The organism is Castellaniella ginsengisoli (assembly GCF_040955415.1).
GTDB lineage: Bacteria > Pseudomonadota > Gammaproteobacteria > Burkholderiales > Burkholderiaceae_B > Castellaniella > Castellaniella ginsengisoli.
This window is the reverse complement of the sequence record NZ_CP158257.1, coordinates 1,905,069-1,959,862: the sequence shown is the minus strand read 5'-3', so window position 1 is coordinate 1,959,862 and position 54,794 is coordinate 1,905,069. Positions and strand designations below refer to the sequence as shown.

Genomic DNA, 54,794 nt, shown 5'->3' with positions numbered 1-54,794 from the left:
CTGCCCGGCGCCGTGTTGCGCCAGGGCCGCGCGGATGAACGCATGCACGGCCTGGGCTTGTTCCGGCGTCGCGGTGCGGCCGGTGCCGATCGCCCAGACGGGTTCATAGGCGATGACCAGACGCGCCAGGGTCTCGGCGCCCAGCGCCAGGACAGGCTCGAGCTGATCGCCGATCACGCACTCGACCTGGCCGGCATCGCGATCGGCCAGGGTTTCGCCCACGCACACGACCGGCGTCAGCCCCGCCGCCAGCGCGGCGGCGGCTTTGGCGGCCACCACGGCGCTGGATTCGCCGTGAAGCGCGCGGCGTTCGGAATGCCCGCACAGCGCCCAAGCGCAGCCAAAATCGGCCAGCATGGCTGCGGCGACTTCGCCGGTGTAGGCGCCTTGCGCGTGGACGCTGACGTCCTGGGCGCCCCAGGAAATCGGCGTACCCGCCAAGGCGGCCCGCGCCTGCGCCAGGTAGGGAAACGGCACGCACACGGCCAGTTGGGTTTCGCCCGCCCGCGCCGCGCCGGCCGTCAGGCCGCCGAGCAACGCGGCATTGGCCTCAAGGCTGCCGTGCATCTTCCAATTGCCCATGACAAGGCGCGTGCGAGTGTGGCTCATTGGTGTCATAGATCCAGTCAAACCGGGGTGTGGTTACGGCGGCCGCCCGCTTTTCCCATGGCGCTTTTTCCATGAGAAAACAGGCCCAACTCCGCAAAGAGTAACCCTGAATTGTAGCGTGTTTGAACCGAGCGCGTCGCCCCCTTCAGTCTGGCCGCCCCTCTCCCGCCGCCGGGCCCGGACGGGATGGGGCGGCATCCCCGCCTGGCGCGGCCATCACACTCTGTATCCCGGACAGGCCAAAACCGCCTGCTCATCGGGTATAGTCGAAATCACCCATCCATCGATCCTTCGCATGGATGCCAGAGACCGCCAGGAGGACCGCATGCCCGCCAACGCCACCGTCTGGAATCCGTCGCTCAAAGCCCTGCATTGGCTTTTGTTCCTCGTCATCGCCGCAGCAGTGATCTGTGTGCTCATTGCCGGCGGCTACGAGCGCGGCGACCCCGCCAAGGGGCAGTTCATGTTCCTGCACAAGAGCTTCGGGGTGACCGCCCTGCTCCTGATGATTGCCTGGGTGGCCACACGGCTGGGCAAAGGCCGGCCTCAGCCCATCGGACAAAGCTGGCAATTGCGTCTGGCGGCGGTCGTTCACTGGGCGCTGGTCGCGCTGGTGCTCGCCCTGCCGGTGGCCGGTCTGCTGATGTCGCAATTCGCCCAGCAGTCCGTCAGCGTCTTCGGCTTGTTTTCCATCCCGGTCTGGCTGGACGAGGACAAGTCGGTGGCCAAGGCGATCCACACGGTGCATGCGGGATTCGCGGGGCCGATCCTGATTGCCCTGGTCGTGCTGCATACCCTCGGCGCCCTATGGCACCATTTCATTGATCGCGACGGCACCCTGGCGCGGATGCTTCCGGGCAAAGACCGCTGACGCCGAAAGCGCGTTTCAAAATTCAGTCCACTCTTCGTCGCCGGCCGAGGCCGGGGCGGGCCGGCCCGGAGCGCGCAAGGCGGGCTTCGCGGCGGCGCGGGCCGGAGCGTCTGCCCGGGCGCTGCGCCGGGGCGCTTGAGGCGCGGGGCTGACGACCTTCTCCGGAGCCGAGGGCAGGCGCCCGGGCCCGGGTGGCTGGGCGGCGTTGTTCGCGCCGGGGGTGCCCGAGGCCGCGCCCGCCTGCGCATCCGCCGCTTCGTCCCGGCTCAGGGTGAAGGTGGCCACCAGGCGCGCCAGGGTGTCGGCCTGCTCTTGCAGGCTGCCGGCCGCGGCGGCCGATTCCTCGACCAGGCTGGCGTTCTGGCGGGTAACGTCGTCCATCTGCGTGATGGCGGCATTGATCTCTTCGATGCCGGTGGTCTGCTCGCGGCTGGCCGCGCTGATCTCGCCCATGATGTCGGTGACGCGGTGGATGCTGTCGACGATGTCCTGCATCGTGGCTCCGGCGCGCGCGGCTTGCTCGTTGCCCTTGGCGGTCGATTCCACCGAGGTGTCGATGAGGCCCTTGATCTCTTTGGCGGCGCCCGCCGAGCGCTGGGCCAGCGCCCGGACTTCGGAAGCCACCACGGCGAAGCCGCGGCCCTGTTCGCCTGCGCGGGCGGCCTCGACGGCGGCGTTCAGCGCCAGGATGTTGGTCTGGAAGGCGATGCTGTCGATCACGCCGATGATGTCGGCGACCTGCTGGGACTTGGTGTTGATCTCGCTCATGGTGGAGACCAGTTCGGCGACGATGGCGCCGCCGTCGGTGGCGGTCTTGGCGGCCGAGGCGGCCAGGGTGTTGGCCTGCTGAGCGTTGTCGGCGTTCTGGCGCACGGTGGCGGTGATCTGCTCGGTGGTGGCGGCGGTCTCGGCCAGGGAGCTGGCCTGCTGCTCGGTGCGCGAGGACAGGTCCAGGTTGCCGGCGCTGATCTGCGCCGAGGCCGAGGCGATGGCATCCGAGCCGCTGCGCACCTCGCCCAGGGCGCCGCGCAGGTTCCGCGTCATGGTGGCCAGAGCGTTCAGCAACTGGCCGATTTCATCACGCCCGCGAGCGACAGCGTCGGCACTGAGGTCCCGGCGCGCCACGGCCTGCGCCAGGGTCACGGCATGCCGCAGCGGATGGGTGATCGAGCGCGTCACGCGCCAGGCGAACAACGGCCCCAGGATCAGGGCCAGCAGCGTGGCCGCCGCCAGCACGATCAAGCCCAACCGACTTGACTGCGCGCTGTCACTGAACAGGCGCTGCACGGCATCGGCCTGCATCTGCGCCAATTGATCAAGCTGGTCCATGAGGCTGGCCGTCTGCTTGGGCATGTCCCGGTTGAAGAAAGCCTCGGCCTCGCCGTAATTGCCGCTGTCCAGGTCCTTGAACGCCTGGCTGCGCCCCTCGACGAAGGCGTCGTGCGCTTGGCCGATAGCCCGCAGCAGGTCGGCCGCCTGGGGCCGGGACAGCGATTCCATCAACTGGCCGGCGAGTTCGTCCGCCTGCCCATCGGTGGTTTCGATGTCTTGCTTCAGGCGCCGCAAGGTGTCGGGGTCGGCCGCGAGGGTGGCCTGGGTCAGGTTGGCGCTCTTGTTGATCTGCCGCGCCACCTGCTGGATGAGCGCCGTGGTGCGCAAGTGCTCGTCCAGTGTCTGGTTGTCCTGCTGGGTGTCCAGCATGCGCCAGGCGCCGATGCCCGACATGGTGAGCAGCAGCAGGATCACAAAGCCGAATCCCAGGGCCAGCCGAGTGCCGATTTTCAGGTTGCGCATGGTGTGGTCTCGCTCTCGATGAGGGTGTTCCGGACCTGATCGCAAACCCTTCCGCCGACCCGGCTTGGAGGCCTCAATGTTACGGTGAAGCCTGCGCCGGACCACTCTGTATCCAGTTCTTTCTGTTATGCCGTTTCGCGATAACAATCAGCCTCCCCAGAATTTCCATGCGCCCCCATCGCGGGGCCGGACACATCCTACAATGGGGAAACGACGGCCTTCGACTCCTCGCACACGCCGCCGTCCGGAAAGCCGCGGAATCCCGGAATCAACCCTGGGCGGAAGAAGCCGGGCTCCAGCGCGACCATTCACAGGCCTGCTCATCACATGACGACCAGCTTCATCACTTTGCTACTGTTCCAGGTTCTGGGCGAGGCGGCGGCCTTCGCGCTGTCGGTCCCCATCCCCGGACCCGTGATCGGCATGATCCTGCTGTTGATATGGCTGATCGCGAAGCAAGATCAGGACAGCGCGCTGATCCGCTCCTCAACACGCTTTCTGCGCCATCTTTCCCTGCTGTTCATTCCGGCTGCCGTGGGCATCATGACGCAATTCGACCGCCTGGCTGCCGAGTGGCCCGCCATCCTGGCGGCGGTGTTCGGCAGCACCCTGGCATCGATCGTCCTCACGGCCTACCTGGTGCGCGGGCTGGACGACGGACGCTGACATGCAGGCCACCCTCGATCATGTCATCCGCCAGCCGGCGACCTGGCTGCTGGCAACCCTCGCCGTCTACCGCCTCGCCCTGGCGATCCAGCGCCGCGCGCGCTTCACGCCTTTGCTGCATCCCGTCGCCGTCTCGACCTCGATCCTGGTGGCGGCCCTCAGCATCCTCGGCGTCGATTACGACACCTATTTCAGCGGCGCCCGCATGATTCATTTCCTGCTGGGACCGGCCACCGTCGCGCTGGCGATCCCGCTGTTTCACCAGATGAAGATCATCCGGCGCCACTGGGTCCGGTTCTGCACGGGCGCATTGCTGGGTTCAGGCGTCTCGATCGCGCTCGCCATGGGATTGGCCGCCGCATTCGGCGCTTCCGAAACCACCATCCTGTCGATCTCGGCAAAATCCGTCACCATGCCGATCGCGCTCGGCCTGTCGGAGGAACTAGGCGGGCTGGCTTCGCTGACCTCGGCCCTGGTCATGCTGACGGGGGTGGCGGGCGCTCTGATGACCCAGGCCGTGCTGGGCCGGTTGCGCCTCTCGGACCCCTGTACGCACGGATTCACCCTGGGCGTGGTCGCGCACGGCATCGGCGCCGCCCGGGCCATGCAGATCAGCCCCCGGGACGGCGCGTTCGCGGGGCTTGGCATGGGGCTGGCCGGCCTGCTGACGGCGGTCTGCCTGCCGCTGGCTTTCCGGTTGGCGGGGTATTGAACTGGTGCCCGAGGCCGGACTCGAACCGGCACACCTTGCGGCGAGGGATTTTAAGTCCCTTGTGTCTACCGATTTCACCACTCGGGCATGATGTGATGCGCATTGTACAGAAGGACCGCAGGCCCTCTGCGTTCAAGGGGCCTGCGGACCCGGAGCTCAGAGCAGCGAACCCTCGCCCGTGTCGAGAAAACGCTCGATGCGCGCACGCCAACCGCCGATGTCCAGCTTCTGTTCGCGCAGCCAGGCTTCGTTGTAATAGCTTGTCGCGTAGCGGTCGCCGCTGTCGCAGATGAGGGTGACCAGGGATCCGCTGCGCCCCTGTTGGCGCATCAGCGAGGCCATGCACAGCACGCCCATGAAGTTCGTCCCCGTGGAGCCTCCCACGCGGCGGAAGAGACGATCGGACAGCACATGCGCCGCCGCGATCGAGGCCTCATCGGGAATGCGGATCATCTCGTCGATGACGGTCGGAATGAAGGAGGGCTCGACGCGCGGGCGGCCGATCCCCTCGATGCGCGAGCCCGTCGCCGTGATGTTCATGTCGCCGCTCTGCCAGGCTTCGTAGAACGCGGAGCCCTCGACGTCGACCACGCAAAGCCGCGTATCCAGGTTGCGATAGCGGATGAAGCGCCCGAGGGTGGCTGAAGTCCCGCCCGTGCCGGCGCTCATGACCACCCATTCGGGGACGGCATGGAATTCGCCCGACATCTGGCGGAAGATGCTTTCGGCGATGTTGTTGTTGCCGCGCCAGTCCGTGGCGCGCTCGGCATGCGTGAACTGGTCCAGGTAATAGCCGTCCGCCTCGTCGGCGATGGCCTGGGCCGCGCCGTAGACTTCGCGGGCATGGTCGACGAAATGGCAACGGCCGCCGAACCGCTCGATGGCCTCGATCTTCTGCTGGCTGGTCGAGCGGGTCATCACGGCCACGAAAGACAGGCCCAGCAGACGGGCGAAATAGGCTTCCGAGACGGCGGTGGAGCCCGACGAAGCCTCGACCAGGAGCGTGTTTTCGCGGATGCGGCCGTTGCAGATGCCGTACAGGAACAAGGATCGCGCCAGGCGGTGCTTGAGGCTGCCGGTGGGGTGCGTGCTCTCGTCCTTGAAATAGATGTCGATGCCGCGCAGCCCCGGGAAATCGGGCTTGACCAGATGCGTATCGGCCGAACGCCTGCCATCGGCTTCCAGGATCCGGATGGCCCGGTGCGTCCAGTCCCGGTCCTCGGGCGTGAGCGCGCTGCGCCCCTTGATGCATTGATCCATGTCGCGGCCTGTGGGGTCGGTGGCGGAAGCGGTGAGATTCGAACTCACGGATGGGTTGCCCCATCGCCGGTTTTCAAGACCGGTCCATTCAACCGCTCTGGCACGCTTCCGCAAAGATCGAAAGTGTAGCGCATAATGCTCCGAGCCTATCCGTAGGAGCACCCATGCAAGCCATTGAAATCACCACGCCGGGCGGCCCCGACGTCCTGCGCCTGACGGACCGCCCCACCCCCGTGCCTGGCCCCGGTGAAGTCCTGATCGAGGTCGAGGCCGCCGGAGTCAACCGGCCCGATGTCTTCCAGCGCCAGGGCAGCTACCCGCCCCCGGCGGGCGCCTCCGATCTGCCCGGCCTGGAAGTGGCCGGACGCATCGTCGGCGGCGAACCCGAAGCCGCCGGGTTCAAAGCGGGCGATGCGGTCTGCGCCCTGGTGGCGGGCGGCGGCTACGCGCAGTTCTGCACAGCGCCCGCCGCCCAGTGCCTGCCCGTGCCGGCCGGCCTGTCGATGGTCGAGGCCGCCGCGCTGCCGGAGACCTATTTCACGGTCTGGAGCAACGTCTTCGATCGGGGCGCCCTGGCCCCGGGCGAGACGCTGCTGGTCCATGGCGGCGCCAGCGGCATCGGCACGACCGCCATCTCGCTGGCGCGCGCCTTCGGCCACACGGTGTACGCCACGGCCGGCAGCCCGGATCGTGTCCGGGCGATCGAGGCGCTGGGCTGCACGCGCGGCATCGATTACCGGACACAGGATTTCGTGGCGGAAATCAAGGCGCTGACGAATGGCCGCGGCGTCGATGTGATCCTGGACATGGTGGCGGGCGGCTACCTGGAACGCAACCTGGACAGCCTGGCCGACGACGGCCGGCTGGTGATGATCGCCTTGCTGGGCGGCGCGCGCGGGACGCTGAACTGCGGCCAGGTCATGCGCCGCCGCCTAACGGTGACGGGCTCGACGCTGCGTGCGCGGCCCGTGCCGTTCAAGGCCCGCATCGCGGCGGCGCTGCGCGAACGCGTCTGGCCGCTGCTGGAATCCGGCGCAGTCCGGCCTTCGATCCACGCGACCTTCCCTCTGGCCGAGGCCGCGCGCGCCCACGCCATGATGGACGCGGGCGAGCAAATCGGCAAGATCGTGCTCTCCGTGCGCTGACATCCGGCAGGCACCCATCCCTTTCATCAATAAAGAAGATGAATTTCATCTTTATGGATCGTAAGAGCAGAAGGGATAATCCGTTTCACCCCATGCGCCATCCGGGGAAAGGAAGACAGACCATGCATACCGATCTCATCAAATTGCGCCCGCTGGAGCGGGTGGACCTGCAATTCGTGCACCAACTGGACAACAACGCCAGCGTCATGCGCTACTGGTTCGAAGAGCCCTACGCCACCTTCTCCGAATTGCAGTCCCTGTACGACCAGCACGTCCACGACCAGAGCGAACGGCGCTTCATCATCGAATGCGACGCCGAGCGGGCGGGCCTGGTGGAACTGGTGGAAATCGACCACGTCCACCGGCGCGCGGAGTTCCAGATCATCATCGCGCCAGAACACCAGGGCCAGGGCCTCGCCTTCCACGCGACCCAACTGGCCATGGAATACGGCTTCAAGGTGCTGAACCTCTACAAGCTCTACCTGATCGTGGACACCGAGAACAAGAAGGCGATCCACATCTATACCCGGCTGGGCTTCCAGACCGAGGGCGAACTGAAGGACGAGTTCTTCGTCAACGGCGAATACCGCAGCGTGCTGCGGATGCGCCTGTTCCAGCACGACTACCTGGGCAAGCACCCGCCGGCGCAGGTCCGGATGACGGAAACGACCGTCTACTGATCCGGCGGCCGGCTGCCGCAGGCCGGTGGCCCAATGACAACGGGCGCCCCGAGGGGCGCCCGTTGTCATGCCGCGCAGCCCGGAAGCGGCGCGGACAGGCGGCGGGATCAGGCGGCCGGAGCGGCGGGACCGCCTTGGGCTTCGATGCCGCCGATCGCCTTGACCGACAGGCGCAGGCGGCCGCGCTCATCGGCTTCGATGATCTTGACGCGCACCGACTGGCCGACCTTCAGCACATCGTTGATGTCGGCGATGCGGTAGTTGGCGATCTCCGAGATGTGCAGCAGGCCGTCGCGGCCGGGCAGGACCTGGACGATGGCGCCGAAATCCAGCAGGCGCTGAACGGTGCCCTGGTATTCCTGGCCCACTTCGACGTCGGCGGTCAGTTCCTTGATGCGGCGCTCGGCTTCATGGGCGCGGTCCAGGTCGGCGCTGGCGATGGTGATGCTGCCGTCGTCGCTGATGTCGATCTGGCAGCCGGTTTCCTCGGTCAGCGCCCGGATGGTGGCGCCGCCCTTGCCGATCACGTCGCGGATCTTTTCCGGGTTGATCTTGATGCTGAGCATGCGCGGCGCAAAGTCGGACAGCTCCTGGCGGGAGCCATCGATGGCATCGCGCATCTTGCCCAGGATGTGCAGGCGGCCTTCACGGGCCTGGGCCAGCGCCACCTGCATGATTTCCTTGGTGATGCCCTGGATCTTGATATCCATCTGCAAGGCGGTGATGCCGCTGACGGTGCCGGCCACCTTGAAGTCCATGTCGCCCAGGTGATCCTCGTCGCCCAGGATGTCGGTCAGGACGGCGAACTTGCCGCCTTCCTTGATCAGGCCCATGGCGACGCCCGCCACGTGATCCTTGACCGGCACGCCGGCGTCCATCATGGACAGGCTGCCGCCGCAGACCGAGGCCATGGACGAGGAGCCGTTGGATTCGGTGATCTCGGACACCAGGCGCAGGGTGTACTGGAAATCTTCCGCGGAGGGCAGCAGCGGCGCCAGGGCGCGCTTGGCCAGGCGGCCATGGCCGATCTCGCGGCGCTTGGGCACGCCGAAGCGGCCGGTTTCGCCAGTGGCGAACGGCGGCATGTTGTAGTGCATCATGAAGCGGTCGCGGTATTCGCCCATGATCGAATCGATGATCTGCTCGTCTTGCTTGGTGCCCAGGGTGGTGGCCACCAGCGCCTGGGTTTCGCCGCGCGTGAACAGCGCGGAGCCGTGGGCGCGCGGCAGCACGCCCAGGCGGATGCTGATCGGGCGCACGGTGCGCGTGTCGCGGCCGTCGATGCGCGGTTCGCCGTTCAGGATCTGGCCGCGGACGATTTCCGATTCCAGCGCAAACAGCATGTTCTCGACCTCGACGTGGTCGGGCGCGGCATCGCCGCGGGCGGCGGCATGCTCGGCCAGCTTGGCCTTGACGTCGGCGTAGACCTGGCGCAGGCGCGTGGTGCGTTCCTGCTTGTCGCGCAGTTGGTAGACGGCTTGCAGCGGCTCGAAGGCGGCCGCGCGCACGGCGGTGGCCAGGACTTCGTTGCGCGCGGCGGGCTGCCAATCCCATTCGGGCTTGCCGGCCTCGGCGACCAGTTCGTGGATGGCGTTGATGGCGGCCTGCATCTGCTCGTGGCCGTAGACCACGGCGCCCAGCATGATGTCTTCGGACAACTGGCGGGCTTCGGATTCGACCATCAGCACAGCGGTCTCGGTTCCGGCCACCACCAGGTCGAGCTGGGATTCACCGCGCACTTGCGAGGTGCTGGGGTTCAGCACGTACTGGCCGTCGATGTAGCCCACGCGCGCGGCGCCCACCGGGCCATTGAAGGGAATGCCGGAGATCGCCAGGGCGGCCGAGGCGCCGATCAGGGCGGGGATGTCGGGATCGACTTCCGGATTGACCGAGACCGTGTGGATGATGACCTGCACGTCGTTGTAGAAGCCTTCCGGGAACAACGGGCGCAGCGGACGGTCGATCAGGCGGGAGGTGAGGACTTCCTTTTCGGAGGGTTTGCCTTCGCGCTTGAAGAAACCGCCCGGAATCTTGCCGGCCGCATAGGTCTTCTCGACGTAATCGACGGTCAGCGGGAAGAAGTCCTGGCCCGGCTTGGCGGTCTTGGAAGCCACCACCGTGGCCAGCACCACCGTATCATCGACGGACACCAGCACCGCGCCCGAAGCCTGGCGGGCGATTTCGCCGGTTTCCAGGACGACGGTGTGCTGGCCGTACTGGAACGACTTGCTCACTTTATTGAACATTTTCTAATCCTATAAAAGGGACGCCTGCGGGGCTCTTGCCCGCATCCCGCCCACCGGAGGCGGGGCATCGTGCGGCGACCCATGACAAAAAGCCGCGCACGCTGCCTGAAAACAATGCAGCGTACACGGCTCGTGCGAAGGGAGCGAAGCCCCCGGGCATTACTTGCGCAGGCCGAGTTTTTCGATCAGTGCGCGGTACGAATCCGGATTGCGGCCCTTGAGGTAGTCCAGCAGCTTGCGGCGGCGGCTGACCATGCGCAGCAGGCCGCGGCGCGAGTGGTGATCTTTCTTGTGGGTCTTGAAGTGGCCGGTCAATTCGTTGATGCGGGCCGTGAGCAGGGCCACCTGGACTTCAGGAGAGCCGGTGTCGCTGGCGGCGCGCTGGAATTGCGCGACGATGTCGGATTTGACGATATCTGCAACAGACATTTTTTATTCCTCTGGAACATGCGGCAGCACCGAGGCGCGCTGCCGTGAGATGAAATGAAAGCGCCACGCAGATCGTGGCGCGGAAAGATTATAGCGGATTTGGACCGGACGCGTGCCGGTTCCGGCCGCATCGATCACTCATCGCCGGCGGGGTCGGCGCCGCGCATGCGCTGCCCCAGGCGGCGGGCGCGGCGCACGCGCCAGGCCCACAGCACCCAGCCCGACAGGCTGTAGAGCACGAACAGGGCGAACAGCACCACCGGCGGATCGCTGGAGACGAAGACGAAGACCGCCACCACGACCAGCATGACCCAGAACGGCACGCTGCGGCCCAGCGCGAAGGACTTGCCGCTGAAGAACGGCGCGTTCGAGACCATGGCGACGCCGGCGTAGACGGTCATCCCGAAAGCGGCCCAGGCGATGAGGCCGTCGGACAGGGACAGCTTGTTGTCCACCGACAGCCAGACGAAGCCGGCGATCAGCGCCGCCGCCGCCGGGCTGGGCAGACCCTGGAAGTACTGCTTGTCCACCTTGCCGATATTGGCGTTGAAACGCGCCAGCCGCAGAGCGGCCCCCACCACGTAGACGAAGGCGGCCAGCCAGCCCCAGCGGCCCAGGCCCTGCAGCGACCATTCGTACATCACCAGCGCGGGCGCCATGCCGAAGGACATCATGTCGGCCAGGGAGTCGTACTGCTCGCCGAAGGCGGACTGGGTGTTGGTCAGCCGGGCCACGCGCCCGTCCATGCTGTCGAACACCATCGCCAGGAACACGGCGATGGCGGCCACCTCATAGTGCTGGTTCATGGCCTGGACGACGGCATAGAAACCGGCGAACAGATTGGCGGTAGTGAAGGCGTTGGGCAGCAGATAGATGCTGCGTCGGCGCTGGGGTTCGTCAGGCATGGGTTCAGGCTGCGGAAACGTCATCGCGGGGCGGAACGGGAAGCTCGGCCAGGACCGTGCGCGTGGCCTTGACCTTGTCGCCCAGGGCGACCCTGGGACGCGTTCCTGGAGGCAAGTATACGTCCACTCGCGAACCGAAGCGGATGAAGCCGTAGCGCTGCCCCGCGTACAGGGATTGCCCCGGCCGGGCGTGGCACAGGATGCGCTTGGCCACCAGGCCGGCGACCTGGACGGCCGTGACCGTCTGCCCGTCGGCCGTGCGCAGCACCATGGCGTTGCGTTCGTTTTCCAGGGACGCCTTGTCGAGGGCCGCGTTGAAGAACTTTCCCGGGAAGTAGTCGATGGACTGGACCTCGCCATCGACCGGGACGCGGTTCGAATGGACGTTGAAGACGTTCATGAAGACGCTGATCTTCAGCGCCGGGCGCCCGCCCGCATAGGGATCGGCCGCGTCCTCGACGCAGACGATGCGGCCGTCGGCGGGACACAGCACCAGGCCCTCGCCCTCCGGCGCTTCACGCGCGGGATCGCGGAAGAACTGCAAGGCGAACAGCGTGAACACCCAGAGCGGGACGGAGGCCCAGGGAGACCACCAGGTCGCCAGCAGGGAAACGACCACGGCGGCGGCCAGGATGAGCCAGCCTTCGCGGGCGATCAGGGGGTGGGGGTAAGGAGGGATTTTCATGGTAGGCGCAAGAATACCCTAAATCGATGCGGGGAAAAATGCAATGGCCGGGCGCCCCGGCAGGGGCGCCCGGCCATTGGCCATCGGGCAGCGATCAGTTCTTGGACTGGTCCACCAGCTTGTTGGCGGCGATCCACGGCATCATGGCGCGCAGCTTGGCGCCGACCTGCTCGATCTGCGATTCCGCGTTCAGGCGGCGGCGCGAGGTCAGTTCCGGAGCGCCGGCGGCGTTTTCCAGGATGAAGTTCTTGGCGTAGACACCGGACTGGATGTCGGCCAGGCACTGGCGCATCGCGGCGCGCGTCGCATCGGTCACCACGCGCGGGCCGGTGACGTATTCGCCGTATTCCGCGTTGTTGGAGATCGAGTAGTTCATGTTGGCGATGCCGCCTTCGTAGATCAGGTCCACGATCAGCTTCAGTTCGTGCAGGCATTCGAAATAGGCCATTTCGGGGGCGTAGCCCGCGTCCACCAGGGTTTCGAAACCGGCCTTGATCAGCTCGACGGTGCCGCCGCACAGCACGGCCTGTTCGCCGAACAGGTCGGTTTCCGTTTCCTCGCGGAAGTTGGTCTCGATGATGCCGGCGCGGCCGCCGCCATTGGCCATGGCGTAGGACAAGGCCAGGTCGCGGGCCTTGCCCGAGACGTCCTGGTGCACGGCCACCAGGTGCGGCACGCCGCCGCCCTGGGTGTAGGTGTTGCGCACGGTGTGGCCCGGAGCCTTGGGCGCGATCATGATGACGTCCACGTCGGCGCGCGGCACGACCTGGCCGTAGTGCACGTTGAAGCCGTGGGCGAAGGCCAGCGCGGCGCCCGCCTTGAGGTTGGCGGCGACTTCATTGCGGTAGACCTGGGCGATGTTCTCGTCGGGCAGCAGCATCATGACCAGATCGGCGCCCTTGACGGCTTCTGCGACTTCCTTGACGGCCAAGCCGGCGTTCTCGGCCTTCTTCCAGGACGCGCCGTTCTTGCGCAGGCCGACGACGACCTTCACGCCGGAATCATTCAGGTTCTGCGCATGCGCATGGCCCTGGGAACCGTAGCCGATGATGGCGACGGTCTTGCCCTTGACGAGGGACAGGTCGCAGTCTTTGTCGTAGAAAACTTTCATGTCGGATACTCCGTTGAATTATTTGACTTTGAGAAGAGAGGGGTTTTCAGCCGAGGCAGAAAAAACGTGCTGCCTCCGTGCCGCTGAAGGCGCGGAGGCGTTTTTCACAGCTTCAGGACACGTTCGCCGCGGCCCACGCCGGAGACGCCGGTGCGGACCGTCTCCAGGATGGCGCTGTGGTCCAGTGCCCCGATGAAGGCGGCGATCTTGTCCTGCACCCCGGTCAGTTCGATGGTGTAGGTCTTGTCGGTGACATCGATGATGCGCCCGCGGAAGATTTCCGCCATGCGCTTCATTTCCTCGCGTTCCTTGCCGACCGCGCGCACCTTGATCAGCATGAGCTCGCGCTCGACGTGGGGGCCTTCGGACAGGTCGACGACCTTGACCACGTCCACCAGGCGGTTCAGGTGCTTGGTGATCTGCTCGATGATCTCGTCGGAACCGACCGTGACGATGGTCATGCGCGACAGGGTGGCGTCCTCGGTGGGGGCGACGGTCAGCGTCTCGATGTTGTAGCCTCGGGCCGAGAACAGCCCCACCACGCGCGACAGGGCGCCGGGTTCGTTTTCCAGCAAAATGGAAATCACGTGTTTCATGGTCTTATCCCCTCACAGATCCTCGGAACCCAGCAGCATCTCGGTCAGGCCGCGGCCCGCCTTCACCATGGGCCAGACGTTTTCGGTCTGATCGGTGATGAAATCCATGAACACCAGACGGTCCTTGTATTTCGTGAATGCCTCGCGCAGGGCGGGCTCGACGTCGGCCGGCTTGTCGATGCGCATGCCGACGTGGCCGTAGCTCTCAGCCAGCTTGACGAAGTCCGGCAGGGCGTCGACATACGATTCAGAATAGCGCGAGCCGTATTCGATCTGCTGCCACTGGCGCACCATGCCCAGGTAGCGATTGTTCAGGCACAGCACCTTGGGGGTCAGGCGGTACTGGCTGCAGGTGGACAGCTCCTGGATATTCATCTGGATCGAGCCTTCGCCGGTGATGACGGCGACGTCGCGGTCCGGATTGGCCATCTGCACCCCCATGGCGTAGGGCAAGCCCACGCCCATGGTGCCCAGGCCACCGGAATTGATCCAGCGGCGCGGCTCCGGGAAGGGGTAGTACTGGGCCGCCCACATCTGGTGCTGGCCCACGTCGGACGTGACGAAGGCCTGGCCGCGCGTGACCTCCCAGAGTTTCTGGACCACGAACTGCGGCTTGATGACGGTATCGGACGCTTCGTAGTCCAGGCACTTGCGGCCGCGCCAGGCGTCGATCTGCTTCCACCAGGCATCCAGGCGCTGTTCGCTCAGGCCCTGCTCGGCCAGCGACTGGGCGTACAGGCCGATCAGGTCCTGCAGGACTTCCTTGACGTCGCCCACGATGGGCACATCCACCCGCACCCGCTTGGAGATCGAGGACGGGTCGATGTCCACGTGCACGATCTTGCGCGGCACCTGGGCGAAATGCTTGGGATTGCCGATGACGCGGTCATCGAAGCGCGCGCCGATGCCGATCAGCACGTCGCAGTTCTGCATCGCCATATTGGCTTCGTAGGTGCCGTGCATGCCGGGCATGCCGACGAAGCGCTCGTCCGTGCCGGGATAGGCGCCCAACCCCATCAAGGTCGTGGTGCAGGGGGCGCCGGTCAGGCGGACCAGCTTGCGCAGCTCGTCGGCGGCATCGGCCAGCACGACCCCTCCGCCGGCGTAGATCATCGGGCGCTCGGCGGCCAGCAGCATCTGCACGGCTTTCTTGATCTGGCCCTGATGCCCCTTGGTGACCGGCGCGTAGGAGCGCAACTGCACCGGACCGCGCGGCGCCGTGTACTTGCACATCGCCACGGAGACATCCTTGGGGATGTCCACCAGCACCGGGCCGGGGCGGCCGGAACGCGCGATGTAGAAAGCGCGGCGCAGGGTGTCGGCCAGATCCTTGACATCGCGCACCAGGAAATTGTGCTTGACGCAGGGCCGGGTGATGCCGACGGTATCGCATTCCTGGAAGGCATCCTGGCCGATTGCGTGCGTGGGCACCTGACCGCTGAGGATGACCATCGGGATCGAATCCATGTAGGCGGTGGCGATGCCGGTGACGGCATTGGTCACGCCCGGCCCGCTGGTCACCAGGCAGACGCCGGTTTTCTGTGAGGATCGGGAATACGCATCGGCGGCGTGGACGGCCGCCTGTTCGTGCCGCACGAGCACGTGCTGGAATTTGTCCTGCTTGTAGATTGCGTCGTAGATGTAGAGGACTGCGCCGCCGGGGTAGCCAAACACATGGTCTACGCCTTCCTCGATCAGACAACGCACGACGATGTCGGCGCCATTGAGTTCCATGATGATTCCTTTCTTGACCCGTGTCGGGCACCAAGCGGCCTATTGGCAGCCCGGGCCAGTTCCGGCGATCCGCCACATGATCCGACGCTGGGCGATTCACGGAATCGCTTTGCCCGGACACATCGCGGGGCCAGTCTGCACCCCTTGGCACTGGACACTCGCGCCCTGAGGCGCAACGTGGTGGAAATGGACGCCCCGGACCGCGCTTGTGACACATCCTGGAGCATAAAGACGCAAGACGAAAAAAACCGGGTGTGTGACCCGGGAGTGCTCGCCACGTCGGGCAGCCGCCATGGGGCCGACCGAACGGCTAATTTACCGCGTTGCAACATCAGCCGCAAGCGGGCCGGGTGGGGCGCCTGGCGAAACGCCCGTTGGAAAACGGGGATTTGCCTATACTGGCGCCATCGCCCCCTACCGGACGCCGGCCGCATGATCCTGCCCGCCTCGCAGTTGCAACGCTTTTTCTACAGCCACCACTTCTTCGGCGGCCTGCGCCAGGCCACAGGGGTGCTGCTGCCGGCGCTGGTGCTATCGGGCCTGTACGGCCTGCATGCCTCCGGTTTCGTGGCGGCGGTCGGCGCCGCCTGCGTGGCCATCCTGGACCAGCCGGGCGGCCCCCGGCGGTACGGGATCAACGGCATGTTCGCCGCCCTGTGCCTGGGCTCGGTCACCACCGCCCTGACCGGCCTGGCATCGAGCCACGTCCTGGCCGTCTGGCTTGCCGTGCCGCTCCTGTGCTTCGGCTTCTCGATGCTGACGGTCTACGGCAAACATGGCGGCCTGCTGGGCTTCGCCTGCCTGCTGATCATGACCCTGACCCTGCGCTCGCCCCTGACGCCGGCCGACGTGCTGCAGCACACGCTGACCTCGTTTCTGGGCGGCGCTTTCTACCTGCTCTACAGCGCGGCCGCCCACCGGCTGCTGTGGCACCGCGAAGAGCAGCAGGCCCTGTCCGTGGCCCTGTTCGCCACGGCCGACTACATTGCCGCGCGGGGTCGCTTCTACGACATCCACCTGGATCTGGACGACAGCTACCGCCGGTTGATCCGCTGCCAGGCGTTGATGACCGAGGCCCACCAGGCCGCGCGCGACATGGTGCTGCGCGAACAGCCGCGCGGCACGGCCTCGCGCGGCGACCGGCTGCGCCTGGGGCTGCTGAACCTGTTCGTGGACATGATCAACCTGCTCGACAGCATGGTGGCGACCCACACGGACTACGCGACCTTGCGGCGCGCGCTGCCCGACAGCGACATCCTGCTATTCGTGCGCGATGCGATGATGAAGCTGGCCGCCAACGTCGCCGGCCTGGCCCTGAATGTGGCGCGCAACCGCCGCCACCGCATCCGCAACAGCGTCAAGGCGGAACTGCGCGCGCTGGAATTCGAACTGCAGCAGTTGCGCGAAGGCGGCATGCCGCGCTCCGACCCGGAGCTCTATGCCCTGCTGGTCCAGGTGTTGCGCCGGCTGCGCAACATGGCCCGCCAGGTCGAGCGCATGGCGGATCACTCCGTCAACCCGACGCCGCAGGAAACCGACCCGGTGCGCGCGGGCCAGACGCTGAACCGCTTCCTGACACGGCAGAAATGGCGTACGGATCTGCTGACGCGCAATCTGAACCTGCAGTCGGCGCATTGCCGCTACGCGCTGCGCGTGGCGGTGGCGGCCCTGCTGGCGATGGTGGTGGGCGCCCTGCTCGCCCGCACCCCGCTGGTGAACGCACTGGATCCTGGCATGGCGGGACACGGCTACTGGATCATCCTGACCGTGCTGGTCATCATGAAGCCCGGTTTCGCGCTGACCCGCCAGCGCAATGGCTGGCGCCTGATCGGCACGCTGGTCGGCTGCGGCCTGTCACTGCCGCTGTTCTCCCTGGTGCACGACACCGACGTCTACCTGCTCATCCTGGTGGTCTGCAGCATCCTGGGCTACAGCCTGATCCAGGTGAACTACACCTTGTCGGCCGTCTTCAACACCCTCTTCGTGCTGCTGGTGTTCCATTTCCTGGCGCCGGACTCCAATGCGGTCGTGGGCGAGCGCCTGGCCGATACCCTGATCGGCAGCCTCCTGGCGCTGACCTGCAGCTACATCCTGCCGTCCTGGGAGCGCAACAGTCTGGGCGCCCTGGCCCAGGCGTTGCGCGCAGCCAACCAGGCCTTCCTGGACTGCGGGCTGGACTACGCCCGGGCCTGCCGCGCGGCACGGGCGGCAGGCCCGGGCGCGTCGCTGGAACAAAGCGAGGCCGAAGTGCGCTGGAAGCTGGCCCGCAAGCACGTGCACATTGCCTTCAGCAACTTCGCCTCGGGGTTCTACCGCATGATGGACGAGCCCGTCAGCCGGCAGCGCCACGTCCCGGAACTGAACCGTCTGCTGATCCAGAGCCATACGCTGGCCTCGCAGATCGCCGCCGTGATCCCGCAACTGGCCCTGCTCGATCACGAACCCGAGGGCATCCGCCAGGCGCTGGCGGCCACGCGGGACGCCCTGGCCGACCGGGAGGCCGCGCCGCCCAACATCATCGAGACCGAAGGCGACTACGCCGCCCTCGCCTATCCCCTGCGGCAGATGATCAAGGCTGCGCAGCGCATCGGCGAAGAAATGCGGGCGCTGGACGCGCCGCCCGGCCGACCGGGCTCGCCGGGCCCGGCGGAGGCGGCCGCCGGTTGAAACGCCCTAAGCGATCGCCGCGCCCATGACCAGGTCCGGCAGCCAGGTGACGATGCCCGGGAACACGCACAGCAGCACGATGGCCAGCATCATCACCAGGACGTAGGGCAGCGCGCCCTTGAGGATTTCCTGGGTGGGCACGTCCGGCGCGATCGCGTTCAGGACGAACAGGTTCAGCCCGACGGGCGGCGTGATCAGGCCGATTTCCATGTTGATCGTCAGGACCACGGCGAACCAGTAGGGATCGAAACCCGCCTGCGTGATGATCGGCAGCAGCAGCGGCGCCGCCATGACGATGATCGCCACCGGCGGCAGAAACATCCCCGCCACCAGCAGGAACAGATTGATCAGCCCCATCAGCAGCCAGCGGTTGATTTCCAGCGCCGCGATCGCCGCCGCCAGACTCTGGGTGATGAACAGGGACGACAGGGCGAAGGCGAACAGTTCGGCCGAGGCCATGATCATCATGATCATGACGCTTTCGCGCATGGCCGACCCGAACACCCCGACGTAAGTCTGCATGCGGAACAGGCGGTAGACCAGGACGACCACCACCAGCGTCAGCAGCGCCCCCGCTCCAGCGGCCTCGGACGGCGTGGCCACGCCGCCGTACAGCACGAAAAGCATCCCCAGGATGATCAGCAGCAGCGGCAGGACCTTGGGCAGGGATTCCAGCTTTTCGCGCCAGGAATAGTGCAAGACGCCGCCGCCGAAGCGAAAGCCCTTGCGCCGGGCATCGTACAAGGCCCAGGCCATGAACATGCTGGTCAGCAGAATGCCGGGCAGCACGCCGGCCAGGAACAGCCGGCCGATCGAGGTCTGGGTCGAGATGCCGTAGACGATCATGGTGACCGAAGGCGGGATCAGGATGCCCAGCGTACCGCCCGCCGCGATCGAACCGGTCGCCACCGAGGCCGGATAGCCCCGCCCGAGCATTTCCGGAATGCCCATCTTGCCGATGGCCGCGCAGGAGGCCGGGCTGGACCCCGTCATGCCGGAAAAGATCGCGCAGGCGCCGATGTTCGACAGCACCAGGCCGCCGGGCACCTTGTGCAGCCAGCGGTCCAGCGATTTGTACAGGTCGCCGCCGGCCGGCGTGCCGGCCACGATGGCCCCCATCAGCACGAACATGGGGATGGCGACATAGCCCAGATTGGCGATCCCCGCGAACATGGTTTCGGCCAGCACATAGATCACGCCCGGCCCCATGTCCAGGAACAGGCCGGCCACGGCCGCCAGCCCCAGCGCGAAGGCGATGGGCATGCCGGTCGCCAGCATCAGGCACAGGCCCAGGATGATGCAGATTCCCGCAAGAGTGGGCGTCATGACGGATCCCCCGACAATTTCATGATTTCAACCACGTACTGCAGGCTCAGCAGGACGAAACCGAACACCACGGGCGCCAGCGGCATCCACAGCGGCACGGCCGCCACGCTGGGCGTCGTCCAGCCGCCCTCCAGCGCCTCGAACAGGTGCAGGCCGGTGGCGGCGGTCATCAGCAGGCAGAACGTCAGCCCCAGCCAGGCGCCCACGCGATCCATCCAGCGGCGGGCGCGCGCGCCCACCAGCATCTGGATGAAGTCCACGCCGACATGCCCCTTGGTCATGAGCACGTAGGGCGCGCCCAGGAAAATCGCCGCCGTAGCGCCGAACACCACGGCTTCCGTCTGCCAGATGGTGGGCGCGCGGAACACATAGCGCATCAGAATCATCTGGCAGACCACCAGCATCGCGAACGTCAGCAGCAGGGCCGCCAGCACGCCGCAGGCGCGCGACAGGCGCTCCACCCAGCGCATAAAGGTTTGACTCATGCGACCTCCTTGTGTGTCGCCAGGGAAAGGGAACGCCGGCGGCATTACCCGGCCGGGCCCGCGGGGGCCGCCGCCGGATCGTGGCGGCCCCGCCCGGCCGCTACTGGACGGCCAGCGCCTTTCTCAGCAGTTCGTCGCCGCCGGGCACCTTCTCGGCAAACAGGCGATAGGAAGAATGCTTGGCCACCGCCATCCAGGCCTGATACTGCTCCGGCGTCATGGTGACGACCTCCACCCCCGCCTTGGCGTAGATATCGCGCATTTTCTGCTCGCCCTTGCGCGACTCGGCGGTGAAATAGTCTTCGGCCTTCTTCGCCGCCGCCAGGATCGCCTCGCGTTGCGCGGGCTCCAGGCCATCGAAGACTTTCTTGGACATCAGCACCGGCTCATACATGAACCACAACGCGTTGTCGCCCGGCGCCGTCAGGCACTTGGCCTGCTCGTACAGGCGGTAGGATACGAAGCTGTCGTTGGAGGTGTTGGCAGCGTCCAGCACGCCGGTCTGCATGGCCGAATAGACCTCGGACGAAGGCATGGACGAGATCGACGCGCCGGCCGCCGCCAGCATCTGCTCGAACGCCGGGCCGGCCGCCCGGATCACCTGGCCTTTGATGGTTTCGGGCCCGGTGATGCAGTGCTTCTTCGAGGCGAACCCCCCCGCCAGCCAGGCATCGGCGATGACCACGACCCCCTGCTTTTCGATCAAAGCCTTGATGTCCTTCATGAAGTTGGACTGATTCAGGCGCTGGGCATGGTCGTAGTTGCGCACCAGGCCCGGCATCAGGGTGGCGGAAAACTGCGGCACACGGCCCGAAGCGTAATCCAGGGGAAAGGCCGCCATGTCCAGTTGCCCGCGCGTGAGCGCGCCCCACTGCTCCGTGGGCTTGTACAGGGAGGCTCCCGGGAAGACCTGGATCTTCAGCCCGACGTTGGCCGCCTCGACCTCGCGGGCGATGATCTGCACCATTTCATCGCGCGGATCGCCCTGCCCGCCCGGGAACTGGTGCGACGCCCTCAAAGTGGTTTCAGCCAGGGAAGCCCCCGATCCGGCCGCCAGGGCCAGGCCCAGCATGGCGCACAGCATATGTCGCTTCATGGTTGTCTCCTGATGTTTTTATGGAGATTGCCGGCCCGGGTCCGGGCGCGGCCATGGCCCCGGCGGGGCCTATCGAACGCCCCTTTTCAACTCAGGCCCGCGTACTGCTGCCGCAGCACGTTTTTCTGGACCTTGCCCATGGCATTGCGCGGCAGCGCATCGATCACGTGAATCTTCTTGGGAATCTTGAAATTGGCCAGGCCGGACTTCAAGCCCGCCTGGATCGCGGCCGGGTCCACCGAGGCCCCGGCCCGCGGCACCACCACGGCCACCACGGCCTCGCCGAAATCCGCATGCGGCACGCCGATGACGGCCGACTCCTGGACGCCGGGCATGGCATCGATCACCATTTCGATTTCCTTGGGGTAGACGTTGTAGCCCCCCGAAATGATCAGATCCTTGCTGCGGCCCACGATGCTCAAGTAGTCGTCGGGAATGCCCGGCCCGCCCAGCGCGCCGATGTCGCCGGTGCGAAACCACCCGTCGGCGGTGAATTCCTCGCGGGTCTTTTCCGGCATGCGCCAGTAGCCGGCGAACACGTTGGGGCCGCGCACCTGAACGTGGCCCGGCTCGCCGGCCGCCACCGGCCGGTCGTCGTCGTCCACCACCCGCACCGACTCGCCGGGCAGCGCCGGCCCCACGGTGCCGGGGATGCGCGGGCCGCGCGCCGGATCCCAGGGATTGGATGTGATCATGCCGGTCTCGCTCATGCCGTAGCGTTCCAGGATGGTCATGCCGGAGCGTTCCTGGAACGCCCGGAACGTATCCACCAGCAACGGCGCCGAACCCGAGATGAAGAGCCGCATGTTGCGGCAGGTCTCGCGCGTGAAGCGGGGATCGGCCAGCAGCCGGACGTAGTAGGTGGGCACCCCCATCATCAAGGTGCAGCGCGGCAGATAGTGCAAGGCCTGATCGACGTCCAGTTTCGGCAGCCAGATCATCCGCGCGCCCGCCAGCATCGCCCCGTGGGACGCCACGAACAGGCCGTGGACGTGGAAGATCGGCAGCATGTGCAGCAGCACGTCGTCGGCGCGCCAGCCCCAGAAATCCCGCAGCGTGAGCGCGTTGGCGGCCAGATTGGCGTGCGTCAGCATGGCGCCTTTGCTGCGCCCCGTGGTGCCGGAGGTATACAGGATCGCGGCCAGGTCCCCGGGGGCGCTGCGCGCGGTCTCGAAAGCCGGATCCATCGCGGCGGCGGCCTCGACCAGAGAGCCTGCGCCATCGGCGTCCAGGGTCAGCACCTGGACCGCGCCCCGTGCGCGCGCCAGGGGCTCGCACCAGTTCTTCGCGCCGCTTGCGCAGACCACCACGGCGGGTTCGGCGTCGCCCAGGAAATAGGCCACCTCGGCCTCGCGATAGGCCGTGTTCAGCGGCAGATAGACCAGGCCGGCGCGCAGGGTCGCCAGATACAGCATCAAGGCTTCGGGAGACTTCTCGACCTGGACGGCGACCCGCGCACCCGCCGGCACGCCATAGGAACGCAGCAGCGCAGCCATGCGGCCGCTGAGGGCATCGATATCCGCCCAGCTATAGGTGCGCCCGGGCGTCTCGATCGCCACGGCATCCAGATCGGAGGGGAAGCCGCCCCGCAGCACGGTATAGAGATTCGCATTGCGTTCCAAGTCATTCTCCCGTGAAAACAGGGTCGTCGCCCTGCAAGAAGGCCTGCACGCCTTGCCGGTGATCGGGGCCGTCGGCATAGGCGAAGCAGGCCCGCCATTCGGCATCGCTCAGGGGCGCAGCGCCGCCGCACAGGCGCGCGGCGGTCCATTTGTTCAGGCGCGCGGCGCGCGGCGCGCCCGCGCACAGGCGCGCCACGGTCGCCAACAGCTCGGATTCCAGGGCTTCGGCCGCCACGACCCGCGTCAGCAGCCCCTTGGCCCATGCCTCGTCGGCATCGAACACCCGCCCCTCCAGCAGGATTTCCAGCGTCACCGCGCGGCCCGCCAGTTCCAGCAGGCCGCGCATCTCGTCGGGCGCCATGGGAAAGCCCAGACGGTTGATGGGTGCGCCGAACCGCGCGCCCCGGGCGGCCAGGCGCAGGTCGCAGCGGCTGGCGATCTCCAGCCCCCCGCCCACGCACACGCCTTCGATTGCCGCCACCACGGGGTGGAGGCACTCCGCCACCGCGCGCAGGGCCGGGGCGATGGTGTGCCGGTGATATGCCATGACGCGGTCCGCATCGGCACGCGCCTGGGGAAATTCGCGGATATCGGCTCCGGCGGCAAAATGCCCGCCCGCGCCCCGCACGATCACGCAACGCAGATCGCGGTCGGCCGACAAGCGCCCGAAGGCGTCGGCCAACTCGCCCCACATGGCGACCGTGATGGCGTTCAGGCGTCCCGGGTGGTCGAGCGTGACGGTCGCCACAGCCCCCTCGGTGCGCACCCGCACGCGCCCCGCGCCGGTGTTCACAGCCACTGCACGCTCCGTGACACGCGCGGCTTGCCGGCGGCCAGCCGCGCCCGGTTCTCATCCAGTTGATCGGGCTCGTACACGTAGTTGACCATCATGCCGCAGGATTGCTCCAGCCCCCGGGCCGATGCGTCGGCCATCCAGTTCAAGCGTTCGATGCGCGCGCCGTTGCCCAGGTGAAAGCGGGCGACGCCGTCCAGCGGTTCACCGCCGCGCAACTGCGTCAGGTAATGCGCCGCCAGCCGCAGCCCGCTGCGGCGCACGGCGTCCGGGGCATCGCCTTGCGCGGCCAAGCGCAGGCGTTCCAGCCAGCGGGCGCCCGCCTGCGCATCGGCGGCGGCCGCCTGGCGCTCAGCCTTGTCCGGCAGCAGCGCGTGGATGGCCTCGCCGGACTGGCGGCCCAGCCAGTCGGCAAAGCCGGGAATCGGCGACAGCGTGGCGAAAGACTTGAGCTGGGGCAATTCGTCCAGCAGTTCCTCGATCACCCGCTTCAGCAGGAAATTGCCGAAGCTGATGCCGCGCAGGCCGCGCTGCGTATTGGAGATCGAATAAAAGATGGCCCAGCGCGCCTTGTCCAGCCCATCGACCGGCCGCACCGGATCGATCAGCGCCTGCACATTGGCGCTCATCTGGCCGTCGAAGGCGACCTCCACGAAAATCAGCGGCACGTCGCTCATGCGCGGGTGGAAGAAAGCGTAGCAGCGCCGGTCGGACGCCACGCGGCGGCGCATGTCGTCCCAGGACCGGATTTCGTGCACGGCTTCGTAGCGGATCAATTTTTCCAGCAGCGAGGCGGGTGAATCCCAATTGATGTGACGCAGCTCCAGCATGCCCACGTCGAACCAGTTCGACAACAGGGCGGCCAGTTCCTGCTCCAGGACCGACAGCCCGGCAACCTGATTGCGCCAGCGCAACATGTCGGCGCGCAGTTCCACCATCAGTTCCAGCCGGTCGCTTTGCGCATAGAGGCGGCGAAACAGCCGCGCCCCCCGGTCGCCGCGCGGTTCGATGTCCACTCCGGCGCGCACCAGGCAGGCCAGCAGGGCGCAGCGCTCGTCGGCCCCGGCGGCCCGGTAGCGGTCCGACCACTGGCGGGCCAGTTGATTGGCGCCGCCGTCGGTCAGGGAGGCCTCGTAGAGCGCGCGCAGCGCCTCCGGATCGGGCAGGTGGTCGCGTTCCAGCCAGCGGCCCAGGCGGGCCAGCAGGCCTGCGGCCCGCGAAGGCGCCGACCCGGCCCCCGCGCCGGGCTGGCCGGCATCGGCCCCGGCCTGCTCAGCCGCGCGGACGGCCAGTTTTGGATCAGCGATGCTCATGGGAAGGCTCCGGCGTGTCGATCGCGTGCAGCGCCGACGGCCCGGCGGCGGATTCGTCCCGGTGCGCCAGGGCGCGCAGGGCGTCGAGCTGGCGCATCAGATGCTTGCGCGTCACGGCTTCGGCGCCTTCGGGGTCGCGCGCCTTCAGCGCGGCGAAGATCGCCAGGTGCTCGGCGCAGGATTCGTCGACCCGGCCCGGATAGCTGAGGCTTCGGTGGCGCGACAAGCTGAGTACCTGGCGCAGATTGTCGATCAGGCCGGATAGCCAGCGATTGTCGGCCAGCTCCTGGATGGCGACGTGGATCCGGGCGTTGGCCGCATAGTAATCGTCTATCGAGCCCCGCTCGGCATGGCGGCGCAGGTCGTGATGCAGCGGTTCGAGCCGCCGCAGGTCCGCGTCCGTGACTTTCTGGGCCGCCTCGAAGGCGCAGCGGCCTTCGAGCATCGCCATCAGGGGAAAGATGTGTTCCAGATCGCGGCTGGACAGCTCATTGACGAAGCAGCCCCGGCGCGGCTCGATGCGCAGCAGGCCTTCGGCCACCAGGACTTTGAGGGCCTCGCGCAGCGGCGTGCGGGAAATGCCCATCGACTCGGTCAGGCTGACTTCGTCGACCCATTCTCCTGCCCGCAACTCCCCCGCCTGGATCATGCCGCGCAAGCGGTCCGCGACTTCCTGGTAGAGGATTTTCTGAACAATCCTGGCCGCCATCGGGGCCTCCTGCGCAGAATTCTGAAATTAATAATTCATAATTACAGCAGGAGCGTGACACGCCCCGGGGCGGGCGGGCAACTCTCGTTATCCCTAGGAACCAGGCCCGTTCAGGCCGGACGCCGGAACACCAGCCGGTCGTCCGTGGATTCACGCGGCGCATAGGCGTAGCCCCCGGCCGTGAAATCCCGCAGACCATCGAGGCCTTCGATGGCGTGGTCGATGATGTGGCGCGCCATCAGGCCGCGCGCCCGCTTGGCGTGAAAGCTGATCACCTTCCAGGCGCCGTTCTTTTCGTCCTGGAAAACGCACTCGACCACGCGCGCGTCCAGCACCTTGCGATCCACGGACTTGAAATATTCGTTCGAGGCCAGATTCAGCAGGAGGCGCGCGCCGGGCAAGGCGTCCAGGCGCCGGTTCAGTTCGCGGGCGATGCGGTCGCCCCACCAGGCATACAGGGTGGCGCCCCGGTCGGTGCGCAGCCGCGTCCCCATTTCCAGCCGATGAGGCTGGATCAGGTCCAGCGGCCGCAGCACGCCGTACAGGCCGCTGAGAATCGCCAGGCGCGCCTGCGCCCAGTCCAGTTGCGCATCGGACAATTCGGGCGCGCGCAAGCCTTCGTAGACATCGCCGTTGAACGCCAGCACCGCCTGGCGCGCATGGCGGGCGTCGGGCGCGTCGACCCAGGCGGCATAGCGCTCGGCGTTCAGGTTCGCCAGCGCGTCGGACAGGCTCATCAGGCCCGCCAGATCGCCCGCGGACAATGTCCGCAAGCGATCGACCAGCGCGCGCGTCTGTTCGGGAAACACCGGCTGCGAGTGCAGCGCAGTGCGGACCGGGGAATCGTAGTCGAGCTTCTTGGCCGGGGACAGGACCATCAACATGCGGCGACCTCCGGCTTCAGCGGGCGGTCCAGCCGCCGTCGATCGACAACGTGGTGCCGGTCATCTGCGCCGCGGCATCCGAAGCGATGAACACGGCCGCCTGGCCCAACTGTTCGGGCGTGACGAATTCCAGGGAAGGCTGTTTTTCCGCCAGCAGGTCCTTGGCGGCGGCTTCGATGTCGAGATTCTTTTGCCGGGCCAGGGCCTGGATCTGTTTTTCCACCAGGGGGGTCCGGACCCAGCCCGGGCAGATGGCGTTGCAGGTCACGCCGGTGCCGGCGTTCTCCAGCGCGGTCACCTTGGTCAGGCCGACCACGCCATGCTTGGCGGCGACATAAGCCGATTTGTGGGTCGACGCCACCAGGCCATGGGCCGAGGCGATATTGATGACGCGGCCGAACTTCTGCCGCTTCATGGCAGGCAGCGCGGCGGCGGTGCAATGAAACACGGCCGACAGGTTCAGCGCCACGATGGCATCCCACTTGTCGGCGGGGAAATCCTCGATCAAAGCGGTATGCTGAATGCCGGCGTTGTTGACCAGGATGTCGATGCCGCCCAGCGACTGGATCGATTGCTCGATGAAAGCGCGCGCGGCCTGCCCGTCCATCAGGTCGGCATTCAGGTAGACAGCCTTGACGCCGAAGTCGTTTTCCAGCCCCGCACGCTCGCGTTCAATGGCGTCGGCATCGCCGAAGCCATTGATGACCACGTCGGCGCCCTGGCGGGCCAATTCCCGGGCAATGGCCAGGCCGATGCCGCTGGTGGAACCGGTGACGACCGCTTTTTTACCTTTGAGCATGGGGTACTCCTTTCGCGAAAATTCAGGAAAATGCTCGGGCCAGTGTAACGCGCAGCGGCTGAACGGCGCCTTGCCGGACCGGCGGGATCGCTGCTAACATCGGCGCCATCTGGAGAGGGCATTCCTCCATGAAACCGCTGCGTCCACCGCGGCTGATGATGCCTACGGCCCCCGGCGCACCGCCGGTGCCGTAGGCATTTTTCATTGTTGTACTAGACACCGGAGCCTTCATGCCAAGTTCGCTGCTCGCCATCTCTCTGGGCGCCTCGCTCGGCGCCATCCTGCGCTGGGTGCTCGGCCACGCGCTGAACGGCGTCTTTTCCAATCTGGCCCTGGGCACCCTGGCCGCCAACCTGCTGGGCGGCTACATCATCGGCGCGGCCCTCGCCGGCTTCGGCGGGCACGCGGGCCTGTCGCCCCAGATGCGCCTGTTCATCATCACCGGTTTTTGCGGCGGCCTGACGACTTTTTCGACTTTTTCCGCCGAACTGGCGGTGATGCTGGAACAGGGCCGCTTGGGATGGATGGCCGCCGCGATCACCGTGCACGTGGCCGGATCATTGGCCATGACGCTGCTGGGCATGGCCTCGGTGGCCTGGATACGCGCCTTGTCCTGACGGTTTTACCGGGCGCCGCTCGGCAGGCGCAGCCTGCGGCGCCCCGCCCGGTCAGTCTGCGTGCCCGGCCGCCTTGGCGGTCTTGCGGCTCGCCAGCCAGCGGCCAAGCGCCACCACCAGCAGCGCGCCGACGACTTCCGCCGCGAGCTTCAGGGTTGTGGTCGGCGTCCCCAGGAAATCCGCGACGACGACGTCGGTCACCAGCATGCCGCCGGCGATCCAGCCCAGCAACCCGGCGCCGAAGGTCACCACCAGGGGATAGCGGTCGATCAGCTTCAACACCAGCGTGCTGCCCCAGACAATGATGGGCACGCTGACCACCAGGCCGAAGACGACCAGGCCAACCTGATGGCCGGGGTCGGCGTTCTGGGCGGCGCCGGCAATGGCAATGACGTTGTCCAGGCTCATGACGAAGTCGGCCACGATGATCGTCTTGACCGCGGCAAAGACCGAGGCGCCGCCGGCGACCTTGTCGTGGGCGCCCTCCTCGGGCAGCAGCAGCTTGATGCCGATCCACAGCAGCAGCAGCGCGCCGACGATCTTGAGATACGGGATGTTGAGCAGCGTCAGGGCGAAGGCGATCAGCGCCACGCGCAGCCCGATCGCGCCGGCGGTGCCCCACAAAATGCCCTGCATGCGCTGGGCGCGCGGCAGGTTGCGGCAAGCCAGCGCAATGACGACGGCGTTGTCGCCGCCCAGCAGGATGTCGATCAGGATGATCTGGAAAACCGCGCCCCAATGGAGCGTTTGAAGAAGTTCGATCATGGATCCCCCAGTTGTGGGTGTTCGGTTATCGGGATGACCGCCGGGAGGATCGAGCCATTTGCATGGCGGGAAGTCGGATCTTGCCCTGGGCGGCAAGGTCTTGCTCGCAACCGGAATCCCATCGAAGACCCCTGGATTGCCCGGGCACCGGGCGCTGCGTATCCACGCAAGATGCCGTCATGACGATGCCGCAGAAAGTGAGCTACTCCCCTTGAGGGGGCGATTATAAACGATCCGGGCGCGCGCCGCGGATGCGCCGCCTTGAGCCCCGTCAAGCGCTCACCGCCCGCAACCCGCACAAGGCGCGAAGCCTGGGATAAGATGGCAGGAACGCAGCACAGGATTCCACCACACCACGAGGGAGTTTCTTATGCCGGGCCGTATTGCCATCCATCTGAATGACGACACCGTTTGCGAACGCCGCATGGATATCGGGCTGCGGCTGGCCAAGGAACGCGGCGCGGAAGTCGTCGGCATCTACCCGAGCGCCAGCGTCGCCGGCCTTCGGCAAGATGAAAACATCCTGCCCCAGGAGATCCGCACCACCCTGCGCAAGCAGCGCGACGAACACCTGGAGGCCACACGCACCCGGTTCCTGGACAAGGCCCGCGACCTGGGCGTCCAGGCGCATTGGCGCGTGCCCCACGGCGATGCCGAAGAAAGCCTGACGCTGCATGCCCGCTACTGCGACCTGCTCATCATGAGCAAGGCGGGCGTGAACGACAGCCCGGCCTCTTTGCGGCCCAACCTTCCGGAAGCCGTGGTCATGGCCTCGGGCCGGCCGGTACTGCTGCTGCCCAATCACGGAGCCATCGACACCATCGGCCGCAGGATCCTGTTCTGCTGGGACCAGCGCCGCGAGGCCGCCCGCGCCTTCTCCGACGCGGCATTGCTTCTGCGGGATTGCCTGACGCTCACCGTCCTGGAAATCGACCGCGACGACACGCTCATGCGGGAGCGCGATATCCGCGAAGACGACATCTCCGATTACTGCGCCAGCCTGGGCTACCCCACGCCCCGGCGGCTGCTGAAAGACAGCACGGGCTATGGCGTCGGCAACGTCATCCTGAATACCGCGACCGATACCGATGCCGATCTGATCGTCATGGGCGCCTACGGCCACAGCCGCATGCGCCAGTGGATCATGGGCGGCGCCACCAGCACGCTGCTGTCCACCATGACGGTGCCGGTGCTGCTGTCCAACTGAAGCCTTCCCGCCGCGGCGGGCTCAGCCATACGCCCGCGCGAAAAACACGATGGTGATGCCGGCCGTCAAGGCCAGCGTCCCGTAGCGGACCACCGGCCCCGGGATGCGTCTGCCCGCCAGCGCCCCTGCATAGCCTCCCAGGCTGGCGGTCACCAGCATGACGGCGGCGGCCGGCCAGTCCACCGCGCCGGCAACCACGAAGATCAGCACCGCCATGGTATTGGCCGCCGTCACCATCAGGACGCGCGGCCCGCTCATGCGCTTGAGATCGTGCGCGCCCAGCAGGCCCCACACGGCCACCATCATGATGCCCACCGCCCCCCCGAAATAGCCCCCATAGATTCCCAGGCAGAATTGCAGGCACAGCACCACGGCGGGCCGCAAGCGGCACCGGACCCGCACCCATTCCCCGATCCGCCGGCCGTAACCCAGGGCGAGCGTGGCCGCCAGCAGCAGCCAGGGCAGCGCGGCATCGAAAGAGCGGGACGGCATGGCCAGCAGCAGCAGAGCGCCCACAACGCCGCCCAGCACCGTCACGATCAACAGCGGCCTCAGGGGCACCGGCCCCACCCCGCCGAGCATGTCGCGATAAGCCCAGGCACTGGCGGCGCTGCCCGGGTAAAGCGCCACCGTGCTGGTCGTATTGGCCAGCACGGGCGGCACCCCAGCGGCGATCAAGGCCGGCAGGCTGATGAACGAACCGCCGCCGGCCAGGGCATTCATGGCGCCCGCCGCGAACCCGGCGCCGGCCAGCAGCCATAAGGCTTCCACAGCCCTATCCCCCTGCGCGCAGGGTGATCTGCGTGATTTCGGAAGGCCGCCCCAGGCGGATCGCCAGCCCGTTCCACAAGCCCGTGCCGTTGCTGACGTACATCTGCATGCCGCCCACCCGGTACAGGCCGGACACGAAGCCGTCGTTGGCCCATTGGGTCAGCAGATGCGCTCCCAGGATCTGGCCGCCGTGCGTGTGGCCGGACAACTGCAGCGCAACCCCGGCCCGCGCATTCTGCGCAGCCCCGGCCGGGCGGTGGTCCAGCAGAATCACCGGCACGCCCGGCGCCAGTCCTTCCAGGGCCGCGCCCAGATCGGGACGCGGCTGGCCGAACCGCACCGCCTGGCGATCCGTGATGCCGGCCACCGCCAGCGCCGCGCCGCCGCGCCGGATGATGACGTGAGCGTTCTCCAGCATGCGCAAGCCCAGAGCCTGGTAGGCGGCCATCCAGCCCGTGTAGTCGGCGTAGTATTCGTGATTGCCCGGGATCGCCAGCACGCCGTCGCGCGCCCGCAGTTCGCCCAGAGGGCGCACGTCGTCCGCCCGGGCTTGCGGCGTGCCGTCGGCCAGATCGCCTGTGAGCACCACCAGATCGGCATCCAGCGCGTTGGTCTTCGCCACCACGGCCGCCATCCAGGATCCCGTCAGCAGACGGCTGGCATGCAGATCGGTCAACTGCGCGACGCGGTAGCCGTCGAAAGCCGGCGGCAGGCCGGGCACGGTCAGTTCCAAGTATTTGACATCGGGCACCCGGACCGCCTGCCAGACGCCGACGGCCGACAGCATCAGGGCCAGCGCCCCCAGCGACAAGTGCAGCGCCCGCCCGCCCAGAATGGCGCGCCCCGCATCGCGCGCCGCCAGGAACGTCAAAGCGCCCAGCACATCGCGCAGCAGCAGGAGCATCGCCAGCAGGAGAAACGCGCCGAAGACCCAGTTCAGGCCGATGAGGATGCCCTGGGGCAACTCCGGCGATGCAATCGACCCGAAAAAGCGGCGGATGAACCCGTGATACTGAGCCACCAGGAAGAGCGCAAGCGCCAGGGCGGCACGCGCCCCGATCCCGCACGGCAGGGGCCAGATGAAACGCACCAGCACGTACAACCAGATGGAGCCGGTAATGAACGACAGCGTGGTACCCATGGATCGGCCCGGAGTGCGATGAAAGGCGTCATCTTAACAACACCCTTGCGGCAGATCGGGCGCAATGGGCCAGGGGCGGAAGGCGCATGGGGCGCGCGGGCTGGAACTCAGAGGTTGCCGAAAACACGGTTGGTGCGCTCGGGCTCCACCGCCGACACTCCCTCGATCCCCGCCAGATCGGCCAGCCGGTCCTCGTCGATGGTGCCGCTGATGACCCCCACGGTGACGAGTTCCCGCTCGACCACCAGACCCGCCTCCCGGCAATGCGCCAGGACCAGCGGATAGCGGTCGAGCCAGGTCTCGCGTACCACGACGGTCAATCGAACCTGGGCCACGTCATGTCTCCGATGGAGCCTGCACCAGCCCCGCGCCCACATCGCGGACCGGATCCGACAGGGCCCGGGCGGATTGCGCCAGCCGCTCGCCCAGGCGGGCGCCGCGCGCGGCGGGGTCGGCCTGGGCATGCAGCGCAGCCACGCCCGCCACGAACGGCGCAGCCATGCTGGTGCCGCTGATGCTGCGATGCCCGGTCGGCCCGGGCCAGGCCGACAGGATGTCGACGCCGGGCGCCGCGATGTTGACCTCGCCGCCATCGCCTTCCAAACCCGCGCAGGAAAACGCAGCCACGCGCAGCTCCGCATCCACGGCGGCCACGGCCAGAATGGAAGGACAGTTGGCCGGATGGCCGACCGGCGCGATGACTTCGGGACGGCGGCTCTCGTTGCCTGCCGCCGCCACGATCAGGACGCCGGCCGCCAGGGCGCGCCGGGCGACCGTCTCGAACACGACCGAATGCCCCTGCCCCGGCTCCACCGGACTGCCCAGCGACATGGAAATGATGTGGCAGCCCTGGCCAATGGCCCAATCGATGCCTTCCAGAATGCCGCCATCGCCGCCGCTGCCCTCGTCGCCCAGGACTTTGCCGACATACAGGCCAGCCTCTCCGGCCACGCCATAGCGGGGCTGCGAACCCGGCATCGCGGGACCGGCCGCAATGCCGGCGCAATGCGTGCCATGGCCGTGGCCATCCTGGACGGGCTGGCCTTCCACGAAAGAGCGCGACACGATGTCCCGGCCTGCGAAATCCGGGTGAGCCAGGTCCAGGCCGGTGTCCAGCACCGCGATACGGATGCCTTTGCCGGTCTGGGACGAAGCGCCCGCGCCGACGGCGCGCACCCCCCAGGTCGCCCCGGCATCATCCTGCTCGCGCGTGGAGGCCGCCGTGCGGGCGGCGGAGAGGGCGTAGACGGTGCGCTCGGGCTCGATGGCCAGGATGGCGCCATCCCCGGCCGCCGCGGCGTCTGCCAGGCGCTGCCAGGTCTGCGCGGCGCAATGCACCCGCGCAGCGCCGATGCGGTCGAAGACCAGGGCGCAGGGCGCCCGCTGGACAGATGTATCGTCCGAGCGGCTGACCACGGCCACCCGGGCCAGTTCGGCGAGCGCCCGGGCGCCCCCGGCCGGATCATCGGGCCGCAACAGGACGAGATAACGCTGCATCCCTGCCTGGGGTGTGGACTGTGTGCTGGGCATGGCATCCTCGCTGCGCTGACGGGATGTCCCACCTTAGCATGCCGGCGGCGGCCGGCCCGGCTCTGGAAACACGCGCTTGCAACAATCTGCGCGGAGTCGCGCGCGGCGCGGCGGCTTGCGGGGATTCCGGCATGAACGCCGGGTGAATGCCGGCTTCACGGAAGATTCAGGCGCCGGATTCCATACTGCCCCCATTGCCGATCCCCATCGGCCCGAGCAGAGGGAACACCTCATGAAAATCCGCTATGTCCTGTCCGTCTTTCTCGGCGTCCTGACCCTGGCATGGGCCTGGGATGCCCTCGTCCTCAACCCCATGGCCGGCGACTGGCCCTGGATGGTCCGCAAACAGGCGATCTACCTGAGCGGCGTCTGGGCCATGGGTCTGATGTCCCTGGTCATGATCCTGGCGACCCGCCCGGCCTGGCTCGAACCCGCCCTGGGCGGCATGGACCGCATCTACCGGCTGCACAAATGGGCGGGAATCCTGGCCATCGGCCTGGGCGCCCTGCACTGGCTGCTGGAACTGGGCGGCGGCGCCCTGCGCGGCCTGATCGGCCCCGCCATCCACAAACCGCCCAAGGTCGCGGTACTGGAATTCATGCAATCCAGCCATGGCCTGGCCAAGGACATCGGCGAATGGGCGATCTACGCCCTGCTCGCCTCCCTGGTCCTCACTCTGTGGAAAGCCTTTCCCTACAAATCGTGGCGGCTCCTGCACCGCGCCATGCCCCTGCTCTACCTGGCGCTGGTGTTTCACACCGTCGCCCTGACGCCCCTGGCCTGGTGGACGCAGCCCCTGGGGCTGATCATGGGCGGACTCATGCTAGCGGGCAGCGTGTCGGCCCTTCCCGCGCTGCGCCGGCGCATCGGCCAGAACCGCCGCCATGCGGGACGCATCGAATCCGTGCGCGCACTGCCCTGCGGAATCACCGAAGTCACCTGTACCATGGACGCCGGCTGGCCCGACCACCGGGCCGGACAATTCGCCTTTGTCACCTTCGACCCACGCGAAGGCGCCCACCCTTACACCATCGCCAGTGCCGGCCCGTCAGGCGCCCGCCGCCTGACCTTCCAGATCAAGGCGCTGGGCGACTACACCCGGCGCCTGGGGCAATCCCTGGCGGCCGGCCAGGCGGTCCAGGTCGAAGGCCCCTACGGCCGCTTCGACCACCGCAGGGGCGAGGCCCGCCAGGCCTGGGTGGCCGGCGGCATCGGCATCACCCCGTTCCTGGCCTGGCTGGAATCGCTGCAAGACCGGCCGGACGCCGCCCCCTGCGCTCAACTGCACTATTGCGTGCGCGACGCGGCGCGCGACCCCTTCGTCGAACGCCTGCGGGCGCTCTGCGCGCCTCTGCCGAACGTCACGCTGCACGTGCACGACGCCGGCGCCGGCCAGCGCCTGGACGCCGAAACGCTGCGCCGCGCGGCCGGTGTCCAGGCCGGGGACGCCCTGGATGTCTGGTTCTGCGGCCCGGCCGGACTGGCCCGCAGCCTGGAGAAAGGCTTGCGCGCGCTGGGCCTGAAAGACGTTCCGGTGCGCCGGGAAGCGTTCGAGATGCGCTGAAAAATATCGTATAATGCTGGACTTGGCTCGGGGCACCTGGGCATGGACATCATCGGCGCAATGGCAGAGTGGTGATGCAGCGGATTGCAAATCCGTGTACGTCGGTTCGATTCCGGCTTGCGCCTCCAAATGAAATCAAGGACTTACGTTTTCGGCGTAGGTCCTTTTTTCATTCTCCGCATTCAAGCCGGCCACCGCGCGCTTTCCAAAACGCCCCCCCTTCCTCTCTTCCCGACGGGCATACCCCTTGCTGGCGTTGCACGGGAGCTTGCCGTCCATGCTGGCGCCCCCCTCATCACGCTGCTGGAACCAGCGTGCCCGACCCCGATGTCCCGAAGAGGAAGACTATGGCGACCGAAATGAAAGACAACCTGCTGGACTGGCTGCGCGATGCCCATGCGATGGAAGAGCAAGCCGGGAAGATGTTGACATCCACCGCCGAACGGCTCCAGCACTATCCCGAGCTGCGCGCCCGCATCGAGCAGCACATCGAGGAGACCCGCCACCAGGCGCTGCGCGTGCGCGGATGCATCGAACGCCTCGGCGGGGACACCTCGGCCATCAAAGACGTGACGGGCAAAATGATGGCCATGGCCCAGGGTTTGAGCGGCATGTTCGTGTCCGACGAGGTGGTCAAGGCCTGCCTGGCCAGCTACGCGTTCGAACACATGGAAATCGCCAGCTACCGGGCGCTCATTGCCGCCGCCGACACATGCGGTGACCTGGAAACCAGGCGGGTCTGCGAAGAAAACCTCACGGAGGAGGAGGCCATGGCCGACTGGCTGGCCATCCACCTGCCCGCCACGGTGCGGGAATTCCTCATCCGCGACGAAAACCCCGATATGGTGGCAAAGCATTGAACCTGGCCGCTCTTCCCTGGCCCACGCAGGCTCGATGAGCCTGCGATATGAAAAAGCCGGACCTCCTGCTTCAGGAGGCCCGGCTTTCATCGTTGTCTGCGAATTCCCGCCCAGGGCGGGAATTCAGCAGCCATCAGAGAATCTGGATCTTGGTCGCTTGAGGCCCTTTCTGCCCGACTGCGGACACGAAAGAGACGCGCTGATTTTCTTCAAGGGTCTTATGACCGGAACCTTGGATTTCCGAGTAGTGCGCGAAAAGGTCCTTACCGCCGGATTCGGGCATGATGAAGCCGAATCCCTTTTCGTTGTTGAACCATTTCACGATGCCGGTTTCTGTAGTCAATTTCTTTCCTAAAAATAAAAGGGAAACGTTCCCCACCCCCACTTTGAGGGCTTGTGGCATGCAACACAATGAATATTTCAATTTGTCGCAAAAAAGGTGTCGGGCAGATGCGACACGGCGCCCGTCCGCTGGCGCACACACGGCGGCATGGCGGGCTGTGCGCACGACCGGATATAGCTGAGGGCCTCGGACTTGGCGAATTCAATCGCGTCCTGGGCCGATTCGAAAAGCGGCGTGAACCGCATCAAGCGATCCTGAGTCATGCTGGCATGGCCGCTGCTGATCGACACGGAGGCGACATACCGCCCGTCGTGCCCACGGCGAACCAGAGGAGAGACCAGGTACTTGCCGACCTGTATGGATGGATACATGAAAACCTTTCGATGCCGGCGAAAGAAGCCGGACATCCGATGAAAACAATGGGGCGCGAAGCGCGTGCGGTTGAACTCGATCCGCAACCGGCCTGCAGGGGTATTCGCTGCAGGCGAGGAACTGCCAGTGACAAGACCCGGAAAGATCAGGGTTGGCCGGCAAGGAAGAAGCACAGAGCCATCGCGCGTTTTTCATGGAATCATTCTGCACGTCGCGACAACTTTTGAAAGTGTACCATGACCCGCGACGATCCGTTCAATCCTTTCATGGGAGCGGCACCGCGCGATGCGCGCCCTCACCCCAGCGCGGTATCCAGGAACAACATCACCGCGAAGCCGATCATCAGGCCGACGGTGGCGGCCGTCTGGTGGCCGTTGCGATGGGTCTCCGGGATGACCTCGTGCGACACCACGAAGATCATGGCGCCCGCGGCCAGGCCGAGGCTGACCGGGTAGGCGATGGGCAGGCCGCTGGCGATACCCACGCCCACCAGGGCGCCCAGGGGCTCCATCAGGCCCGAGGCGGCCGCGACGAGAATGGCCTTGCCCTGCGACAGGCCGATGGCCCGCAGCGCCAGGGCCACGGCCAGCCCCTCGGGGATGTCCTGAATGGCGATGGCCGTGGCCAGAGGCAGGCCGACCGCCAGGTCGCCGCGGGCGAAACCCACCCCGATCGCCATGCCCTCGGGCAGGTTGTGCAGGATGATGGCCAGCACGAACAGCCAGACGCCGCTGATGCGCGCGGCGGCCGGCCCATGGGCGCCGGTGCTTTCGTGCTGATGAGGCGTGAAATAATCCAGCCCCAGCATCAGCAGCACGCCCAGTCCCAGCCCGATCACGACCGTCAACGCCGCGCCCGGCCCGCTGTCGAGCAGGTCCTGGGCCGCCGCCAGGCCGGGCAGGATGAGCGAGAACGAACTGGCGGCCAGCATCATGCCGGCGGCGAAACCCAGCATGCAATCCTGGGCGCGCGTCTCGACGGAACGCAGGCTCAGGGCCAGCAACGCGCCCAGCGCCGTAGCGCCGAAGCCGGCCGCGCCGCCCAGAACCGCGTAACCCAGGAAGCCCCGGTTGCCCTCCGCGAACGATTCCACGCCGCCGCTGAGCAGCAGCCAGAGCACGGCCAGCAGCGCCACCCCCAGGCCAAGCGCGACCGCCCGATGCTCGCGCAACTGGCGCCGCCAGGCCTGGGCCAGGAGAGCCGGAGCGGTTTGCGCATCATTCATCTGCCTGGGTCTCCGCCGGCATGGCGGCCATGGCCTGGGCCACGGCCGCCGTCAGCCGCTTGGCGTACGGCACATGCAGGAATTCATTGGGCCCGTGGGCGTTGGACTGCGGCCCCAGGACGCCGCACACCATGAACTGAGCGGCCGGGAACCCCTGGCGCAGCAGGTTCATCAGCGGAATCGTGCCGCCCTGGCCGATGTATCCGCAAGGCGCATTGAAATATTGCCGCGATGCCGCCTCCAGCGCGACACCCAGCCAAGGCGCGCACGTCGGCGCGTTCCAGCCGCTGGCCACGCCCGGATCGGGCTGGAACAGGACGCGCGCCTGGTAGGGGGCGTCCTGTTCCAGCAACTGCTTCAGCTCGTCCGCGGCCGCACCGGCATCGACCAGCGGCGGCAAGCGCAAGGACAACTTGAAGGCGGTGCGCGGCCGCAGCACATTGCCGGCGCTGGCCAGGGGCGGCAGGCCTTCGGCGCCGGTGACGGACAGGGCCGGCCGCCAGGTGCGGTTCAGCAAGGCTTGCTGAGGATCGGTCGCCATGGGCAAGACCACGCCGCCCTCGGCGCCGCAGCTCCAGGGAAAGCGTTTCCAGACCTCGTCGCCCAGGATGCGGGCGGCCGCCCGGGCCTGCTCGGCGCGCTCCGCCGGAATCTCGCAGTGAAAGCTGCCCGGCAGCACCCGACCCGTGCCGCTGTCTTCGAGGCGGTCCAGCAGATGACGCAGGATGCGGAAGCTGGATGGCACCACGCCGCTGGAATCGCCCGAATGCACGCCTTCGTCCAGCACGCGGACTTCGAGCGTGCCGGTCACCAGGCCGCGCAGCGAGGTCGTCATCCAAAGCTGCTCGTAATTGCCTGCCCCCGAATCAAGGCAGACCACCAGGGCGATGCGGCCCAGGCGGGCGCGCAAGGCATCGACGTAGGGCAGCAAGTCGTAGCTGCCGGATTCTTCGCAGGTTTCGATCAGGCCGATGCAGCGCGGACGCGGCACGCCCTGGCGATCAAGCGCCTCGAGGGCCGTCAACGAGGCGTGGACGGCATAACCGTCGTCTGCGCCGCCCCGGCCGTAAAGCTTGCCATCGCGCAACACCGGCGTCCACGGCCCCATGCCGGCGCGCCAGCCGGAGAACTCCGGCTGCTTGTCCAGGTGGCCGTACATCAATACGGCGCCGCCATCGTCGCGCCGCGTCGCGGGCGCCTCGAAATACAGGACCGGCGTGCGGCCCGGCAGGCGGATCACCTCGACCACAAGCCCCGGGATCGGCCGCGCCCGCGCCCACCGGGCGGCCGCTTCCACCACGCGGTCGATGTGGCCATGGGCGGCCCAGTCGGCATCGAAGGCGGGGCTCTTGGCCGGCACGGCGATGTAGTCCATCAGGGCCGGAACGATCTCGCGGTCCCATTGCCCATCGATGAAGGCTCCGAGAGCGGCGGGGTCCAGACCGGCGGGGGCGGCGGACAGCGGCGTATCCATGGTGTTTCCTGGCGTTTCATCAAAAAACTTATTCTACGCCGGGTACGGCGCCCTCCGGCGCGCCCTTCCCAGACAGCCTCCCGCTACAATCGCCGCATCATGACCCGCATCAACTGCATCCCCGTCGATGAACTGAGCGGCCCCCACCTGGTCGCCGAGTACCGGGAGCTGCCCCGTGTGTTCGGACTGGCCCTCAAGGCCGCTTCGAAGGGCACCCTGGACGCACCGGACCGCTATACCCTGGGCAAGGGACACATGCGATTCTTCTATGTCCGGCTGGGTTACCTGGCCCGGCGTCACCAGGCCCTGGTCGCCGAGATGCGCCGGCGCGGCTATCAGCCACGCTTCGAGGGCATCGTCCGGGCCGATTTCCCGGATATTCCCGATGTCTGCTGGAACGACTGGACGCCGCCCCCCGAGGCTCAGGCGCTGAACCGCGCCAGGATCGCGGAGCGCCTGGGCGCCGCGGCCGGCGGGAGCCGCGCATAATGGACGAACAGGTTCTGGCCGCCATGGCCCGGTGGCCGAACGTGCCGGCGGTCCGGGGCTGGCTTTCCCTGACGGCGCGCGGCCAGTGGCGCCTGCACCCCCATGGCCGGGGCTGGGGCGCGCCGGACGAAGAGCCCGGCGAGGCCATCACCAGCCCGCAGATCACCGCCTTCATCGGCCGCAACTACCTGGCCGACGAGACCGGCCGCTGGTTCTTCCAGAACGGGCCGCAGCGCGTCTATGTGCGCCTGGATGGCGCCCCCTGGATTCTGGGCGTGGACCCCGATCCACAAGGCCGGCCGCGCGTGCGGACTCATACCGGGCGTGACTACGGCCCCGTGACACAGTGGTGGCTGAGCCCGGGCGGCCGCCTGTACGCGCGATCGGCCCAGGGCGCCGGGCTGGTGGCCGACCGCGATCTCGCCCGGATGCTCGACGCCCTGCGCGCGATCGACGGCCGTTCGCTGGACGATTGGCTGGATCGGCCCGACTCCGCCGGAATCCTAGTACGCCTGGAAGGCGCCGCCCCGGATGCGGCGCCGCTGCGCCTGCTGGCCGAAGACGCCCTCGAAGCCACACTGGGTTTCGTCCGCCGGCCTTAGGCGGACGGCTTCTGCGCCGGCCGCCGCAGCCGCCCTCACGTTAAAATCCCCGCATGACTTCGCCCGACCCCGCCTTCTACCACCCTGCCCCCCGCTCTCAGCAGTTCTGCTCCCAGTGCGGCCACGCGCTCAGCCGGGAAATCCCGCCGGACGACAACCGCATCCGCGATCTGTGCACCCATTGCGGCGCAGTCCACTACCAGAACCCGCGCAACGTGGTCGGCGTCGTGCCCATCCTGGGCGACCGGGTGCTTCTGTGCCGCCGCGCCATCGAGCCGCGCCACGGGAAATGGACGCTGCCGGCGGGTTTCATGGAACTGGGCGAAACCACCGAGCAGGGCGCGGCGCGCGAAAACCAGGAAGAATCCGGCGCGCGCATCCGCATTCTTTCCCTGCTCACGGTCATCGACGTGCCTTCGGTCAACCAGGTCCATCTGTACTACCTGGCCGACGTCCTCGGGCCGCATCTGGCCCCCGGGCCCGAAACCCTGGAAGCGGCATTCTTCGGCCTGGACGAGATTCCCTGGCGCGAACTGGCCTTCCGTACCGTCAGCACGACGCTGGAGCACTACCTCCAGGATCGCGCCCGGGGCACGTTCTCTACCCACCACTACGCCATCGATCTGCGTTTTCCGGACTGAACCGGCCGGACCGCGCCGCTGCCATGACGATCATCTGGATCGAAGACCGCGATCCCTTGCCCGATCCGGCCTGCGTCCCGTTTCCCGCCAGCGGCCTGGGGGCGGCGGGACTGGACCTGTCGCCCGCCCGGCTCTACGAAGCCTATCGCAAAGGCCTGTTCCCCTGGTACAGCCCCGGGGAACCGGTGCTGTGGTGGAGCCCCGATCCGCGCATGGTGCTGCATTGCCATGAGTTGCACATCGGCCGGTCGCTGGCCAAGCGTATCCGGCAATTCGACCGCCCCCCCGAGGCCGGGCCGGCCGTCGGGAACGCCCCTTCTTTGTGCGTCACCCTGAACCGGGCCTTTCCCGCAGTGATTGCCCATTGCGCGCAGCGCGGCGCGGCGCGCATCGGCCTGGGCGCCGCCCGCGCGGGGCGGGACTGGCCCGCGCCCGGCGCGGCGCAGGGCCGCGACGGCACCTGGATCACGCCGGACATCATCGCCGTCTATACAGCCTGGCACCGCATGGGTTACGTCCACAGCGTAGAAACCTGGATCGGCGGACGGCTGGCGGGCGGCCTGTACGGCGTGGGCCTGGGGCGATGCTTCTTTGGCGAATCCATGTTCAGCCTGGCCGCCGACGCCAGCAAGGTCGCGCTGGCCTACCTGGTGCGCCACCTGCAGGCGCGCGGCACATCCTGGATCGACTGCCAGCAGGAAACCCCCCACCTGGCCAGCCTGGGCGCGCGGCCTGCGGCCCGGGCGGATTTCCTGGAGATGCTGGCCGCCGGCCGCGACGCGCCCGCCCCGCCCTGGGGCAGCGGACGTCTGCGCGCCGACGGGCGCCTGGAGGCGCAGCCCGCCGCCTGAGCCGGGCCGGCTGGTCTTCCCGTGCGGTCGGTGCCACAATGAACCGGTCGCCACCCTGGGGAATCGCCCGGACGCACGAATTGCCCGGAAGCCCCCCGAACCGATTCATGAGCAATCCCAGCGAATCCGTCTTCCGCCGCCTGCAGTTCTACACCACCGCCACCTATCCTTGCAGCTACCTGCCCGGACGCATGGCGCGCTCCGAGGTCGCCGCGCCCACCCACCTGGTGGACGAGTCCGCCTATGCGCGCCTGATCGAGCAGGGCTTCCGCCGCAGCGGCCTGTTCACCTACCGCCCCGCCTGCGAACAATGCCAGGCCTGCATCCCCATCCGGATCGACGTCCGGCGCTTCCAGCGCGACCGCACCCAGGGCAAACTCTGGCGCCGTCTTCAACCCATCCTGCCGGCCCGTCTGGCGCCGCTGCACTGGGACGCCCGGCATTTCGAGCTGTATTTGCGCTACCAGAAACGCCGCCACCCGGGCGCCGGGATGGACCAGGATGACCAGGCCCAGTACACCCAGTTCCTGTTGACCAGCCGGGTCCATTCCGAAATGGCCGAGTTCCGGGAAGACGACGGCACGCTGCGGATGGTGGCCATCATGGACCGCATCGACCACGGCCTGTCGGCCGTCTACACTTTCTACGATCCCGACTGGCGCGCCAGCCTGGGCACCTACGGCATTCTCTGGCAACTGGACTATGCCGCCCGCTTGGGTCTGCCCTGGCTGTACCTCGGCTACTGGATCGGGGAAAGCCGTAAAATGGCCTATAAATCGCGTTTCAGGCCGTATCAGATCCTGCGCGGCGGCGCCTGGACGGCATCGCCCGACGGCGACTGAGCCTGGGCCGCTCGCCCATTCACCGACCCGCTCCCGCCCATGTCCCTGCTGTTTCAAGCTTATCCGCTGGCGCGCGCCGCCCTGTTTTCCATGGACCCCGAACAGGCCCACGAATGGACGCTGCGCGCTTTGCAGCGCGGCCAGGACTGCACCGCCGCCCGCATGCTGTCCGCCCGCCAGCCGGTCCTGCCGCGCACCGTCATGGGCCTGCCGCTGCGCAATCCCGTGGGCCTGGCGGCAGGGCTGGACAAGAACGGCGCCTGCATCGACGGCCTGGCGGCCCTGGGCTTCGGCTTCATCGAGGTCGGCACCGTCACGCCGCGCGCCCAGCCCGGCAACCCGAAACCGCGCATGTTCCGCCTGCCGCGCGCGCGCTGCCTGATCAACCGCATGGGGTTCAACAACGACGGCCTGGACACTTTCGTGGCCAATGTGCGGCGCAGCCCATGGCGCAGTCAAGGCGGCATCCTGGGGCTGAACATCGGCAAGAACGCCGACACCCCGATCGAGCACGCCGTGGATGACTACCTGCTGTGCCTGGACGGCGTCTATCCGCACGCCGACTACGTCACGGTCAACATCTCTTCGCCCAATACGCGCAACCTGCGCAGCCTGCAAAGCCACGACGCCCTCGATGCGCTGCTGGGCGCGCTGAGCGAGCGCCGCGAGGCCCTGGCGGACCGCCATGGCCGGCGCACGCCGCTGGTGGTCAAGATCGCCCCCGACCTGCAGCCCGAGGAAATCGATGCCGTCGCAGACCTGGTCCCGCGCCACGGCATCGACGGCATCATCGCCACCAACACCACTTTGTCGCGCGAAGCCGTGCGCGGCCTGCCCCACGAGGACGAGGCCGGCGGCCTGTCGGGGCCGCCCGTGCATGCGCTGTCGCTGGCCGTGATCCGCCGCCTGCGCGAACGCCTGGGACGCGAAACCGCGATCATCGGCGTGGGCGGCATCGAATCCGGCCGCCAGGCCGTGGAAAAAATGCAGGCCGGGGCCGATGCGGTGCAGCTCTACACGGGCCTGATCTACCGGGGTCCGGCGCTGATCGCGGAATGCGTGCGGGCCCTGGACGCCGCCTAGCGCCCAGGGCCGCGGCGGGGACGCAAACGCGGAACGCCTCTTACCCGGCCGCGCCATGCCGCCGGGCGCGCCGCAGCCGCCGCGCCTGCCTCATCGCCCGGCCGCGCACGTAGCGGTGGTGCAGGCGGTCCAGATACAGGTACACCACGGGCGTCGTGAACAGGGTCAGGGCCTGGGACAAAATCAGGCCCCCCACCATCGTATAGCCCAGCGGCTGGCGCAGTTCGGAGCCGGCGCCCGTGCCCAGCATCAGCGGCAGGCCCGCCAGCAGGGCGCACATCGTGGTCATCATGATGGGGCGAAAGCGCAGCAGGCAGGCCTGGTAGATGGCCTCGCGCGGGGACAGTCCCTGCTGGCGCTCGGCCACCAGGGCGAAATCGATCAGCATGATGCCGTTCTTCTTGACGATGCCGATCAGCAGCAGAATGCCGATGATCGCGATCACGCTCAGATCGAAGCCGCTGCCCATCAGGATCAGCAACGCCCCCACGCCCGCCGACGGCAGGGTGGAGAGGATGGTCAGCGGATGAATGTAGCTTTCGTACAGCAGGCCCAGCACGATGTACACGGCCACCAGGGCGGCGGCGATCAGGTAGGGCTGGGTCGCCAGGGATTCCTGGAAGACCTGGGCCGTGCCCTGGAAGGCGCCCTGGATCGACAGGGGCATGTTCATGTCCTGCTGGGCCGCGCGGATGGCATCCACCGCCTGGCCCAGGGAATAGCCGGCGGCCAGATTGAACGAGATCGTCACCGCCGGAAACTGGCCCTGGTGATTGATCGACAGGTAGCCCGGCCGGGTCGTATCCACTTGCGTCAGGCTGGACAGCGGCACCTGAGCTCCGGTCAGCGGCGATTCGACGTACAGGTGCGAGAACACCTCGGGATCCGACTGCAATTCCGGCGTGATCTCCAGGATGACCTGGTAGCTGTTGATCTGGGTCGAATACTGCGCCACCTGACGCTGGCCCAGGGCGTTGTAGATCGTGTCGTCGATCAGGGCCGGCGTGATGCCGAACATGGCGGCGCGGGCGCGGTCGATCGTGACCACCGCCGTATTGGCGCTGTTCTGCTGGTCGGTCGCCAGGTCGGCCAGTTGCGGCAAGCCGCGCAAGCGCTCCAGCAGGCGCGGCGCCCAGGTGTTCAGTTCGTCCAGACTGGCGCTGGTCAGCGTGTACTGGTATTGGGTGCGCGACAGGCGGCCGCCCACGTTGATGTCCTGCCCCGCCTGCATGAACAGCCGCACGCCCGGCACCTGCTCCAACTGCGGACGCAACCGGCGGATGACCTCATCGGCGCTGGCGCGGCGGCCCTCGCTGCGCGGTTTCAGACTGATGAAGAAACGCCCCGTGTTGAAGGTCGGCGCATTGCTGCTCATGCCGAAAGCGGCGATGTCGGGATCCTGGCGCACGACCTCGGCCAATGCCATCATGCGCTCGTTCATGGCCTCGAAAGAGCTGTCCTGGGATGATTCGGCCAGGCCGAAGATCGCCCCCGTATCCTGCTGCGGAAAGAAACCCTTGGGGATGACGACGAACAGGGCGGCGGACGCGGCCACCGTCGCCAGGAAGACGCACAGCGTGGCGAACTGATGGTTCAGCGCATGATCCAGTCCCTTGCGGTAGACCGCCAGCATGCAATCGAAGCCGCGCTCGAACGTTTGGTAGACCCGCCCGTGCGAGGCCTGCCGCGGGTTGCGCAAATAGCGCGAGCACAGCATGGGCGTCAGGCTGAGCGTCACCAGCACGGAAATTCCGACGGTCATGACGACGGTCACGGCGAATTCGCGAAACAGCCGCCCCACCATGCCGCCCATCAGTAGCAGCGGAATGAACACGGCCATCAGCGATACTGAAATCGACACAATGGTGAAGCCGATCTCGCGCGCGCCCTTCAGGGCCGCCTCCATGGGCCGCATGCCCTCTTCCACGTGGCGCCAGATGTTTTCCAGCATCACCACGGCATCGTCGATGATGAAGCCCACGGAAATCGTCAACGCCATCAGCGACAGGTTGTCCAGGCTGTAGCCGGCCAGGTACATCAGGGCGAAGGTGCCCACCAGCGCCAGCGGCACCGTGGCGCTGGCGATCAGCGTGCCCGCCACATTGCGCAGGAACATGAAGATCACCGTCACCACCAGGGCGATCGACAGCAGCAGCGTGAACTCCACCTCGTGGACCGAGGCGCGGATGTTCTGGGTGCGATCGATCAGGGTGCTGACATGGATGCTGGCCGGCATGGACGCCATCAGACGCGGCAGTTCGGCACGGATGCGCTCGACCGTCTCGATGACGTTGGCCCCCGGCTGCTTGGTGATCCCCACGACCAGCGAACGGCCGTCCCGGGCGACATCGTGCGGCCCGGCGCCCTGGCCCGCGAAGGCCCAGGCGGCCTGCTTCATGTCCTCCGGCCCCGGCACGGCCGTGCCGATATCGCGCACCCGCACCGGCGCGCCATTGCGCCAGGCGACGATCACATCGTTCCAGGGCGCCGCGTCCAGCACCTGGTCGTTGGTGTAGATGGTGTAGCTCTGGTGGCTGCCGTCGATCATCCCCTTGGGCCGGTTGACCGTGGTGGTGGCGATCACGCCGCGGATGGATTCCAGGTCCAGCCCCAGCGCGGCGATCTTCCGCGGGTCAACCTGGATGCGGACGGCCGGTTTCTGCTGGCCGAAAATGTTCACCTGGCCGACCCCCTCGACACGCGACAACTGCTGGGCCAGGATGTTGTCGGCGAAATCGTTGACTTCGGTGACGGGCAGCACATCGGACTGCACCGACAGGATCAGGATGGAAAAGTCCGCCGGATTGACCTTGCGGAAGGTGGGCGGGCTGGGCAGATTCGAGGGCAATTGGCGCGAGGCCGCATTGATGGCGGTCTGCACGTCCAGGGCGGCGCCGTCGATATTGCGGTCCAGCGCGAACTGCAAGGTGATGCGCGACGAGCCCAAGGCGTTTTCGGAACTCATCTGCACCAGGCCGGGGATGGTGGAGAATTCCCGTTCCAGCGGCTGGGCCACGCTGGTGGCCATGGTTTCCGGGTTGCCGCCGGGCAGTTTGGCCGTGACCTGGATGGTGGGAAAATCCACCTGGGGCAACGGCGCCACCGGCAGCAGCGGAAACACCGCCAGGCCCAGCAGAAACAGGGCCATCGCCAGCAGCGACGTCCCGATGGGACGGCGGATGAACGGTTCGGAAAGATTCACGAGGCGTTCCCCGGCGCTTCGTCGCCCGCCTGCACGCCCTGCCCCGCCGCCCCGGCCTCGGCCACCTCAAGGCCGGGCCTCAGCTTGTACTGGCCATCGATCACCACACGCTGGCCCGCCGACAGGCCCTCGGCCACCACGGCCAGGCCGTCCTGCGACACGGTCGTGCGCACCGTCTGCAGGCGCACCCGGCCATCGGGCTGCACCACATAGACGAACAGGCCCTGGGCGCCGCGCTGTACAGCGGATTCCGGCACCACCAGGGCGCCGGGCCGGTCACCCAGGATCAACCGCACATCCACAGTCTGCCCCGGCCACAAGGCCTGGCCGGCATTATCCAGCCGGGCCTTCAAGCGCAGCGTGCCGCTGGCGGCATCGATGTGATTGTCCACCAGCACCAGCGCGCCCCGGCCCAGCAGCGCGGCCCGACTGCGGTCGTAGACCTCCACGGTCAGGGCCTCGGCCCGATCCGGCGCGGCCCGGCCGGCCGCCGCACGGACGGCGGCCTGCACGTCGGCGAACGCCGTATCCGGCACGGTAAAGCTGACGGCAATCGGATCGATCTGATTGATGAGCACCAGGCCTTCGGCGTCGTTCGCGCGCACCAGGTTTCCGGGATCCACCCGCAGGGCTCCGGTGCGCCCCGCCAGCGGGGCCGTGATGCGGGTGTAGTCCAATTGAACGCGCGCCGCCTGGATCTGCGCCTCGTCCGACTGGATCGTGGCCTGCAGCACGGCGACCTGGGCGCGCTGGGTATCGAGCGCCTTGCGGTCGATGGCGCCATGGCGGGCCAGTTCGACGTAGCGCGCCAGATCCTCGCGCGCATTGTCCAGTTGCGCCTGGTCCCGCGCCCGCTGAGCGACGACCTGGGCCAACTGGGCCTTTTGTGCGCGATCGTCGAGCTGGGCGATCAACTGCCCTTGGCGGACCACATCGCCTTCACGGAAACCGACCGACTCCAGCCGGCCGTCGATACGCGCGCGCACCGTGACGCTGGCCCAGGCCTGGACCGTGCCCAGCCCCTGGAGGCGGATGGGCATGTCGCGAGCCTCCACGAGGGCCGTTCGCACCTGGACCGGCGCGGGCGCGGCATTGCCGGTCGCCCCCGCCGCCGTCCGACTGGCCCACCAGAACCACGAGCCCAGAGCCAGCAAAGCGGCCAGGCCCCACCACAGAAAAGAACGGCGCACGGAGAAAATCGCCATGAGTCCTCGACAGGGAGTGATCGACTGACGCGTCCGCTGCGAAGCGATACCGGCGGAGCGGACGGCCGGACGGCCGCCTGTGGGCGAGTATACGGGGAAAAAAGACGACCCCGGGACTTGCGTCCCGGGGTCGGATGACCAGGCAGGCTTTGCCCCTGCCTGGATCGAGCCTGGCACAACCGGCTACGGAACCGGCCGCCCGGCGTGCGCCGGTCAGTTGGCGGCGCGGCGCGAACGCGAACCGGACTTGGCAGCCTTGCCGGCGTCGGCGGCGGCCTTCAGCGTGGCATTGGTGGCGGCGGCGAAGTTCGATTCGGCGGCGCTGGCGGCCTGGCGGGCCGCCTTGGAGGCGGACTCGTAGGCGTTGGTCGCGGTGGCCAGCGAGGACTTCAGCAGCGCCACGGCGCCTTCGGAACCGGTGGGGGCGTTGCGGGCGAACTGCTCGACCACGTCGGACACTTGCTTCTGGCCTTGGGCCAGTTGGGTTTCAGCCAGCTTGCTCAGGTCGCCTTGAACGTCGGCCAGGATTTCATAGACGTCCTTGCCATAGGCCACGGCCTGTTCCGGACGGACCAGGGCGGAGGTGAAGGCCAGCAGTTCCTGGGCATCCTTCAGTTCGACGGCTTCCTGGGATTTCTGGGCAGCCTCTTCCAGGGCGGCCTTGGCGGTCTTCAGGTTCAGGTCGACCAGTTTTTCGAAACCGCTGAAAAACGTGCCTTGGACGGCCAGCAGGTTGTCGATGACGGCCTTTTGAGAGGCCAGCAGGGATTGTTGATTCGCGCTCATGATGACTCCTTGTCAATGGCAGAAGGTTTCCTCAGAGGCACGATGCCCGGCACCTTCTCGATCGCAGCTATTTTGCTGCAACGCACAAATCAAATTTTATAGGAACGGAAAAGGATGTCAATCTATTTTGTTGCGCCGCAACAAAATATTTTTCATGCCGTGGCGGGCACAGGGACGAAGCGATGCCGGGCTCAGTGCTGCGCTTCGTAGCCCAGGGCTTCGGAAATGCGGGCGCTGGTGCTCATCAGCAGGGGGATCCAGTCGTCGCGCATGCGCTCGGCGGGGGCCGACAGGGACAACCCGGCCAACAGCGCCCCGGTATCGTCATGGACGCCGGCCGCAATGCAGCGCACGCCCAGTTCGAGTTCTTCGTTGTCGCGCGAATAGCCGTGGCGGCGCACCAGCGCGAGCTCGCGTTCCAGTTGCTCGACCTGGGTGATGCTGTTGCGTGTGGTACCGGCCAGCCCCGTGCGCATGGCGTAGCTGCGCACGCTGCGGGCATCCCATACGGACAGGAACAGCTTGCCGGTGGAGGTCAGGTGCAAAGGCGCACGCCCGCCGATGGCGCGCACCACCTGCATGCCGGAACGCTCGCTCCAGGCACGCTCGATGTAGACGATCTCATCGCCCTGGACGAGCGACAAATTGACGGTCTGTCCGGTCTGGCGATGCAGTTCACGCATCGGACCGATGGCCGCCGTGCGCACATCCAGCCGTCCTTTGACCAGCGAGCCGAGTTCCAGCAGGCGCATGCCCAGACGGTACAGGCCGCTGTCCACGCGTTCGACGTAGCGGCCCACGGTCAGGTCGGCCAGAATGCGGTGAGCCGTCGAGGCATGCAGCCCCGTGGCCGCGGACAGCTCTTTCAGCGTCACTGGATCGCGCTGCCCGGCCAGGACGTCCAGAATGCGCATGGCGCGGTCCAGGACCTGGATCGTCACCGCGCCATGATCGCCCGTGGCGTTGGCCAGGGAGGAGACACTATGAGAGGAAGAAACTGAAGAAGGGGAAAGACGTGCCATGGATCCGCTTTGTTGCAATGCGCCATTTTTCCATATTATGAAAAAATAGATCAGATGGCAAGGATTTTCTGGCCGCGGACGCAGGCCGGACGCCCCCCCCCCGGCGCACCGCCGGGGTTGGGGCGATCCGGTGCCGGGCAACCGCCGTCAGACCGGCGGTTCGAGCCGGCCGCCCAGCGCCAGCACCTCTGACCGCAGCCAGGCCAGCGCCTCGGCGGCGGCCTCGGGAGCGCCCTTGACGCCCAGTTCGATGTGCGGATGGCCGCCCGAATCGCCGACGTTGGGCAGGCTGAAAGCACGGATGCCGGCCCAACGCCGCTCAAGCGATTCCAGCGCGGGGGTGATGCGCGATTCAGGCAGGTTGAACACCAGGAAGGAATGCTCGACCCGCGATTCGAGGTGATGCCAGCGGGCGTACCGCGTATCCAGCGTCCAGGCCATCATGGCATGGGCCATCACGGGAAACCCGGGCATGAAGCTGTGGTCGCGAATGAAAAACCCGGGAATCTTGTTGTAGCTGTTCGGGATGATTTCCGCCCCGGCGGGAAACACTCCCATGAGCAGCCGCTGCCGGTTCTCAGGGGTCGTCATGTCGGCGCTGCCCTGACCCTTGGCGGCCATCTCGGCGCAGCGCTCGCCGATCAGGCGGGCGGCCTCGGGGTGCAGGACCAGCGGCACCCCCAAGGCGCGGGCGGCGGCCTGGCGCGTGCGGTCGTCGGGCGTGGCGCCGATGCCGCCGCAACAGAACACGAGATCCGGCGTGGCGAAGCTGCGCCGCAGGCACTCGGCAATCTCGTCCTCGTCGTCGGAAATGAACTCGGCCGCATGCAGCCGTAGCCCGCGCGCCTGCAGCAGTTCGATCAATTTGGAAAAATGCTTGTCCTGGCGGCGGCCCGACAGAATCTCATCGCCGATGGCGATCAGGCGCACGCGCGGCGGAGCCTGCGGCGGTGCCGGACAGACACCGGCCTCGCAAGCCGGCAGGGCGCCGGACGGGCCGGCATCGGGAGCAACGGGTTTCATCATTGGACGGGCAGTCAAAGATCGATGACGGTTTCCGCACGCAGGCGGCGGATGGCTTCCAGGCAGAAGTGCGCGTATACCAGCGCCGAGAAGACCGGCATCACCACCCAGAACAGCGGAATCAGGTTGATGACGGCCAGGCAGCCCGCGATCAGCCAGAGCTGGCGGTTGTGGCGCCGCCACAGCAATCGGCGCTCGATCGGGCTGGCATGCTCGATCATGGCGTCCACGCGCAGCATCCGGTTCAGCGCGAAGGCCCACCAGAACACCGGCAGCAACAGCGCCAGGGGCGGCACCACCCACAGCGGCATGGTGAACAGCCAGCCCAGGCAGAACAGCGTCCCGACCCAGACCGCGTTCCAGACGCCCAGCGCCGTGGTGTGGCGGCCCTGGCGGCCCAACCCCCGGTAATCGCGATGTTCGAGATGGCGCAGCGCGATGGGCATGACGAAGACGGCGGCGATCACCAGCCCGAGAATGCCCGCCATGGGCAGCAGCAGCCCCGCGGCCATCAATGGCACCAGCCATAATTTCAGGGAAAACAGGCCGGCGGCGACGAGCCAGCCGTCGACGGTATTGAACAGCCCCCAGGACGAGGCCTCCTGGTCCAGCCAGCCGGTCAGCGGCTGCCAGAAAAACCACAGCAGCACCACGGCGCCCAGGAAAGCGATCACGAAAGGCAGCAACAGGGCCGCGAGCATGCGCGGGTGAAGCTGGCTGACGACAGCGCGGCGGAAGGCCTGACCGACCAGCGCCAGGCCGCGGGAGGAACGGGGATCGCGCAAAGCGAGCTCTTGATGCGTCATAGGACGGAATAATCCTTGGATGAGTCTGGGCCCGGGGCAGCCCCCTGCGGGCTGCGGCGTGCCGGAAAGAATCGGGGCGCCTGGCACGGTGCGGCGCGCGGAAATGCCGCAACGGGCACATGGCCGTGACAGATAACCCCATACAATCATCTTATTCAAAGAATGGGATTTCTGTCTGCATGAAATTGTTTGATCCGCACGCCGATCCGCGCGCCCTGAGGGCCCGGCTGGCCCAGGACTCAGGCCGGCGCGTGGCCTGCTACTGCGCAGCCTGGTGCCGCACCTGCGACGCCTGGCGCCCCCTGCTGGAAACCCTGGCCGACGAGTACCCCGACTGGACCTTCCTGTGGGTGGACGTCGAAGACAGCCCCGATTGGCTGGGCGACGAGGACATCGAGAACTTTCCCACGATCCTGGTGCAGGACCGCATCGGCACGCGCTACTGGGGCGTCGTGCAGCCGCGTATCGAACAACTGCGGCGTCTGATCGACGGCTCGGCGGATCTGCCGGTGCTGGCGGACGGCCCCGGCCGCCTGGACACGCTGGGGGGCTGACCGCGCGCCGGGCCGGCCGGTCCCGCGCCGCCCGGATCAGGAGGATTTGCCGCCCAGCAGAACACCCACGGGCCGGCGGGCCGGCACCACGGCGGGGCGGGCTTCGGCCTCGACGCGCGGCGCGGCGGCGGCGGGCTCGTAGGGCCGGGAGAAGAAGTCGTCTTGCGGCGCGGCCGGGGCATGCCGCCCGGGCGCGGCATGATGGCCGCTGCCGACGGGACGACGGCGCGCCATGCTGCGCGGCAGCTCAAGTTCGCCGCGCGGAATCCGGGTCTTGATGAGTTTTTCGATATCCAGCAGATAGCGCTCTTCTTCGGGCGCAAACAGCGCAATGGCTTCGCCCGAGGCTCCCGCCCGGCCGGTGCGGCCAATCCGGTGGACGTAGTCCTCGGCATTGCGCGGCAAGTCGTAGTTGATGACGCAGGGCACGCCGGCGACGTCCAGGCCTCGGGCAGCCACGTCGGTCGCCACCAGGACTTCGAGCGTACCGGCCTTGAAGGCTTCCAGTGCCTTCATGCGCTCGATCTGTGTCTTGTTGCCGTGGATGGACTCGGCTCGCACGCCGTCTTGCTCAAGCTGGCGGGCCAGGCGGCTGCAGCCGATCTTGGTGTTGGAAAACACGATGACCTGATTGAGCTGGCGGGATTTCACCAGATGCACCACGGCCCGGCGCTTGGCTTCGCCTTCGAGGGGATAGGCGATCTGGGTGACGGTGTCGGCCGTGGCGTTGGGGCGCGCGACCTCGACCTCGACCGGCGTGCGCAGGAATGTGCGGCCGAGCTTGCGGATTTCGGGGCTGAACGTGGCGGAAAACAACAAACCCTGCCGCCCGGGAGGCAGCAGCCGCATGATGCGGTCCAGGTCGGGCAGGAAGCCCATGTCCAGCATGCGGTCGGCCTCGTCCAGCACCAGGATGCCGACCTGGCCGAGGTTGACGTTGCGCTGTTCGACGTGGTCGAGCAGGCGGCCCGGCGTGGCGATCAGGATTTCGCAGCCCTGGCGCAACAGATCGCGCTGCGGGCGGATGTCCACCCCGCCGAACACCACCGCCGTGCGCAAGGGCACGGCGCTGCTGTACTGGGCGATGTTGGCATGCACCTGGTCGGCGAGTTCGCGCGTGGGCGTCAGGATCAGGGCGCGCACGGGGTGCCGCGCCGGCGAGGCGCTGCTGTTGGCGAAGGGCATCAGCCGGTGCAGGATCGGCAGGGAAAAGGCGGCGGTCTTGCCCGTGCCCGTCTGGGCCGCACCCATGACGTCGCGCCCGGCCATGGCGATAGGAATGGCCTTGGCCTGGATCGGGGTGGCGGAAACATAGCCGGTGGCCTCGATGGCCTGCATGATGCCGGGGTGCAGGCCGAATTGGGCGAACGGAACGGGCGCTTCGATAGCGGTATCTTGGGGGAGGGTGTCGGTCATTCGTCGGATAGGGTGCGCAGGCACCCGGAAATCCGGCCCCACGCGTTCATGAACTCCCTATTTTAGCGTGCATCGCTCCAGGCCGGGCAATTGGTACAATGATGCCCTGACAAATTCCGGGAGACCACGATGTCCATGGCTGATCGAGATGGGGTGATCTGGTACGACGGCAAACTGGTGCCCTGGCGTGACGCGACCACGCACGTGCTGACGCATTCGCTGCATTACGGCCTGTCGGTCTTCGAAGGAGTTCGCGCCTACCGCACCGACCACGGCACGGCCATTTTCCGCCTGGAAGACCACACCCGCCGCCTGTTCAATTCGGCGCACATCTACCAGATGAAGATCCCCTTCTCGCGCGAGGCGATCTCCGAAGCCCAGATCGAAGTCGTGCGCCGCAACGAACTCGAATCCTGCTACATCCGGCCGCTGGTGTTCTACGGCTCCGAGAAGATGGGCGTCTCGCCCAAGGGGGCGTCGGTGCACGTCGCCATCGCCGCCTGGCCCTGGGGCGCCTACCTGGGCGAAGAAGCCCTGAAACAGGGCATCCGCGTCAAAATCTCGTCCTTTGCCCGGCAGCACGTCAACGTCACCATGCCGCGCGCCAAGATCGCCAGCACCTACGCCAACTCCATCCTCGCCAACGCCGAAGCCCTGGACCACGGCTACGACGAAGCGATCCTGCTCGATACCCAGGGTTTCGTGGCCGAGGGCTCCGGCGAAAATCTGTTCATCGTGCGCGACGGCGTCGTCTACGAACCGGACATCGCCTGCGCCCTGACCGGCATCACCCGGGCATCCATCCACCAGATCGCCGCCGACCTGGGCCTGAGAGTGGAATCGCGCCGGCTCACGCGCGACGACCTGTACATCGCCGACGAAGCCTTCTTCACGGGCACGGCGGCCGAGGTCACCCCGATCCGCGAGATCGACGGCCGCCAGATCGGCGCCGGCGAGCGCGGCCCGGTCACCGCCCAGCTCCAGAAGGCTTTCTTCGACGCCGTCTCCGGCAAAACGCCCAAATACCACCACTGGCTCTCCAAGGTCTGAGCCCGAAACCCACACCGGGCGGCCCGCCCGGCCCTTTCCAGGAAACACCATGAGCAGCGTGCCCGAAAACGCCCCCAACCAGGACATCGTCGAAGTCGGCGCCGCCGACCTGCCGGTCTACTGTCCCGGCCCCAAGGCGCCCCTCTGGAGCCAGCACCCCCGCATCTACATCGAAGTGGTCAAGAACCGCGTGGCCCGTTGCCAGTACTGCGGCAC

General features: G+C 67.3%; 54 protein-coding genes, 3 tRNA genes and 1 riboswitch (2 of these 58 cut by a window edge). Of the genes, 20 read left to right on the top strand and 37 right to left on the bottom strand.

The window, feature by feature from the left end; translation table 11 throughout:
* On the bottom strand, positions 1-618 hold the 5' portion of the coding sequence (gene tpiA, locus ABRZ00_RS09340) for a triose-phosphate isomerase (protein ID WP_343838583.1). The gene continues 141 nt to the left of window position 1, outside the view; only the first 618 of its 759 coding nucleotides appear in the window; it begins with the start codon at positions 616-618; its stop codon lies off the left edge, out of view.
* 286 nt (positions 619-904) lie between these two features.
* Between tpiA and ABRZ00_RS09335 the strand changes: the two genes are divergently transcribed.
* Positions 905-1,480: a cytochrome b gene (locus ABRZ00_RS09335; RefSeq protein WP_368642213.1), complete on the top strand. Its 576-nt coding sequence runs from the start codon at positions 905-907 to the stop codon at positions 1,478-1,480.
* A 15-nt stretch (positions 1,481-1,495) separates the two neighbouring features.
* Here ABRZ00_RS09335 and ABRZ00_RS09330 read toward each other — a convergent pair whose 3' ends face one another.
* On the bottom strand, positions 1,496-3,274 hold the full coding sequence (locus ABRZ00_RS09330; RefSeq protein WP_368642214.1) for a methyl-accepting chemotaxis protein: 1,779 nt from the start codon (positions 3,272-3,274) through the stop codon (positions 1,496-1,498).
* A gap of 327 nt (positions 3,275-3,601) precedes the next feature.
* Between ABRZ00_RS09330 and ABRZ00_RS09325 the strand changes: the two genes are divergently transcribed.
* A complete protein-coding gene (locus ABRZ00_RS09325; RefSeq protein ID WP_343838580.1) occupies positions 3,602-3,940 on the top strand; it encodes a CidA/LrgA family protein in 339 nt (112 codons plus the stop codon).
* 1 nt (position 3,941) lies between these two features.
* The gene (locus tag ABRZ00_RS09320) at positions 3,942-4,652 is read left to right on the top strand and encodes an LrgB family protein (protein WP_368642215.1); all 711 of its coding nucleotides are present in this window, start codon (positions 3,942-3,944) and stop codon (positions 4,650-4,652) included.
* A 2-nt stretch (positions 4,653-4,654) separates the two neighbouring features.
* On the opposite strand, the gene ABRZ00_RS09315 is transcribed toward ABRZ00_RS09320, so the two are convergent.
* The 3 genes from ABRZ00_RS09315 to ABRZ00_RS09305 form a co-directional block, all read right to left on the bottom strand.
* Positions 4,655-4,739: transfer RNA gene (locus ABRZ00_RS09315), tRNA-Leu, on the bottom strand.
* A 69-nt stretch (positions 4,740-4,808) separates the two neighbouring features.
* Positions 4,809-5,912, bottom strand: a complete 1,104-nt coding sequence (locus ABRZ00_RS09310) for a PLP-dependent cysteine synthase family protein (RefSeq protein ID WP_368642760.1) — start codon at positions 5,910-5,912, stop codon at positions 4,809-4,811.
* Between the two features lie 20 nt (positions 5,913-5,932).
* Positions 5,933-6,022 (bottom strand) — tRNA-Ser (locus ABRZ00_RS09305).
* Positions 6,023-6,076: 54 nt separating this feature from the next.
* Here ABRZ00_RS09305 and ABRZ00_RS09300 point away from each other — a divergent pair.
* Together ABRZ00_RS09300 and speG are read left to right on the top strand one after the other, a co-directional pair.
* Positions 6,077-7,057, top strand: coding sequence for an NAD(P)H-quinone oxidoreductase (locus ABRZ00_RS09300; RefSeq protein WP_368642216.1), 981 nt, complete (start codon positions 6,077-6,079; stop codon positions 7,055-7,057).
* A gap of 122 nt (positions 7,058-7,179) precedes the next feature.
* Entirely contained in the window at positions 7,180-7,737 is a 558-nt protein-coding gene (gene speG / locus ABRZ00_RS09295) for a spermidine N1-acetyltransferase (protein WP_343838577.1), read from the top strand.
* Between the two features lie 107 nt (positions 7,738-7,844).
* Here speG and pnp read toward each other — a convergent pair whose 3' ends face one another.
* The 7 genes from pnp to ABRZ00_RS09260 all read right to left on the bottom strand — a co-directional run bounded on the left by pnp (position 7,845) and on the right by ABRZ00_RS09260 (position 15,443).
* Positions 7,845-9,983 carry a polyribonucleotide nucleotidyltransferase gene (gene pnp, locus ABRZ00_RS09290; RefSeq protein ID WP_343838576.1) on the bottom strand — a complete coding sequence of 713 codons (2,139 nt, stop codon included), beginning with the start codon at positions 9,981-9,983 and terminating at the stop codon, positions 7,845-7,847.
* A 159-nt stretch (positions 9,984-10,142) separates the two neighbouring features.
* Positions 10,143-10,412: a 30S ribosomal protein S15 gene (gene rpsO / locus ABRZ00_RS09285; protein ID WP_043683847.1), complete on the bottom strand. Its 270-nt coding sequence runs from the start codon at positions 10,410-10,412 to the stop codon at positions 10,143-10,145.
* Between the two features lie 134 nt (positions 10,413-10,546).
* The gene (pssA, locus tag ABRZ00_RS09280; RefSeq protein ID WP_368639435.1) at positions 10,547-11,317 is read right to left on the bottom strand and encodes a CDP-diacylglycerol--serine O-phosphatidyltransferase; all 771 of its coding nucleotides are present in this window, start codon (positions 11,315-11,317) and stop codon (positions 10,547-10,549) included.
* Positions 11,318-11,321: 4 nt separating this feature from the next.
* On the bottom strand, positions 11,322-12,002 hold the full coding sequence (locus ABRZ00_RS09275; protein ID WP_343838573.1) for a phosphatidylserine decarboxylase: 681 nt from the start codon (positions 12,000-12,002) through the stop codon (positions 11,322-11,324).
* Between the two features lie 94 nt (positions 12,003-12,096).
* Positions 12,097-13,113, bottom strand: coding sequence for a ketol-acid reductoisomerase (gene ilvC, locus ABRZ00_RS09270; RefSeq protein ID WP_343838572.1), 1,017 nt, complete (start codon positions 13,111-13,113; stop codon positions 12,097-12,099).
* Between the two features lie 104 nt (positions 13,114-13,217).
* Positions 13,218-13,709, bottom strand: coding sequence for an acetolactate synthase small subunit (ilvN, locus tag ABRZ00_RS09265; RefSeq protein ID WP_343838571.1), 492 nt, complete (start codon positions 13,707-13,709; stop codon positions 13,218-13,220).
* Positions 13,710-13,721: 12 nt separating this feature from the next.
* Complete coding sequence (locus ABRZ00_RS09260; protein WP_368642217.1) at positions 13,722-15,443, bottom strand: acetolactate synthase 3 catalytic subunit; 1,722 nt, start codon at positions 15,441-15,443, stop codon at positions 13,722-13,724.
* 432 nt (positions 15,444-15,875) lie between these two features.
* Between ABRZ00_RS09260 and ABRZ00_RS09255 the strand changes: the two genes are divergently transcribed.
* Entirely contained in the window at positions 15,876-18,110 is a 2,235-nt protein-coding gene (locus tag ABRZ00_RS09255; RefSeq protein WP_368642218.1) for an FUSC family membrane protein, read from the top strand.
* Positions 18,111-18,116: 6 nt separating this feature from the next.
* Here ABRZ00_RS09255 and ABRZ00_RS09250 read toward each other — a convergent pair whose 3' ends face one another.
* From ABRZ00_RS09250 to ABRZ00_RS09210, 9 genes are all read right to left on the bottom strand, one after another.
* A complete protein-coding gene (locus ABRZ00_RS09250; protein WP_368642219.1) occupies positions 18,117-19,436 on the bottom strand; it encodes a TRAP transporter large permease in 1,320 nt (439 codons plus the stop codon).
* Positions 19,433-19,921, bottom strand: coding sequence for a TRAP transporter small permease subunit (locus ABRZ00_RS09245; protein ID WP_368642220.1), 489 nt, complete (start codon positions 19,919-19,921; stop codon positions 19,433-19,435). Before ABRZ00_RS09245 ends, ABRZ00_RS09250 begins: the two co-directional genes overlap by 4 nt.
* Before the next feature lie 100 nt (positions 19,922-20,021).
* Positions 20,022-21,017 carry a TRAP transporter substrate-binding protein DctP gene (gene dctP, locus ABRZ00_RS09240; RefSeq protein ID WP_368642221.1) on the bottom strand — a complete coding sequence of 332 codons (996 nt, stop codon included), beginning with the start codon at positions 21,015-21,017 and terminating at the stop codon, positions 20,022-20,024.
* An 86-nt stretch (positions 21,018-21,103) separates the two neighbouring features.
* The gene (locus tag ABRZ00_RS09235; protein ID WP_368642222.1) at positions 21,104-22,639 is read right to left on the bottom strand and encodes a malonyl-CoA synthase; all 1,536 of its coding nucleotides are present in this window, start codon (positions 22,637-22,639) and stop codon (positions 21,104-21,106) included.
* A gap of 1 nt (position 22,640) precedes the next feature.
* Positions 22,641-23,438 carry an enoyl-CoA hydratase/isomerase family protein gene (locus ABRZ00_RS09230; protein ID WP_368642223.1) on the bottom strand — a complete coding sequence of 266 codons (798 nt, stop codon included), beginning with the start codon at positions 23,436-23,438 and terminating at the stop codon, positions 22,641-22,643.
* The gene (locus ABRZ00_RS09225) at positions 23,429-24,745 is read right to left on the bottom strand and encodes a malonyl-CoA decarboxylase domain-containing protein (RefSeq protein ID WP_368642224.1); all 1,317 of its coding nucleotides are present in this window, start codon (positions 24,743-24,745) and stop codon (positions 23,429-23,431) included. The genes ABRZ00_RS09230 and ABRZ00_RS09225 overlap by 10 nt, the downstream gene beginning before the upstream one ends.
* On the bottom strand, positions 24,732-25,454 hold the full coding sequence (locus ABRZ00_RS09220) for a GntR family transcriptional regulator (RefSeq protein ID WP_343838562.1): 723 nt from the start codon (positions 25,452-25,454) through the stop codon (positions 24,732-24,734). The genes ABRZ00_RS09225 and ABRZ00_RS09220 overlap by 14 nt, the downstream gene beginning before the upstream one ends.
* A gap of 110 nt (positions 25,455-25,564) precedes the next feature.
* A complete protein-coding gene (yaaA, locus tag ABRZ00_RS09215) occupies positions 25,565-26,338 on the bottom strand; it encodes a peroxide stress protein YaaA (RefSeq protein WP_368639441.1) in 774 nt (257 codons plus the stop codon).
* Positions 26,339-26,354: 16 nt separating this feature from the next.
* Complete coding sequence (locus tag ABRZ00_RS09210) at positions 26,355-27,137, bottom strand: 3-hydroxybutyrate dehydrogenase (protein ID WP_368642225.1); 783 nt, start codon at positions 27,135-27,137, stop codon at positions 26,355-26,357.
* Positions 27,138-27,239: 102 nt separating this feature from the next.
* Positions 27,240-27,309, top strand: a riboswitch (Fluoride riboswitch).
* 58 nt (positions 27,310-27,367) lie between these two features.
* Here ABRZ00_RS09210 and crcB point away from each other — a divergent pair.
* Positions 27,368-27,754 (top strand): fluoride efflux transporter CrcB, encoded by a 387-nt coding sequence (gene crcB / locus ABRZ00_RS09205; protein ID WP_343838559.1) that lies wholly within the window; start codon positions 27,368-27,370, stop codon positions 27,752-27,754.
* Positions 27,755-27,805: 51 nt separating this feature from the next.
* Here crcB and ABRZ00_RS09200 read toward each other — a convergent pair whose 3' ends face one another.
* Positions 27,806-28,519 carry a TerC family protein gene (locus ABRZ00_RS09200; RefSeq protein ID WP_368642226.1) on the bottom strand — a complete coding sequence of 238 codons (714 nt, stop codon included), beginning with the start codon at positions 28,517-28,519 and terminating at the stop codon, positions 27,806-27,808.
* Positions 28,520-28,889: 370 nt separating this feature from the next.
* On the opposite strand from ABRZ00_RS09200, the gene ABRZ00_RS09195 reads away from it, so the two are divergent.
* Positions 28,890-29,726: a universal stress protein gene (locus tag ABRZ00_RS09195; RefSeq protein ID WP_368642227.1), complete on the top strand. Its 837-nt coding sequence runs from the start codon at positions 28,890-28,892 to the stop codon at positions 29,724-29,726.
* A 21-nt stretch (positions 29,727-29,747) separates the two neighbouring features.
* Here ABRZ00_RS09195 and ABRZ00_RS09190 read toward each other — a convergent pair whose 3' ends face one another.
* From ABRZ00_RS09190 to ABRZ00_RS09175, 4 genes are all read right to left on the bottom strand, one after another.
* Positions 29,748-30,497, bottom strand: coding sequence for a sulfite exporter TauE/SafE family protein (locus ABRZ00_RS09190; protein WP_368642228.1), 750 nt, complete (start codon positions 30,495-30,497; stop codon positions 29,748-29,750).
* A gap of 4 nt (positions 30,498-30,501) precedes the next feature.
* Entirely contained in the window at positions 30,502-31,638 is a 1,137-nt protein-coding gene (locus ABRZ00_RS09185) for a metallophosphoesterase (protein WP_368642229.1), read from the bottom strand.
* Between the two features lie 107 nt (positions 31,639-31,745).
* Positions 31,746-31,973: a hypothetical protein gene (locus tag ABRZ00_RS09180; RefSeq protein WP_368642230.1), complete on the bottom strand. Its 228-nt coding sequence runs from the start codon at positions 31,971-31,973 to the stop codon at positions 31,746-31,748.
* A 1-nt stretch (position 31,974) separates the two neighbouring features.
* Positions 31,975-33,168: a S8 family serine peptidase gene (locus ABRZ00_RS09175; protein WP_368642231.1), complete on the bottom strand. Its 1,194-nt coding sequence runs from the start codon at positions 33,166-33,168 to the stop codon at positions 31,975-31,977.
* A 232-nt stretch (positions 33,169-33,400) separates the two neighbouring features.
* On the opposite strand from ABRZ00_RS09175, the gene ABRZ00_RS09170 reads away from it, so the two are divergent.
* From ABRZ00_RS09170 to ABRZ00_RS09160, 3 genes are all read left to right on the top strand, one after another.
* Positions 33,401-34,732 (top strand): ferric reductase-like transmembrane domain-containing protein, encoded by a 1,332-nt coding sequence (locus ABRZ00_RS09170; RefSeq protein ID WP_368642232.1) that lies wholly within the window; start codon positions 33,401-33,403, stop codon positions 34,730-34,732.
* Between the two features lie 54 nt (positions 34,733-34,786).
* A tRNA-Cys gene (locus ABRZ00_RS09165) sits at positions 34,787-34,860 on the top strand.
* 219 nt (positions 34,861-35,079) lie between these two features.
* The gene (locus ABRZ00_RS09160; protein WP_343838551.1) at positions 35,080-35,592 is read left to right on the top strand and encodes a DUF892 family protein; all 513 of its coding nucleotides are present in this window, start codon (positions 35,080-35,082) and stop codon (positions 35,590-35,592) included.
* A gap of 133 nt (positions 35,593-35,725) precedes the next feature.
* Here ABRZ00_RS09160 and ABRZ00_RS09155 read toward each other — a convergent pair whose 3' ends face one another.
* The 4 genes from ABRZ00_RS09155 to ABRZ00_RS09140 form a co-directional block, all read right to left on the bottom strand.
* Entirely contained in the window at positions 35,726-35,935 is a 210-nt protein-coding gene (locus ABRZ00_RS09155) for a cold-shock protein (protein WP_343838933.1), read from the bottom strand.
* 77 nt (positions 35,936-36,012) lie between these two features.
* Complete coding sequence (locus ABRZ00_RS09150) at positions 36,013-36,306, bottom strand: hypothetical protein (protein WP_368642233.1); 294 nt, start codon at positions 36,304-36,306, stop codon at positions 36,013-36,015.
* 296 nt (positions 36,307-36,602) lie between these two features.
* Entirely contained in the window at positions 36,603-37,532 is a 930-nt protein-coding gene (locus tag ABRZ00_RS09145) for a ZIP family metal transporter (protein ID WP_368642234.1), read from the bottom strand.
* Entirely contained in the window at positions 37,525-39,006 is a 1,482-nt protein-coding gene (locus tag ABRZ00_RS09140; RefSeq protein WP_368642235.1) for a M20/M25/M40 family metallo-hydrolase, read from the bottom strand. The genes ABRZ00_RS09145 and ABRZ00_RS09140 overlap by 8 nt, the downstream gene beginning before the upstream one ends.
* A gap of 99 nt (positions 39,007-39,105) precedes the next feature.
* Here ABRZ00_RS09140 and ABRZ00_RS09135 point away from each other — a divergent pair, with 99 nt between their 5' ends.
* The 6 genes from ABRZ00_RS09135 to ABRZ00_RS09110 all read left to right on the top strand — a co-directional run bounded on the left by ABRZ00_RS09135 (position 39,106) and on the right by ABRZ00_RS09110 (position 43,514).
* Positions 39,106-39,495 (top strand): pyrimidine dimer DNA glycosylase/endonuclease V, encoded by a 390-nt coding sequence (locus ABRZ00_RS09135; RefSeq protein WP_368642236.1) that lies wholly within the window; start codon positions 39,106-39,108, stop codon positions 39,493-39,495.
* Positions 39,495-40,097, top strand: coding sequence for a DUF2946 family protein (locus ABRZ00_RS09130; protein ID WP_368642237.1), 603 nt, complete (start codon positions 39,495-39,497; stop codon positions 40,095-40,097). Before ABRZ00_RS09135 ends, ABRZ00_RS09130 begins: the two co-directional genes overlap by 1 nt.
* 53 nt (positions 40,098-40,150) lie before the next feature.
* Positions 40,151-40,738: an NUDIX hydrolase gene (locus ABRZ00_RS09125; RefSeq protein ID WP_343838545.1), complete on the top strand. Its 588-nt coding sequence runs from the start codon at positions 40,151-40,153 to the stop codon at positions 40,736-40,738.
* 23 nt (positions 40,739-40,761) lie between these two features.
* On the top strand, positions 40,762-41,589 hold the full coding sequence (aat, locus tag ABRZ00_RS09120; protein WP_368642238.1) for a leucyl/phenylalanyl-tRNA--protein transferase: 828 nt from the start codon (positions 40,762-40,764) through the stop codon (positions 41,587-41,589).
* A 107-nt stretch (positions 41,590-41,696) separates the two neighbouring features.
* Complete coding sequence (locus tag ABRZ00_RS09115; protein WP_343838543.1) at positions 41,697-42,431, top strand: arginyltransferase; 735 nt, start codon at positions 41,697-41,699, stop codon at positions 42,429-42,431.
* 39 nt (positions 42,432-42,470) lie between these two features.
* Complete coding sequence (locus ABRZ00_RS09110; protein ID WP_368642239.1) at positions 42,471-43,514, top strand: quinone-dependent dihydroorotate dehydrogenase; 1,044 nt, start codon at positions 42,471-42,473, stop codon at positions 43,512-43,514.
* 40 nt (positions 43,515-43,554) lie between these two features.
* On the opposite strand, the gene ABRZ00_RS09105 is transcribed toward ABRZ00_RS09110, so the two are convergent.
* The 6 genes from ABRZ00_RS09105 to ABRZ00_RS09080 form a co-directional block, all read right to left on the bottom strand.
* Positions 43,555-46,716, bottom strand: coding sequence for an efflux RND transporter permease subunit (locus tag ABRZ00_RS09105; protein WP_368642240.1), 3,162 nt, complete (start codon positions 46,714-46,716; stop codon positions 43,555-43,557).
* A complete protein-coding gene (locus tag ABRZ00_RS09100) occupies positions 46,713-47,921 on the bottom strand; it encodes an efflux RND transporter periplasmic adaptor subunit (RefSeq protein ID WP_368642241.1) in 1,209 nt (402 codons plus the stop codon). Before ABRZ00_RS09100 ends, ABRZ00_RS09105 begins: the two co-directional genes overlap by 4 nt.
* Positions 47,922-48,134: 213 nt before the next feature.
* On the bottom strand, positions 48,135-48,707 hold the full coding sequence (locus tag ABRZ00_RS09095; RefSeq protein ID WP_343838520.1) for a phasin family protein: 573 nt from the start codon (positions 48,705-48,707) through the stop codon (positions 48,135-48,137).
* A gap of 191 nt (positions 48,708-48,898) precedes the next feature.
* A complete protein-coding gene (locus ABRZ00_RS09090) occupies positions 48,899-49,729 on the bottom strand; it encodes an IclR family transcriptional regulator (protein ID WP_343838519.1) in 831 nt (276 codons plus the stop codon).
* A 147-nt stretch (positions 49,730-49,876) separates the two neighbouring features.
* Positions 49,877-50,755: a competence/damage-inducible protein A gene (locus ABRZ00_RS09085; protein ID WP_368642242.1), complete on the bottom strand. Its 879-nt coding sequence runs from the start codon at positions 50,753-50,755 to the stop codon at positions 49,877-49,879.
* A gap of 11 nt (positions 50,756-50,766) precedes the next feature.
* Complete coding sequence (locus ABRZ00_RS09080; protein ID WP_343838518.1) at positions 50,767-51,558, bottom strand: EI24 domain-containing protein; 792 nt, start codon at positions 51,556-51,558, stop codon at positions 50,767-50,769.
* A gap of 179 nt (positions 51,559-51,737) precedes the next feature.
* Between ABRZ00_RS09080 and ABRZ00_RS09075 the strand changes: the two genes are divergently transcribed.
* Positions 51,738-52,112, top strand: a complete 375-nt coding sequence (locus ABRZ00_RS09075) for a thioredoxin family protein (protein WP_368642243.1) — start codon at positions 51,738-51,740, stop codon at positions 52,110-52,112.
* A gap of 36 nt (positions 52,113-52,148) precedes the next feature.
* Here ABRZ00_RS09075 and ABRZ00_RS09070 read toward each other — a convergent pair whose 3' ends face one another.
* Positions 52,149-53,528 carry a DEAD/DEAH box helicase gene (locus ABRZ00_RS09070; protein WP_368642244.1) on the bottom strand — a complete coding sequence of 460 codons (1,380 nt, stop codon included), beginning with the start codon at positions 53,526-53,528 and terminating at the stop codon, positions 52,149-52,151.
* 129 nt (positions 53,529-53,657) lie between these two features.
* On the opposite strand from ABRZ00_RS09070, the gene ABRZ00_RS09065 reads away from it, so the two are divergent.
* Positions 53,658-54,578, top strand: coding sequence for a branched-chain amino acid transaminase (locus ABRZ00_RS09065; RefSeq protein ID WP_343838515.1), 921 nt, complete (start codon positions 53,658-53,660; stop codon positions 54,576-54,578).
* 49 nt (positions 54,579-54,627) lie between these two features.
* On the top strand, positions 54,628-54,794 hold the 5' portion of the coding sequence (locus ABRZ00_RS09060; RefSeq protein WP_343838514.1) for a zinc-finger domain-containing protein. It continues 43 nt past the right edge of the window; only the first 167 of its 210 coding nucleotides appear in the window; its start codon is at positions 54,628-54,630; its stop codon lies off the right edge, out of view.

Excerpts from the sequence above, each read along its gene's own strand:
- ABRZ00_RS09140 (WP_368642235.1), bottom strand. The coding sequence starts at position 39,006 with ATGGATACGCCGCTGTCCGCCGCCCCCGCCGGTCTGGACCCCGCCGCT.
- pnp (WP_343838576.1), bottom strand. The coding sequence starts at position 9,983 with ATGTTCAATAAAGTGAGCAAGTCGTTCCAGTACGGCCAGCACACCGTC.
- ABRZ00_RS09160 (WP_343838551.1), top strand. The coding sequence starts at position 35,080 with ATGGCGACCGAAATGAAAGACAACCTGCTGGACTGGCTGCGCGATGCC.
- ABRZ00_RS09085 (WP_368642242.1), bottom strand. The coding sequence starts at position 50,755 with ATGATGAAACCCGTTGCTCCCGATGCCGGCCCGTCCGGCGCCCTGCCG.
- ABRZ00_RS09210 (WP_368642225.1), bottom strand. The coding sequence starts at position 27,137 with ATGCTCAAAGGTAAAAAAGCGGTCGTCACCGGTTCCACCAGCGGCATC.
- ABRZ00_RS09255 (WP_368642218.1), top strand. The coding sequence starts at position 15,876 with ATGATCCTGCCCGCCTCGCAGTTGCAACGCTTTTTCTACAGCCACCAC.
- ABRZ00_RS09200 (WP_368642226.1), bottom strand. The coding sequence starts at position 28,519 with ATGATCGAACTTCTTCAAACGCTCCATTGGGGCGCGGTTTTCCAGATC.
- ABRZ00_RS09075 (WP_368642243.1), top strand. The coding sequence starts at position 51,738 with ATGAAATTGTTTGATCCGCACGCCGATCCGCGCGCCCTGAGGGCCCGG.
- ABRZ00_RS09110 (WP_368642239.1), top strand. The coding sequence starts at position 42,471 with ATGTCCCTGCTGTTTCAAGCTTATCCGCTGGCGCGCGCCGCCCTGTTT.
- ABRZ00_RS09115 (WP_343838543.1), top strand. The coding sequence starts at position 41,697 with ATGAGCAATCCCAGCGAATCCGTCTTCCGCCGCCTGCAGTTCTACACC.
- ilvN (WP_343838571.1), bottom strand. The coding sequence starts at position 13,709 with ATGAAACACGTGATTTCCATTTTGCTGGAAAACGAACCCGGCGCCCTG.
- ABRZ00_RS09335 (WP_368642213.1), top strand. The coding sequence starts at position 905 with ATGGATGCCAGAGACCGCCAGGAGGACCGCATGCCCGCCAACGCCACC.
- ilvC (WP_343838572.1), bottom strand. The coding sequence starts at position 13,113 with ATGAAAGTTTTCTACGACAAAGACTGCGACCTGTCCCTCGTCAAGGGC.
- ABRZ00_RS09170 (WP_368642232.1), top strand. The coding sequence starts at position 33,401 with ATGAAAATCCGCTATGTCCTGTCCGTCTTTCTCGGCGTCCTGACCCTG.
- ABRZ00_RS09245 (WP_368642220.1), bottom strand. The coding sequence starts at position 19,921 with ATGAGTCAAACCTTTATGCGCTGGGTGGAGCGCCTGTCGCGCGCCTGC.
- ABRZ00_RS09195 (WP_368642227.1), top strand. The coding sequence starts at position 28,890 with ATGCCGGGCCGTATTGCCATCCATCTGAATGACGACACCGTTTGCGAA.
- yaaA (WP_368639441.1), bottom strand. The coding sequence starts at position 26,338 with ATGTTGATGGTCCTGTCCCCGGCCAAGAAGCTCGACTACGATTCCCCG.
- ABRZ00_RS09135 (WP_368642236.1), top strand. The coding sequence starts at position 39,106 with ATGACCCGCATCAACTGCATCCCCGTCGATGAACTGAGCGGCCCCCAC.
- ABRZ00_RS09330 (WP_368642214.1), bottom strand. The coding sequence starts at position 3,274 with ATGCGCAACCTGAAAATCGGCACTCGGCTGGCCCTGGGATTCGGCTTT.
- ABRZ00_RS09275 (WP_343838573.1), bottom strand. The coding sequence starts at position 12,002 with ATGAAAATCCCTCCTTACCCCCACCCCCTGATCGCCCGCGAAGGCTGG.
- dctP (WP_368642221.1), bottom strand. The coding sequence starts at position 21,017 with ATGAAGCGACATATGCTGTGCGCCATGCTGGGCCTGGCCCTGGCGGCC.
- ABRZ00_RS09250 (WP_368642219.1), bottom strand. The coding sequence starts at position 19,436 with ATGACGCCCACTCTTGCGGGAATCTGCATCATCCTGGGCCTGTGCCTG.
- ABRZ00_RS09300 (WP_368642216.1), top strand. The coding sequence starts at position 6,077 with ATGCAAGCCATTGAAATCACCACGCCGGGCGGCCCCGACGTCCTGCGC.
- ABRZ00_RS09125 (WP_343838545.1), top strand. The coding sequence starts at position 40,151 with ATGACTTCGCCCGACCCCGCCTTCTACCACCCTGCCCCCCGCTCTCAG.
- ABRZ00_RS09260 (WP_368642217.1), bottom strand. The coding sequence starts at position 15,443 with ATGGAACTCAATGGCGCCGACATCGTCGTGCGTTGTCTGATCGAGGAA.
- crcB (WP_343838559.1), top strand. The coding sequence starts at position 27,368 with ATGCCAAGTTCGCTGCTCGCCATCTCTCTGGGCGCCTCGCTCGGCGCC.
- speG (WP_343838577.1), top strand. The coding sequence starts at position 7,180 with ATGCATACCGATCTCATCAAATTGCGCCCGCTGGAGCGGGTGGACCTG.
- ABRZ00_RS09325 (WP_343838580.1), top strand. The coding sequence starts at position 3,602 with ATGACGACCAGCTTCATCACTTTGCTACTGTTCCAGGTTCTGGGCGAG.
- ABRZ00_RS09175 (WP_368642231.1), bottom strand. The coding sequence starts at position 33,168 with ATGCCCAGCACACAGTCCACACCCCAGGCAGGGATGCAGCGTTATCTC.
- ABRZ00_RS09100 (WP_368642241.1), bottom strand. The coding sequence starts at position 47,921 with ATGGCGATTTTCTCCGTGCGCCGTTCTTTTCTGTGGTGGGGCCTGGCC.
- ABRZ00_RS09145 (WP_368642234.1), bottom strand. The coding sequence starts at position 37,532 with ATGAATGATGCGCAAACCGCTCCGGCTCTCCTGGCCCAGGCCTGGCGG.
- ABRZ00_RS09225 (WP_368642224.1), bottom strand. The coding sequence starts at position 24,745 with ATGAGCATCGCTGATCCAAAACTGGCCGTCCGCGCGGCTGAGCAGGCC.
- ABRZ00_RS09220 (WP_343838562.1), bottom strand. The coding sequence starts at position 25,454 with ATGGCGGCCAGGATTGTTCAGAAAATCCTCTACCAGGAAGTCGCGGAC.
- ABRZ00_RS09310 (WP_368642760.1), bottom strand. The coding sequence starts at position 5,912 with ATGGATCAATGCATCAAGGGGCGCAGCGCGCTCACGCCCGAGGACCGG.
- pssA (WP_368639435.1), bottom strand. The coding sequence starts at position 11,317 with ATGCCTGACGAACCCCAGCGCCGACGCAGCATCTATCTGCTGCCCAAC.
- ABRZ00_RS09070 (WP_368642244.1), bottom strand. The coding sequence starts at position 53,528 with ATGACCGACACCCTCCCCCAAGATACCGCTATCGAAGCGCCCGTTCCG.
- ABRZ00_RS09080 (WP_343838518.1), bottom strand. The coding sequence starts at position 51,558 with ATGACGCATCAAGAGCTCGCTTTGCGCGATCCCCGTTCCTCCCGCGGC.
- ABRZ00_RS09065 (WP_343838515.1), top strand. The coding sequence starts at position 53,658 with ATGTCCATGGCTGATCGAGATGGGGTGATCTGGTACGACGGCAAACTG.
- aat (WP_368642238.1), top strand. The coding sequence starts at position 40,762 with ATGACGATCATCTGGATCGAAGACCGCGATCCCTTGCCCGATCCGGCC.
- ABRZ00_RS09320 (WP_368642215.1), top strand. The coding sequence starts at position 3,942 with ATGCAGGCCACCCTCGATCATGTCATCCGCCAGCCGGCGACCTGGCTG.
- ABRZ00_RS09130 (WP_368642237.1), top strand. The coding sequence starts at position 39,495 with ATGGACGAACAGGTTCTGGCCGCCATGGCCCGGTGGCCGAACGTGCCG.
- ABRZ00_RS09095 (WP_343838520.1), bottom strand. The coding sequence starts at position 48,707 with ATGAGCGCGAATCAACAATCCCTGCTGGCCTCTCAAAAGGCCGTCATC.
- rpsO (WP_043683847.1), bottom strand. The coding sequence starts at position 10,412 with ATGTCTGTTGCAGATATCGTCAAATCCGACATCGTCGCGCAATTCCAG.
- ABRZ00_RS09150 (WP_368642233.1), bottom strand. The coding sequence starts at position 36,306 with ATGTATCCATCCATACAGGTCGGCAAGTACCTGGTCTCTCCTCTGGTT.
- ABRZ00_RS09090 (WP_343838519.1), bottom strand. The coding sequence starts at position 49,729 with ATGGCACGTCTTTCCCCTTCTTCAGTTTCTTCCTCTCATAGTGTCTCC.
- ABRZ00_RS09185 (WP_368642229.1), bottom strand. The coding sequence starts at position 31,638 with ATGGGTACCACGCTGTCGTTCATTACCGGCTCCATCTGGTTGTACGTG.